Annotated in this window: 43 protein-coding genes and 7 pseudogenes (1 of these 50 running past the window's edge); 21 read left to right on the top strand and 29 right to left on the bottom strand. The window is 58.8% G+C overall.

Annotated features, from left to right (window positions below):
* Positions 1 to 393: the 5' portion of a D-amino acid dehydrogenase gene (locus P0D89_RS13325; protein ID WP_408361051.1), read on the bottom strand. 900 nt of this gene lie to the left of the window's left edge; only the first 393 of its 1,293 coding nucleotides appear in the window; its start codon is at positions 391 to 393; the stop codon falls past the left edge of the window.
* A 401-nt stretch (positions 394 to 794) separates the two neighbouring features.
* Between P0D89_RS13325 and P0D89_RS13320 the strand changes: the two genes are divergently transcribed.
* On the top strand, positions 795 to 2,786 hold the full coding sequence (locus P0D89_RS13320) for an acyl CoA:acetate/3-ketoacid CoA transferase (protein WP_408361049.1): 1,992 nt from the start codon (positions 795 to 797) through the stop codon (positions 2,784 to 2,786).
* A gap of 388 nt (positions 2,787 to 3,174) precedes the next feature.
* Here P0D89_RS13320 and P0D89_RS13315 read toward each other — a convergent pair whose 3' ends face one another.
* Complete coding sequence (locus tag P0D89_RS13315) at positions 3,175 to 3,741, bottom strand: hypothetical protein (RefSeq protein WP_408361047.1); 567 nt, start codon at positions 3,739 to 3,741, stop codon at positions 3,175 to 3,177.
* Positions 3,742 to 3,855: 114 nt separating this feature from the next.
* Complete coding sequence (locus P0D89_RS13310; protein ID WP_408361045.1) at positions 3,856 to 4,116, bottom strand: DUF6723 family protein; 261 nt, start codon at positions 4,114 to 4,116, stop codon at positions 3,856 to 3,858.
* A gap of 348 nt (positions 4,117 to 4,464) precedes the next feature.
* On the opposite strand from P0D89_RS13310, the gene P0D89_RS13305 reads away from it, so the two are divergent.
* The 6 genes and pseudogenes from P0D89_RS13305 (at position 4,465) to P0D89_RS13280 (ending at position 8,949) form a co-directional block, all read left to right on the top strand.
* On the top strand, positions 4,465 to 5,034 hold the full coding sequence (locus P0D89_RS13305) for an alkaline phosphatase family protein (protein WP_408376776.1): 570 nt from the start codon (positions 4,465 to 4,467) through the stop codon (positions 5,032 to 5,034).
* A gap of 167 nt (positions 5,035 to 5,201) precedes the next feature.
* A pseudogene (locus P0D89_RS13300) lies at positions 5,202 to 6,290 on the top strand (cytochrome-c peroxidase).
* A gap of 114 nt (positions 6,291 to 6,404) precedes the next feature.
* Positions 6,405 to 7,040, top strand: coding sequence for a lytic transglycosylase domain-containing protein (locus P0D89_RS13295; RefSeq protein ID WP_408361043.1), 636 nt, complete (start codon positions 6,405 to 6,407; stop codon positions 7,038 to 7,040).
* 179 nt (positions 7,041 to 7,219) lie between these two features.
* Positions 7,220 to 7,909 (top strand): DUF2242 domain-containing protein, encoded by a 690-nt coding sequence (locus P0D89_RS13290; RefSeq protein ID WP_408361041.1) that lies wholly within the window; start codon positions 7,220 to 7,222, stop codon positions 7,907 to 7,909.
* A gap of 573 nt (positions 7,910 to 8,482) precedes the next feature.
* Positions 8,483 to 8,689 (top strand): hypothetical protein, encoded by a 207-nt coding sequence (locus P0D89_RS13285; protein ID WP_408361039.1) that lies wholly within the window; start codon positions 8,483 to 8,485, stop codon positions 8,687 to 8,689.
* Entirely contained in the window at positions 8,686 to 8,949 is a 264-nt protein-coding gene (locus P0D89_RS13280) for a hypothetical protein (protein WP_408361037.1), read from the top strand. The genes P0D89_RS13285 and P0D89_RS13280 overlap by 4 nt, the downstream gene beginning before the upstream one ends.
* A gap of 72 nt (positions 8,950 to 9,021) precedes the next feature.
* Here the strand turns inward: P0D89_RS13280 and P0D89_RS13275 are convergent, their stop codons facing one another.
* On the bottom strand, positions 9,022 to 9,951 hold the full coding sequence (locus tag P0D89_RS13275; RefSeq protein WP_408361035.1) for a DMT family transporter: 930 nt from the start codon (positions 9,949 to 9,951) through the stop codon (positions 9,022 to 9,024).
* Between the two features lie 352 nt (positions 9,952 to 10,303).
* Between P0D89_RS13275 and P0D89_RS13270 the strand changes: the two are divergent.
* A pseudogene (locus P0D89_RS13270) lies at positions 10,304 to 10,567 on the top strand (IclR family transcriptional regulator domain-containing protein); the annotation flags it as partial.
* A 225-nt stretch (positions 10,568 to 10,792) separates the two neighbouring features.
* Positions 10,793 to 11,008, top strand: coding sequence for a hypothetical protein (locus tag P0D89_RS13265; RefSeq protein ID WP_408240542.1), 216 nt, complete (start codon positions 10,793 to 10,795; stop codon positions 11,006 to 11,008).
* Positions 11,009 to 11,168: 160 nt separating this feature from the next.
* Here P0D89_RS13265 and P0D89_RS13260 read toward each other — a convergent pair whose 3' ends face one another.
* On the bottom strand, positions 11,169 to 11,447 hold the full coding sequence (locus tag P0D89_RS13260) for a hypothetical protein (protein ID WP_408361033.1): 279 nt from the start codon (positions 11,445 to 11,447) through the stop codon (positions 11,169 to 11,171).
* A gap of 76 nt (positions 11,448 to 11,523) precedes the next feature.
* Positions 11,524 to 12,279, bottom strand: a complete 756-nt coding sequence (locus P0D89_RS13255) for a Mut7-C RNAse domain-containing protein (RefSeq protein WP_408361031.1) — start codon at positions 12,277 to 12,279, stop codon at positions 11,524 to 11,526.
* Positions 12,280 to 12,373: 94 nt separating this feature from the next.
* Here P0D89_RS13255 and P0D89_RS13250 point away from each other — a divergent pair, with 94 nt between their 5' ends.
* Together P0D89_RS13250 and P0D89_RS13245 are read left to right on the top strand one after the other, a co-directional pair.
* Positions 12,374 to 13,243 (top strand): NAD(P)-dependent oxidoreductase, encoded by an 870-nt coding sequence (locus tag P0D89_RS13250; protein ID WP_408361029.1) that lies wholly within the window; start codon positions 12,374 to 12,376, stop codon positions 13,241 to 13,243.
* Positions 13,244 to 13,651: 408 nt separating this feature from the next.
* Entirely contained in the window at positions 13,652 to 14,287 is a 636-nt protein-coding gene (locus P0D89_RS13245; protein ID WP_408361027.1) for a LysE family translocator, read from the top strand.
* Between the two features lie 306 nt (positions 14,288 to 14,593).
* On the opposite strand, the pseudogene P0D89_RS13240 reads toward P0D89_RS13245, so the two are convergent.
* The 6 genes and pseudogenes from P0D89_RS13240 to P0D89_RS13215 all read right to left on the bottom strand — a co-directional run bounded on the left by P0D89_RS13240 (position 14,594) and on the right by P0D89_RS13215 (position 21,353).
* A pseudogene (locus P0D89_RS13240) lies at positions 14,594 to 15,417 on the bottom strand (OmpW/AlkL family protein).
* A gap of 178 nt (positions 15,418 to 15,595) precedes the next feature.
* Entirely contained in the window at positions 15,596 to 16,858 is a 1,263-nt protein-coding gene (locus P0D89_RS13235; RefSeq protein WP_408376775.1) for a DUF2957 domain-containing protein, read from the bottom strand.
* Positions 16,859 to 16,970: 112 nt separating this feature from the next.
* A pseudogene (locus P0D89_RS13230) lies at positions 16,971 to 18,336 on the bottom strand (DUF2957 domain-containing protein).
* Between the two features lie 488 nt (positions 18,337 to 18,824).
* Positions 18,825 to 19,772: an N-acetyl-gamma-glutamyl-phosphate reductase gene (argC, locus tag P0D89_RS13225; protein WP_408361023.1), complete on the bottom strand. Its 948-nt coding sequence runs from the start codon at positions 19,770 to 19,772 to the stop codon at positions 18,825 to 18,827.
* Positions 19,773 to 19,972: 200 nt separating this feature from the next.
* On the bottom strand, positions 19,973 to 20,545 hold the full coding sequence (locus tag P0D89_RS13220; protein ID WP_408361021.1) for a flavodoxin family protein: 573 nt from the start codon (positions 20,543 to 20,545) through the stop codon (positions 19,973 to 19,975).
* Positions 20,546 to 20,750: 205 nt separating this feature from the next.
* Positions 20,751 to 21,353: a YbhB/YbcL family Raf kinase inhibitor-like protein gene (locus P0D89_RS13215; RefSeq protein WP_408361019.1), complete on the bottom strand. Its 603-nt coding sequence runs from the start codon at positions 21,351 to 21,353 to the stop codon at positions 20,751 to 20,753.
* A gap of 265 nt (positions 21,354 to 21,618) precedes the next feature.
* Here P0D89_RS13215 and P0D89_RS13210 point away from each other — a divergent pair.
* Positions 21,619 to 21,903: pseudogene (locus tag P0D89_RS13210) on the top strand (response regulator); the annotation flags it as partial.
* 1,000 nt (positions 21,904 to 22,903) lie between these two features.
* On the opposite strand, the gene P0D89_RS13205 reads toward P0D89_RS13210, so the two are convergent.
* The 8 genes from P0D89_RS13205 to imuA form a co-directional block, all read right to left on the bottom strand.
* Complete coding sequence (locus P0D89_RS13205) at positions 22,904 to 28,453, bottom strand: DEAD/DEAH box helicase family protein (protein WP_408376774.1); 5,550 nt, start codon at positions 28,451 to 28,453, stop codon at positions 22,904 to 22,906.
* Between the two features lie 3 nt (positions 28,454 to 28,456).
* A complete protein-coding gene (gene druD, locus P0D89_RS54795) occupies positions 28,457 to 29,512 on the bottom strand; it encodes a Druantia-type antiviral defence protein DruD (RefSeq protein WP_494478573.1) in 1,056 nt (351 codons plus the stop codon).
* Complete coding sequence (locus P0D89_RS13200; protein ID WP_408376772.1) at positions 29,509 to 31,443, bottom strand: hypothetical protein; 1,935 nt, start codon at positions 31,441 to 31,443, stop codon at positions 29,509 to 29,511. The genes druD and P0D89_RS13200 overlap by 4 nt, the downstream gene beginning before the upstream one ends.
* A gap of 23 nt (positions 31,444 to 31,466) precedes the next feature.
* A complete protein-coding gene (locus P0D89_RS13195) occupies positions 31,467 to 33,116 on the bottom strand; it encodes a competence protein CoiA family protein (RefSeq protein ID WP_408376770.1) in 1,650 nt (549 codons plus the stop codon).
* A gap of 49 nt (positions 33,117 to 33,165) precedes the next feature.
* Entirely contained in the window at positions 33,166 to 34,377 is a 1,212-nt protein-coding gene (locus P0D89_RS13190; protein ID WP_408376769.1) for a Druantia anti-phage system protein DruA, read from the bottom strand.
* A 288-nt stretch (positions 34,378 to 34,665) separates the two neighbouring features.
* On the bottom strand, positions 34,666 to 37,815 hold the full coding sequence (locus tag P0D89_RS13185) for an error-prone DNA polymerase (protein ID WP_408376767.1): 3,150 nt from the start codon (positions 37,813 to 37,815) through the stop codon (positions 34,666 to 34,668).
* A 6-nt stretch (positions 37,816 to 37,821) separates the two neighbouring features.
* Positions 37,822 to 39,291 (bottom strand): Y-family DNA polymerase, encoded by a 1,470-nt coding sequence (locus tag P0D89_RS13180; RefSeq protein WP_408376765.1) that lies wholly within the window; start codon positions 39,289 to 39,291, stop codon positions 37,822 to 37,824.
* Positions 39,221 to 39,928: a translesion DNA synthesis-associated protein ImuA gene (gene imuA, locus P0D89_RS13175; RefSeq protein ID WP_408376762.1), complete on the bottom strand. Its 708-nt coding sequence runs from the start codon at positions 39,926 to 39,928 to the stop codon at positions 39,221 to 39,223. The genes P0D89_RS13180 and imuA overlap by 71 nt, the downstream gene beginning before the upstream one ends.
* A gap of 147 nt (positions 39,929 to 40,075) precedes the next feature.
* Here imuA and P0D89_RS13170 point away from each other — a divergent pair, with 147 nt between their 5' ends.
* From P0D89_RS13170 to P0D89_RS13160, 3 genes are all read left to right on the top strand, one after another.
* Positions 40,076 to 40,285 (top strand): hypothetical protein, encoded by a 210-nt coding sequence (locus P0D89_RS13170; RefSeq protein WP_408376760.1) that lies wholly within the window; start codon positions 40,076 to 40,078, stop codon positions 40,283 to 40,285.
* A 70-nt stretch (positions 40,286 to 40,355) separates the two neighbouring features.
* A complete protein-coding gene (locus P0D89_RS13165) occupies positions 40,356 to 40,541 on the top strand; it encodes a hypothetical protein (RefSeq protein ID WP_408376758.1) in 186 nt (61 codons plus the stop codon).
* Positions 40,542 to 40,812: 271 nt separating this feature from the next.
* The gene (locus tag P0D89_RS13160) at positions 40,813 to 40,941 is read left to right on the top strand and encodes a hypothetical protein (protein ID WP_408376756.1); all 129 of its coding nucleotides are present in this window, start codon (positions 40,813 to 40,815) and stop codon (positions 40,939 to 40,941) included.
* A gap of 74 nt (positions 40,942 to 41,015) precedes the next feature.
* On the opposite strand, the gene P0D89_RS13155 is transcribed toward P0D89_RS13160, so the two are convergent.
* The gene (locus P0D89_RS13155; protein ID WP_408376754.1) at positions 41,016 to 41,690 is read right to left on the bottom strand and encodes a hypothetical protein; all 675 of its coding nucleotides are present in this window, start codon (positions 41,688 to 41,690) and stop codon (positions 41,016 to 41,018) included.
* Between the two features lie 149 nt (positions 41,691 to 41,839).
* Between P0D89_RS13155 and P0D89_RS13150 the strand changes: the two genes are divergently transcribed.
* Positions 41,840 to 42,478 (top strand): hypothetical protein, encoded by a 639-nt coding sequence (locus P0D89_RS13150; RefSeq protein WP_408376753.1) that lies wholly within the window; start codon positions 41,840 to 41,842, stop codon positions 42,476 to 42,478.
* Between the two features lie 82 nt (positions 42,479 to 42,560).
* On the opposite strand, the gene P0D89_RS13145 is transcribed toward P0D89_RS13150, so the two are convergent.
* Entirely contained in the window at positions 42,561 to 43,679 is a 1,119-nt protein-coding gene (locus P0D89_RS13145) for an RDD family protein (RefSeq protein WP_408376751.1), read from the bottom strand.
* A 729-nt stretch (positions 43,680 to 44,408) separates the two neighbouring features.
* Between P0D89_RS13145 and P0D89_RS13140 the strand changes: the two genes are divergently transcribed.
* Together P0D89_RS13140 and P0D89_RS13135 are read left to right on the top strand one after the other, a co-directional pair.
* Positions 44,409 to 45,929, top strand: a complete 1,521-nt coding sequence (locus tag P0D89_RS13140; RefSeq protein ID WP_408376749.1) for an SIR2 family protein — start codon at positions 44,409 to 44,411, stop codon at positions 45,927 to 45,929.
* Positions 45,926 to 48,181: a hypothetical protein gene (locus P0D89_RS13135; RefSeq protein WP_408376747.1), complete on the top strand. Its 2,256-nt coding sequence runs from the start codon at positions 45,926 to 45,928 to the stop codon at positions 48,179 to 48,181. The genes P0D89_RS13140 and P0D89_RS13135 overlap by 4 nt, the downstream gene beginning before the upstream one ends.
* 124 nt (positions 48,182 to 48,305) lie before the next feature.
* Here the strand turns inward: P0D89_RS13135 and P0D89_RS13130 are convergent.
* The 5 genes and pseudogenes from P0D89_RS13130 to P0D89_RS13110 all read right to left on the bottom strand — a co-directional run.
* Positions 48,306 to 49,091 (bottom strand): annotated as a pseudogene (locus tag P0D89_RS13130) (DUF3387 domain-containing protein); the annotation flags it as partial.
* The gene (locus tag P0D89_RS13125; RefSeq protein WP_408376746.1) at positions 49,051 to 49,659 is read right to left on the bottom strand and encodes an ADP-ribosylglycohydrolase family protein; all 609 of its coding nucleotides are present in this window, start codon (positions 49,657 to 49,659) and stop codon (positions 49,051 to 49,053) included. The gene P0D89_RS13125 and the pseudogene P0D89_RS13130, both read right to left, overlap by 41 nt.
* A 332-nt stretch (positions 49,660 to 49,991) precedes the next feature.
* A complete protein-coding gene (locus tag P0D89_RS13120; RefSeq protein ID WP_408376744.1) occupies positions 49,992 to 50,156 on the bottom strand; it encodes a hypothetical protein in 165 nt (54 codons plus the stop codon).
* A gap of 294 nt (positions 50,157 to 50,450) precedes the next feature.
* Positions 50,451 to 51,032: a hypothetical protein gene (locus tag P0D89_RS13115; RefSeq protein ID WP_408376743.1), complete on the bottom strand. Its 582-nt coding sequence runs from the start codon at positions 51,030 to 51,032 to the stop codon at positions 50,451 to 50,453.
* A gap of 379 nt (positions 51,033 to 51,411) precedes the next feature.
* On the bottom strand, positions 51,412 to 51,915 hold the full coding sequence (locus tag P0D89_RS13110; RefSeq protein WP_408376742.1) for an H-NS family nucleoid-associated regulatory protein: 504 nt from the start codon (positions 51,913 to 51,915) through the stop codon (positions 51,412 to 51,414).
* A gap of 370 nt (positions 51,916 to 52,285) precedes the next feature.
* Between P0D89_RS13110 and P0D89_RS13105 the strand changes: the two genes are divergently transcribed.
* Together P0D89_RS13105 and P0D89_RS13100 are read left to right on the top strand one after the other, a co-directional pair.
* Positions 52,286 to 52,660, top strand: a complete 375-nt coding sequence (locus tag P0D89_RS13105) for a hypothetical protein (RefSeq protein WP_408376741.1) — start codon at positions 52,286 to 52,288, stop codon at positions 52,658 to 52,660.
* A gap of 403 nt (positions 52,661 to 53,063) precedes the next feature.
* Complete coding sequence (locus P0D89_RS13100) at positions 53,064 to 53,510, top strand: HU family DNA-binding protein (protein ID WP_408376739.1); 447 nt, start codon at positions 53,064 to 53,066, stop codon at positions 53,508 to 53,510.
* A 387-nt stretch (positions 53,511 to 53,897) separates the two neighbouring features.
* On the opposite strand, the gene P0D89_RS13095 is transcribed toward P0D89_RS13100, so the two are convergent.
* Together P0D89_RS13095 and P0D89_RS13090 are read right to left on the bottom strand one after the other, a co-directional pair.
* Complete coding sequence (locus P0D89_RS13095; RefSeq protein ID WP_408376738.1) at positions 53,898 to 54,221, bottom strand: hypothetical protein; 324 nt, start codon at positions 54,219 to 54,221, stop codon at positions 53,898 to 53,900.
* A 109-nt stretch (positions 54,222 to 54,330) separates the two neighbouring features.
* Positions 54,331 to 56,976, bottom strand: a complete 2,646-nt coding sequence (locus tag P0D89_RS13090; RefSeq protein WP_408376736.1) for a UvrD-helicase domain-containing protein — start codon at positions 56,974 to 56,976, stop codon at positions 54,331 to 54,333.
* Positions 56,977 to 57,440: 464 nt separating this feature from the next.
* Here P0D89_RS13090 and P0D89_RS13085 point away from each other — a divergent pair.
* Positions 57,441 to 57,671, top strand: a pseudogene (locus P0D89_RS13085) (hypothetical protein); the annotation flags it as partial.

The raw sequence follows: 57,671 nt of genomic DNA, 5'->3' as shown, positions 1-57,671 counted from the left end.
TTGGATACCCGTCTCGGCTCGCAGAGCCTTCAGGCAATCGCGACTATATTCCGCAAGTCTGACCATGCGGTTCTTGTTCACTGCGTAGCGTTCGGCCGTGCAGTTCTGAAGCATCTGCCACATCCATTGAAGCTGAAACTGCTTGTCTTCGTCGTCTGGCCTAATCGCAAGCGGCGCGTGTTTCTGAAACATCCACTTCACTGCTTTGAGTGGTACGCCAGGAGCTGCCCATGGCGCTGCATAGCCAGGCGAAATCTGCCCTGCGTTTGCAAAGCTCGTTTCAAGCGCCGGGCCTTCTTCACGGTCGATGACAATCACTTCATGGCCTGCGCGCGCAAGGTAGAACGCACTTGTTACGCCAACGACACCGCTGCCCAATACGACAACTCGCATAGATACTGACTCCGCAGCCAAAATGAACTCAAACAGCTTGAAAATGCTTAAGAACCGGCAAACCTAAGTTGATGTATTGATAGTATCCGGGATTTGGCAGTTGTTATTATTGTTTACAGACGCATTTTTGGTTTAGTCAGCTATTTCTCCAATGGGCGAGCGTGCGTAATGCTTCAGACCGTGGGGCGCGCCGCTGTGAGGAAGCCGAGGCGCAGGCGGCGAGGGAATAAGTGCTGGCAAGGCGTGTACTCTTACCATTAAGCCGATAATTTCTTTCGGCCGTCCGTAGGCAATAGGCGACTTAACGTCGACCAACGAAAAGAGACCGCGGTCGAGTTACAGCAGGTCCCAACTACTACATAGCGCCGGAGCCTGGCTCCATGGTGCGGTTTGGAGACATCATGAGCGCAGGCTTTCAACACCCGTTCCCGGCAACGGCAAACAGTGTCGCGCGAGGCAAAATCGTCAGTGCACAACAGGCCGTCAGACTGATTCGTCCGGGCAACACCGTAGCAACCGGTGGATTCGTTGGCATTGGCTTCGCAGAGGAAATCGCCGTCGCGCTGGAACAGCTGTTCCTTGACTCGGGCGGCAGCGAAAGCGACGCCCCTCGCGACCTGACGCTGGTCTACGCGGGCGGTCAGGGTGACGGAGCCCGTAAAGGGCTGAACCACTTGGCCCACGAAGGTCTCGTTCGGCGGGTCATCGGTGGTCACTGGGGACTTGTTCCGGGCCTTCAACGTCTGGCCGTTGACGGTCTCATCGAGGCCTATAACCTCCCGCAAGGCGTTATCTCCCAGCTGTTTCGGGATATTGCCGCTCATCGGCCAGGTCATTTGTCCACAGTCGGGCTCGATACGTTCGTCGACCCGCGCAACGGCGGCGGCAAGCTCAACGCCCGGACAACGGAGGACCTGGTCAGCCTGATATCCGTCAACGGCGCTGACTGCCTTCTCTACAAAACTTTCCCCGTCGACGTTGCCATCGTGCGTGGTACCACCGCGGACGCGAACGGGAATGTGACGATGGAGAAGGAGGCCCTCACCCTTGAGTCGCTTGCCATCGCGATGGCCGCGCGTAACTCCGGTGGCATTGTGATCGTCCAGGTCGAGCGTATCGCCGAGTCAGGCACTCTGAATCCAAGACAGGTGAAGATACCTGGGATTCTGGTCGACTGCGTCGTGGTCGCAAAGCAGGAAAATCACTGGCAAACCTTCGCCGAGCCGTACAGTCCAGGCTTCGCGAGCGAGCTCCGCATCGCGACAAGTTCGATCCCGACAATGGCCATGAGCGAACGAAAAATTATCGCGCGACGTGCTTCGTTCGAGTTGATGGCCAACAGCGTGGTGAATCTCGGGATTGGGATGCCTGAGGGTATAGCGAGCGTCGCCAACGAGGAAAACGTGTGCGACCTGTTCACAATGACGACTGAGCCCGGCGTCATCGGAGGCATCCCCGCCGGTGGCTTGAATTTCGGAGCGGCGACCAATACGGACGCCATCATCGACCAACCCTACCAATTCGATTTTTACGACGGCGGCGGGCTGGACATTGCGTTTCTCGGCCTCGCGCAGGTAGACCGCGAAGGCAACCTTAACGTCAGCAGGTTCGGGCCAAAGCTTGCCGGCGCAGGCGGGTTCATCAATATCTCTCAAGCCGCAAAGAAAGTCGTGTTTGTGGGAACGTTCAATGCCGGCAAGCTCGACGTGAGTATCAAAGACGGCCGTCTGCAGATTCTCAAGGATGGCGTCAGCCAAAAATTCGTCGACGCTGTCGAGCATCGAACTTTCAGCGGCCGTTATGCCAATGAGCGTCACCAACCAGTGCTCTACATCACCGAGCGATGCGTCTTCACCTTGACGCCTGATGGACTCGAACTTGTTGAAATTGCGCCGGGGGTTGACCTGCAAGGCGACATCATTTCGCAGATGGGCTTCGTTCCCATTATCAAGTCGGCGCCGCGCCTGATGGATGCCCGCATCTTCGAAAACAAGCCTATGGGCTTGCGGGCAATGCTGCTGAGGCTAAAGCTCAGCGAGCGGTTCAGCTTCGACGCCGATAAGAATATGTTGTTTATCAACTTCGAAGGGCACAAGGTCACGACTGTTGATGACGTTGAAGCAGTCCGTGCCGAGGTCGAGCGGGCCCTTTCTAATATCAACGTCAAGCCTCACGCAATCGTCAATTACGACAATTTCTCGATAGCGCCTGAAGTCATCGATGCCTATTCCGAAATGGTGACTGGCCTCGTCGCTCGATACTACTCGGACGTGACCCGATACACGACAAGCAGTTTCCTTCGGATGAAATTGGGGGACGCGCTGCACCGGCGCAGCGTCGCTACATACATTTACGAAAGCCCCGAAGAGGCGTCGTCTCACGAGGCACGTTAGCCCGACGGATGCGCTTACGATGTTGGAACCATCAGACGCGCTTGAGGGAGATGTCTGTCTCAACGCCCTCTGGCAGGGCCGAGAAGATGTCAATTACGATAAAGCCGCACCCAGACACGAATCGATTCATCATCTGGGTGACGGAGGACGGGATACAGCGGCACCTCACTATGATGCTCAAGTACGGGCGTTCCTATGGGACGAACCTCTGGCTGATGCGCCGGCGCAGCAAGATGCGGGGCTGCTCCAGCGTCCTCCAGCATCGTTTGAATAGCTTGCCGTCCGCTATCACATTCGCTGTTGCTACAACCATCGCATCCCGACGGCTTTAACGCTGAAAACAAACAGAGCCCGGTCCATTCAGACCGGGCTCTGTTTGTTTGCGGACTCAATCCCTCACCACTTCCACCGCCACAGCCGAAACGAAATCGGCGCGTACGCTGTCGCCGACTTTCAACTCATCGAGCGGAATGTCGCTGGCCGCGCGCAGTACCTGCTGATGCCTCGGTCCACGCAACGTCACCAGACGGTTCTTGCGATCGATCTTCATCACCGTCGCAACCACCTGCACCCTGTGCGCTGACGACACAAACCCCGCTGACGCCGGAATCGCCACGGTCGTCTCGATCCGCTCCCGCACACCTTTGGTCGCGAGATTGTCGATGTGGAGCAGCAGTGCCTGCTGATAAGCCACGTTCAATCTGTCGCCGACCCGCAACCGGCTCACGTCGGCCAGAGCCGGATTCACGTCAACGTCCGCGAGATCGCCGTTCGGAGCACGCAGCGTCACGCTATTGGTGGCGGCATTGATCGCGGCGACGCGAACCTGTGCGTGAACCATATCGGCTTGTTTCAGCGCCGCTTGCGCGGCGTCGGGATGGCCGTCCTCATCCTGCGCGAAGCCGGTCTCGCCGAATGCTGCCGTCAGCGCGACCATCAGCACTAACTTCGGCACTGCGATTTTCCACGACCCCGTGGCCAATAAGCTCTTTGCGCGCAGACAGGTCATTCGTCGCTCCCGAAACGATCGCACGATGCAATCGACCAACAGCTAGCCGCACGCCCGGGTCTACAACTCCGGACGCGCGAGGTCGCTGGTCACGATGTGCTCGCCGTACACCTGGGCCGCCGCGATCGCTTCCAGCTTGGTCGCGTACGGACCAAATTCCGGTGCGCCGTCGAAGGGAAACAGCACGCGGCCATCGGTGGTCCGCACCACTTTCAACACGCCGAAAAAACGCCGGTAGCCGGCCAGCTTCGACGTCGCCGATACTTCGAAATCGTCCTCCGACGTGCCGGGCACGCTGGGAATAAAAGCAATCTTGCTCATACCTGAAAACATCTCTTGTTCAATGGGTCGCCATCTGCGTGAGACGTCAAGGCTACACCCGGTTGTCCCGGAGCGACACTCGCGGGCGGCGTTCATTGTCTCAAATCCGGGCGGCCTCAACCGGCCACGCAACCGTCATGCAACGGCTGTGCGGCTTGGCAGCCAGCCGGGTCGAGCCAGCGTCGGCCGTATGCATCGCACTCGATCACCGATTTATTGCAGATATGTGTCGATATTGCACATGCGTCATACCCAGGAAGCGCCCAGCGCAGCCGTTCCGCTCGGCGACCAGTACGCGACGCGCCACGACCCGTTCGTGTATTTCCACTCGATCGTCGATTCACCGGATTGCGCGAAGAACGTTGTCAATCTCAACAGTCGATCGCCACGACAGCGAACTTCAACCTGATCACGCCTAACACCTGCGATGACGGCCACGACGCGCCTTGCGTGAACGGTCAGCCGGGCGGCCTGACGAGCGCCGACGCGTTCCTGAAGAAATGGGTGCCTATCATTACCGCTTCGCCGGCATTCCAGAAGGACGGCCTGCTGATCGTCAACTTCGACGAAAGCAGCTACGCGACCGTCACTGCGTCGGCCAAGGAGGAAGATCTGATCCTCGCGGGCACCACCTGCTGTAGCCAGCAGCCGGGCCCGAACCTTGGCACCTTCCCGCAAACCTCGTCGCTCGCCTACCAGGGCATGACGATCAACCTGACCAAGCAAAGCTTCGGCGGCGATCAGACCGGTGCGGTCATGATCTCGAAGTTCATCAAGCCGGGCACGGTGTCGACGGTGCAGTACAACCACTACTCGATGCTCAAGAGCATCGAAGACATCTTCCAGCTGGGTCACCTCGGCTATGCGGGGCAGGCTGGTCTGGTCGGCTTCGGCAGCGACATTTTCACGAACCTGTAAAGCGCTTCGATGCTGTTTTCTGCAACTCGATTCACCGGGCGCTGCGGCGCGCGGCGCTTGCTGCTCTGCTCAATGCGACGCTGCTGCTCGGCGCGCAAGCCGCGGCAGCGGCGTCCGTCGACGCGGCACCGACGACGTATAGCGACGCCGCCGCGCTCGGCAAGCTGATGTTCTTCGACGCGTCGTTGTCGGCCTCGCGAGCTGTCATAGCCCGTCGCACGCGTATGGGCCGCCCAACGGCCTCGCGGCGCAGCTCGGTGGGCCTGACATGCGCTCGCAAGGCACGCGCGCCGTGCCGAGCCTGCGCTACGTGCTCAACCGCACGCCCATCTGGAGTCATCCGCAGGCAGCGAGCCTGTCCGAACGGCTCAGCGAAACGGACAACGCGCCGATGGGCGGCTTCGGCTGGGACGGCCGCTTCAATAAGCTGCACGACAGGCGACCTTCCCGCTGTTCAATCCGAACGAGATGGCGAACAAGGATCCCGCCGCAGTGCTCGCCAAGCTGCAGCACACGCTGTACGCGGCGCGCTTCAAGGAAGTGTTCGGCCAGAACATCTTTGCCGACCCCACCAAGGCGTTCACGCAGGCGATGTATGCGATCGAACGCTTCGAGCTGGAACACCCGAGTTTCCGTCCGTACACGAGCAAGCTCGATTACTATCTCGACGGAAAAGTGCAACTAACGGCACAAGAATTGCGGGGCAAAAAACTGTTCGACGACCCCGCGGGCGGCGATTGCGCGTCGTGTCACATCGACCAGCCGGGAGTTAATGGCGCCCATCCGTTGTTCATCGATTTCAATTTCCAGGCGCTGGGCGTGCCGCGCAATGCCGAGTTGCGCGTGAATGCCGATCTGAAGTACTTCGACATGGGTTTATGCCGGCCGATCCGCACCGATCAGTCGAGCGACAAAACCAACTGCGGCCTTTTCAAGTCGGTGTCGCTCCGCAATACCGCGACCGTCACGTGTTTTTTCATAACGGCCGCTTCCACACGCTGAAAGACGCGCTGCGTTTCTACGTGCAGCGCGATACCAATCCGGCGAAGTGGTATCCGAAGGATGCGCGCGGCAAAGTCGACAAGTTCAACGACTTGCCGGTCGCTTTACGCGTGAACGTCGACACGACGGACGAGCCACTCACGCGCAAAGCTGGTGAGCGACCGGTCTGGTCCGAGCAGGATATCGACGATGTCGCCGCCATCCTCACCAAGCTCAACGACGACTACGACCTGAACGCGAAGCGTTCAAGGTAAAGTGTGCAGGATGCCTGTCGGCCTTGATTTCAAAAGAGAAATTCCGTCCGACAGGAGCCTCTCCACGAGGCGGCGCTATAATGCGCGAATCCTCCCCTTTTTCCGACTTCCGTTATGAGCCGGTTACTTTGCCTGATCGTGCTTTCGCTCGGCCTGATGCAAACCGCGACGGCCGACGAAAACACCGACCGCATGTCCGCGTATCTGACGCACAAGTTCGGTCTGGCAAAGGAAAAAGCTCAAAAGATTTCCGACGCGGTGCAGTCTGCCGCTTCCAAATACTCCCTCCCTCCGGCGCTTCTGCTGGCCATCATTTCGATCGAATCCCGCTTCAAGGAAAAGGCCAAGGGCGCCAATGGCGCGACCGGGCTGATGCAGGTCGTGCCGCAAGCCCACCGCGGGCTGCTGCGTAACGTCAAGGACCTCACTGAGCCCACCGCGAACATCGAAGCGGGTTCGGCCATCCTGTACGGCTACATGCGCTCGGCCAACGGCGACCTGAACACAGCGCTCAAAAGTTATGGCGGATCGCAGGCTTACGCGCAAAAGGTGAGCTTGCGCGTCGAAGACTTCGCTTCAGCCGTGGCGTCGCAAGACGCGGGCGCGCATCCGGATGCGCACAACGATACTTGCGAAGGCGACCATTGCGCCGCGTCCGCCACCTGGGCCAATGCCTTTAGCGTGACGGCGGGCAATGGTGCCGCGGTGCGTGGCGCGGCGTCGGCCGGTTTGTCAGCGGCGGCGCGCTGAAGCGCTGAGCGCGGCGCGAGCTTTCATCTCTTTTGCTGTTGGCGATGACGATGCATTCGCCAAGCAAACCGCTCGTCATATCGCGTAAGAGTTGTGCTGCGCGCTGATCACGCGCACGTGGCCACCCGCTCTACAATGCATTTCCATTCGCGCTCCCGCAGCGCCCCTTGCAATCGACCATGTTGAACTCGTTTTCCAGAACCACGACCGCAGCCCTGTTCGGGCTGTTGACCCTCGCCGCGTGCAGCAGCACGCCGCAGCCGAAATTCCAGCAGGAATTGTTCGAAACCGGCGCGAGCCCTTACGCACGTAATTTCAATTCGAGCACGACCGATAGCTGCGAAGCCGCGCGCCGCGCGTTGCTGAGCCAAGGCTATCTGACGACGATGTTGCGCCCGGACACCGTCGACGGCACCAAGAATTTCCAGCCGACCGGCGATAGCCACGTTGTCGTTGAATTTCACGTGGTGTGCACGCCGGGCGAAGAGGCGAGCGATACGAGCATCGTCTACGTCAATGCCGTGCAGAACGGCTTCGCGCTGAAGAAGAGCGATACGTCGGCAAGTGTCGGGCTCAGTGTGCTGGGCTCGCTCTCGCTACCGATCCGCTCGAATAGCGATGCGATGGTCAAGATCTCGAGTGAGACGATTCCGTCGGGCAAGTTCTACGACCGTTTCTTCGGTCTGGTCGATCACTATCTGCAAACCGTGGTGCGTACCCAGCCGGTCGCTAGCAATCGCATCGAAACACGGCTGTTGCCTGGGCCGGTCGAAGTGATCACGCCGGCGCTCGTGCCCAGCTTGCCGGATGCGATCAATCAGGCAGCTGCTGCAGTTCAACCGGCAGGCGGAGTTGGCGTAGCACCGTGATGTGTCTGTCGAGGGGTTGGGTTTGGCTGATCAAGCGCTGATCAGCCTTTGAACGCAGCGCGTCGCGGCACTTATCCTATGTCTTTTATTTCAGACGTATACATATGTAGTAGTAGTTAACAAGGGTTAACCCGTTCTGTGGATAACTCCCGAATCTCCCGTCACATCAACATCATGCGAAATCCATAACCCTGCGGAACGAATCTGTAGAAAAACTACAAAGCTGGGATAACTTTGAACCGGCTTCCCCGTCGGCCAGTTTTATCAAGATTCCGCACACAGGCTGTTCGCTGCGCTATCCCGAAGTTATTCAGAGGCAAATGTGGATAACTCGGAGCACCGGAACAGTTCTCCACAGGCCGCTCCCCGGTGACTTCACAATGCGCGAAGCGCTCGCCAGCGCACAGACCGGTCCCCGCCGGACGCGCACATTGAAGCTGGACGGTACAAAGATTGCGTCTCTCTTTTTGCAAGCGCAACTGTTGCTATTTAGTCAAAACCATTTCGGCAACGCCCGATCCAGGCATAGAGTTAAAGTGTTTTCTGAAGTTATTGGTGCAGTGCGGGGGACGTATGAAACGCAGATCAGCACGACAGCTTGTCCGGCTTCTCTCGGATATCCGGCACGCTACCCATTGCAGCACGCTGCGGGCGGCGGCTACCAATCGCGCGATGGCGCTCGCTTCCGCTGAAAGTGAAGCGGAAGCCGCCGACCCCGACGACGACACCGAGTCCACGCGCGACACGCAGCAGCACAAGCCGGTCCGGAGCGGATCATGAGAGCCGCAAGCGAGCAGTCGCTGCGCTTTCTGGTTGAGAAGTGGCTCGCGCCCGCGCCGTCCGATGCGCTGCACGTCACCGAATTCAGCCGCACCCGTCACGGGGGCCGGCGCTATGTGCGCGTCGAGACTTCTTCCATCGGGACAAGCTCACGGAGCTTATTCTTCTTCCGTCACGACGACGGTTGCTGGTGCGTGTTTCCGCCAACCGCCGATACTCCGAGTACGCCGACTTTCTTTGCTTACCCTCGCGCGGCGTAGCGCGAAGAGGCAGCCGAACCACGGGCGGACAACTCGCGGCTCCGGCGGAGAAAGGGACGATGGCCTACGGAATTACGACACGCGGGACACGCGGTCGCGTCCGCGTCGCCAGCCCGGCATCACCTGACACACAATCAAACCCGCCAGCATCAGCGCGCATCCGAACAGCGAGCGCGCGGTCAGCGTTTCGTCGAGCACCAGCAACCCCGCGAGCGCGGCGAACACGCCTTCCATACTGAAGATCACCGCCGCATGCGACGGCGCCGCGTATCTTTGCGCGACCACCTGAATCGTATAGGCGACGCCGACAGACAGCGCCCCGCCGTACAAAATCGTCGGTGCGGCGCGCGTCAGCACGGCGAGACTGACGGGTTCGATCACGAGCCCCACGACGAGGCACGCGACCCCGCACGTCACGAATTGCACGAGAGCCAGCATCAGCGTGTCGTGGCGCAATGCGAAGCGCCCGACCAGCATCATCTGCACGGAAATCACGAGTGCGCCGGCGAACTGATACCAGTCGCCGTACAGCATCGAAAAGTGTTCGTCGACGCTCAGAAAATACATGCCTACGGCCGCGAGCGATGCGCCGAGCCACGTGGCGAGTCCCGTGCGATGCCTGAACAGCACGCCGAGCAGCGGCACGATGACCACGTATAGGGAACTGATGAACCCGGCATTGGCGACTTTCGTGTATTGCAAGCCGATCTGCTGCAGCGAGATCGATACGGCCAGCACCATACCGAGCAGCGCGCCGGCACCAAGCAGTTCACGTGCTCCGCCGGGTTCGCGCTTCGTCAGTTCGGCGAGCGCGGAGGGGCGCACGCAGACGATCATCGTCAGTACGACGAGTGCGCCGAGCAGGAAGCGCAGGCCGGTGAACAGAAACGGTCCGATCGTGGCGAGACTCAAACGTTGCGCGACGAATGCGGAGCCCCAGATGATCGCGGCAATCAGCATCAGCAGATTGGCGCGCAGGTGTTGGCGGGTATCGGGATTCAAAGGCTTTGAATTTTTCTGGGTCGATGGCTTGCGCGAGGCGCTTCCAACAGCGCGACGCGATGATGCTGCGTGCTACACGAGGCGGATCTGTTTCGAGCGCGCTCGGCCGCCGGTTTGGGATCGCAACATGATACGCGGGCGGCCGACCACCGTCGGCACAACCACGCTGCGAATCGCGGCGCTATGCATCGCGCTGGATGCGGGCAATCCAATGGACGTTCGTCGCAGATCAGGCGTTTCGCGCGATAGTCGCGCAACGGCCATGCATTCATCACGCAGACGCAACGCACGGACCACGCCCCCAACTCGCCGGGCCCGCAGGCTTTCAGATAGACGCAATGGACGACAAACGGTGTTCACGCCGCATACCTATTCGACGGTCGAACGGCTGCGCGAAGTGCTCGGCGAAATCCGCCGCAACGGCTACGTGGTCACCGACCAGCAACTCGAACTGGGCGTTCGCGGCGTCGCTGTGCCGTTGCGCGACCGGCATGGTTCGGTGGTGGCGGCCATCAGCGTCAGCATGCCGGTCGGCCAGGAATCGGCGAGCGCCGCGTTACAGCGGGTGTTGCCCACCTTGCTGGAAACCGCCAGCCTGTTGCGCAATCTCGTCTAATGCCATCCTAGGGAATGTACCTAGTACGGGATGCTTAATGATTGAAAGCGTGACGAAAGGCAGTTGTCTCCCGGAAAATACATATCGAGTTTTGCGCATGACAAACCGCCTACGCTGGGTAATACTCTCCCGCGGGGAGCGGGAAGGCGCCTGAAGCCCTGCCTGCTTTACCGTGCAGCTTATTCATTCACATTGACTCAGTCGTCCAGGTTTGGGGAACAACACATGAAAAAAGTTATTGTCTCGCTCGCAGCCGCATCGATCGCGCTGGTCTCCGTTCAAGCTTTCGCACAGGCATCGGGCGCTGCAGCGCCGGCCGCCGCAGCAGCTAGCGCACCGAAGAAGCACCACACCAAGGAACTGAAGACGCACGGCAAGCGCGCTCCGGTTTCGGCAGCAGCTTCGGCCGCCGGCACGAACGACAAGGGCACGCAAAACTAAGCAGACGCCCGAGTCGTCGGGCGAGCCACTCCCCTTCGTCGCCATTCGCCGCAAGTCTGCCAGGGCGGCGCGGGAGCGGAACAAGGCGTTGCCAGCAAAAAGGCCAGAGCTGATGCTCTGGCCTTTTTGCGTGGAACGGCGGTTTTTTGCGGCGCGCGGATCAGCCGGCGAGGCCACGCTTGATCACTTCGTTCAGCAGTCCGGTCATGCCTTCGGGATGCGAGGCGGCGCGTGTTTTCAATTCTTCGACCAGTTCGATGTTCAGCTTGCACGCGAAGGCGACGAGGCCTTGCGCCTGATCGAGCTTGCGCTGTTCGCGACGATCGAGCTTCGGCTCGGCGGCCGCGGCTTTGCCGAAGCGATCCGCAGTGACCTGTTTCAGCGCGTTGTTCAGCTTGAGTGCCTTGTTCTTTTCAAGGTCGGTTTTTTTCATCGTCATACGGAAGGCCTTTGCCAGATAGATAATCCCGCATTGTACGCGTCGCGCTAGCGGCAATCCGAGCGGCGGGCGCCGCTCAGCCGGAGCGGTCCGACGCGGCTGCCACGCTGTCCATCAGCGCGCGCATGCGTTGCCAATGCGTGCCTTCCCAGAACACGCGCCGGCACACGTCGCAGGTGACGAACTGGTTGTGACGTTCGAGCACGCCATCCGGCGCGCGGGTGCCGACTTCTTCCTTGTCGATACGCCGCAGCGGCGCATTGCACATCAGACATAGACGGAACGGCTGCGCGCTGCCCGCCAGATCCAGCCGTTCGAATACTTCGCGCAATTGCTCGCGTGGCCGGAGCGTACGCACGTAGCAGCCATGCGTGATGCTGCGGCGTTTCAACAGTTCGCGATCGCGTGTCAGCACGATGCGCTGCTGCGCGGCGGCGAGCGCTTCGATATCGGCGTCAGGGAAGTGATTGTCGTAAAGCGTATCGAAGCCGGCCAGCCGCAGCAGCGGCGCAAGTCCGCCAAGATGCGCATCGGCGATGAAACGCACCACGCGCAGCGGCCGCTCACGCACGCGCAATAGCGGCTGAATGTCGAGCGCTTCAAACTTCGGATAAACGGCGACGCGATCGCCGTCCGCCAACGGATGATCGAAGCCGACCGACTCGCCGTTCACCAGAATCAGCTCGACCTCGGTATGCGGCACGCCGAGCGCCTCGATCATGTGCTTGGCGGTGGCGTCGGCCGCGCAGGCGTAACTGAACGCCCGCCGGCGCAGTGGCCGGGCGAGAAAATCGTTCAGTTCCTCGTAGAAGCGGAATGTCGCGGTGACCATCGCAGCAGTATCGCACTGTGTTTTGTTGCGCGCTGTCCTGCACATGTCGCATGGGTGTGCTTTACTGCGAGTTCTTTAGAAGACGGAGCGACAGATGGACATCGGTTTTATCGGTCTCGGCGAGATGGGCGCCGCGATGGTTGCAAACATTTTGAAAGCCGGGCATCAGGTGCGGGTGTGGAACCGCTCGCCGGAACGGGCGCAGCCGCTCGCCGAACTCGGCGCGCGGGTCGTCGGCACGCCGGCCGAAGCGTTTGCGGGCGACGCAGTGTTCTCGATGCTGGCCGACGATAGCGCACTGCGCGAGGTCATCACCGCGTCGCTGCTGGAGCACGCCCCGCGCGGGCTGATCCACGTGAACATGGCGACGATCTCTGTGGCGCTGGCCGAAGAACTGGCGACCGCGCACGCGTCGCGCGGTGTCCACTACGTCGCCGCGCCGGTGTTGGGGCGCCCCGACGTGGCGGCCGCGGGCAAGCTGACGATCGTGGCGGGCGGCCCGGCTGAGTCGATCGACCGGGTTCAGCCGATTTTCGACGTGATCGGCCAGAAAACCTGGCGCATCGGCTCGCTGCCGCAGCAGGCAAACGTGATGAAGCTCGCCGCGAATTTCATGCTGGGCGCCGCCGTCGAGACGCTCGGCGAAGCGGCTTCGCTGGTCACGGGGCATGGTCTCGCGATGCAGGATTTTCTCGACGTCATCACGAGCGGGCTGTTCACGGGGCCGGTCTATTCGGGCTACGGCAAGATGATCGCGGAGCAGCGCTACGAGCCGGCACTGTTCAAGGCGCGTCTCGGACTGAAGGATCTGCGCCTCGCGCTGGCCGCAGCCGATGCGGTGACGACCCCGATGCCGATCGCCAGCGTAGTGCGCGACAGTTTGATCGAAGCGGTGGCGCACGGCGACGGCGAGAAGGATTTCGCGGTGCTGGGGCAGGTGGCTGCACGGCGGGCTGGGCGGTAGCGGATGTGGGCGGGGGCAGGGTCGAGTTCGGAGCGGACGCTGATAGGCTGATAGGCTGATTGGCGGCTCACGGCTCACGGCTCACGGCTTACGGCTTACGGCTTACGGCTCACGGCTCACGGCTCACGGCTCACGGCTCACGGCTCACGGCGGGCCGGGACTGCTGAGCGGTTGCCGTTTGTTGACGCGGTTCCACGCTCCTCACGCGCCAACCCGGCCAATCCGGCCAACCCGGCCAACCCGGCCAACCCGGCCAACCCGGCCAACCCGGCCAACCCGGCGAATCCCGCGCGCCCCTCGCTCCCAGAGCCTACCGCGACGCAACCGCCGCACTCGGCCACAGCACCCCGCCGCGAACCCACAAGGCCGGGCATAATAGCCGCCCGATCCTAACCCGTTTCGATCCCAATGACTCTGCACACCTGGTGGCTATTCGTCGCCACCGTCTTCGTCGTGTCCGCGATTCCCGGTCCGAACATGCTGCTCGTGATGACCCACGGCGCCCAGCACGGCTTGCGCCGCGCCAGCGCGACAATGGCAGGGTGCCTGTCGGCGCTGGTGCTGATGCTGGCTGTGTCGGCTGCGGGTCTCGGCGTGTTCCTCGCGGCGTGGCCGGCCATGTTCGACGCGCTGCGCATGATCGGCGCCGCTTACCTCGTCTACCTGGGCATCAAGGCGTGGCGTGCGCCGGCTGATGAAACATCCGCCAGCACCGTCGACGATCTCGCCGCCATGCCCGAGCGTTCGCGCTTCGCGTTGTTTCGCAACGGATTTCTGGTGGCCGGCAGCAACCCCAAGGCGATTCTGTTCGCGGCCGCGTTGCTGCCCCAATTCATCAATGCCGCGCTACCCAAGCTGCCGCAGTTCGGCGTGCTCGTCGCCACCTTCGCGGCGATCGAGGTCAGCTGGTATCTGGTGTACGCGGGTTTCGGCACGCGCATCGGTGCCCGGTTGAAGAGCCGCAGCGTGGCGCGGATGTTCAATCGTCTGACGGGCAGTGTGTTCGTCGGTTTCGGCGCGATGATGGCGCTGGTGCGCCACTAGGCGAATAGCCTGCAAAAGGGCCGAAACACGCCGCTAGTGGGGAGACACGAGGTTTTAATGCCACTGTTGCTCGAAAGTAACAGTGAGGGTCAACCCTTATTTGTATGTTGCGACGCACCAAACTATTTGCTATAGTACGTCTTGTCTCCTCCATGTCTCCTCTGATATGGATTCAGCCCGCCCACATAGGCGGGCTTTTTTTTGCCCCGAATTGTGCGGCATGGGCGACCTTCAGCGCCCATTCGGAAAACCAAAGCCGGCAGCCCCGTGCGGCAGGTCGTCGGCTTTGCCGTCCAGGCGGGTAACTCAGAACTTATACGAGACGGCCAGGAAGGAATGATCGGATCAGCCTTCAGGTCCGCTTTCGACACCCCCAGCTCCGTGCCGTCCGCCGCCTTGATGATGATCGACGATGTCGTCTTCAGCGGAATGTACGTGACCGATGCCACGAGACCCCAGTGATCGGTGATGTTGTACGCGAGCCCCGCATTGAACACCGGCGCCCAAGACGACGACGCTTTCGCCGACACCTGCGTCTGCCCCGGCTTGCCCGCGCCGGCGGCCAGCACCGCGCCGAGGTTGTTCTGCGTCGACTTGACGAAGTTATCGCTGAGCTGGACGTCGGAGAACCAGTTGTACGACACGCCGATACCGACGAACGGCCTGAACTTCGCGGTCGGCGCGTTGAAGAAGTACTGGAACAGCAGCGCCGGGCTCCACTGGCGCACGCTCTTCACGATCGGATTGGCCTGCGGATCGCCCAGATCCTGCTGGCCGAGCGCGCCCGCCGGTCCCGGCGGCTTGATCGTGCCGTGTCCGTAAATCTCGAAGACCGGCGGCACGCCCGCCACCGTCGTCACCGCGATGTGATCGGTGAGGTAGTGGCTGAAGACGAGGCCGACCGTATCGGCGCTATTGGTCGACAGGCCCGTGCCGGCCGACGTGAACGAACTCGGCAGGCGCAGCGGCGTGTTGATCGGCGTCGGCGCGACGTAGGTGGTAAGGGGCGTGCTCGAGTCCTGCGGCATCACATGGAACCAGCCGAGCGCGACGACGTTGTCGCCCGCATGCTGGGCGTGCGCACTGGCTGACAGAACCGTGGCCAGGATCGCGAGACGGATTTTCTTCATGTTGTTTCTCCTCAGGCGCTCGCGCGGCCCATCACACGTGAATACGTGACGAGCGGCGGCGGGCGCTCGGCCCGGCCAGTGCGCCGGCTATTCGTGGGGCGCCGGCTGCCGCTGCGTTTCTCGTGCGACAGCCGGGACGCGAACGCCTCGTTGCGGATGGGCGGCGCATGCTCCGCCGTTACTGGACGAAGGCGCCGATCGTGAAGTACGGTGAGGCCGCGTTGGTCAGATCGAGGTAGCCGACCACGCCGCCTGTGAAGATCATCTTTCCGGTCGGCGTGTTGCCGATCGATGCGCCCACGCGCGTGGTCGTCACGACGCCCGGCACCGCTTGCGTGAAGTCCAGATTCAGCGCAGTCGCAAGCGATGCCTGCGACGCGTTGAACGGATCCAGCAGCGTGGCCTCGGTGCCCTCGAGCGCGGTGGTGCGATAGTCGAACTGGCTATCCACGCCGATGTACTCGCCGTTCTGCGTGTTCACCGCGAGCGAGCTTTGCGGGGACAGGATCGAGATGCCCGATTCGTCGTCGGCGTAGGGGCCGAGCGCGCCGTTTTGCGGCGCGGTCACCGACGAGTTCGCCGCGCCCGTGCGCACGAGGATCGGCACCAACTGGTTCTTCAGCTTGCCGACGATCATGTAGCCGCGAGCTTCCGGCGTGGCCGCAAGCGTCGGCTTCGCCTGGCCCTGGAAGTTGTTGGTCTGGAACGCACCGTTGCCGTCGGCGGCCTGCGCAAAGTTGCCGCCAGGCTGCTGGCAGGTGCCCGCGTTGATGCCGGAGTTGTCGCACTCTGTCCACGTGCCGTCCGCGTTGATCGTGATCTTCGAATCGACCGCGACCGGCGCGAAGTTTTGCGACGGAACCTGGTGATAGCCGAGCTGGTTGTAGGTGCCGGCCACGTTCGCGAGATTCGTTTCAATCGACGAGAAGCCGATGAACGGGTAGTACGGAAACGTTGTATCCGGCACCGCGCCTACGCCGAGAATCCCGCCGAACGAAATTTCCGCGCCGGGAATCGTGCCGCCCGCCACGCCTTCGCCGATGAAAATCCGCGCCGGACGATTCGGATCGAGACTCGCGCCATTCAGGCGGAACGCACACTGGTTGAGCTTGTTGGTCGGCAGCAGGGTTTCCTGAGTCAAGGTGCCGCTTGCGGTCTGGCCGGCGCGGGTCGGTACGACGGTGCCGGTGGTCTCCGGAATCGGCGACTCGATGTAATTGATCTGCCACGTCATCTTCGTGGTATCGAGCTGAAGCTTGACCAGTTCGCCGTCGCCGCCACCGCCCGTGAACACGGTGCCGTAGTCGAGCGACGCAGGACACAAACGGACTTCCGTCACCGGTCCGTCACCGCCGCCACCGCCACCACTGCCACCACTGCCACCGCACGCCCCCAGCAACGGTGCAGCAAGAGCGAGCACCGAAAGGATTCTCCAATTCATACCGCCTCCAGAATTTTTTCGTTGTGTGTGGCCGGCTCCCTGTCGGCCATCTTTTGCTTGGCTTATGTCGCGTCCCGCGAAGTGCTGAATCGATGCGCGTGGTCGATTTGCGTTACCTGCTGATCTGCGGGCCGATGCCGAAGTACGGCGCGCTCGACGTATCCGCGTTGGCCGAGGTGGACGTGATGCCGCCGTTTTCCGTGCCCTGGATCACCGCCGCGTAGAGGCCGGCCGATGCGATCGCGAGGCCAGTTTTGCCGTTGGTGTCCTGCACGCCGACGAGGCCGGGGCTGGGCAGTCCGTAGCCCAGACCAAAGTTGCTTTCCGCCGCCGAGGTGGACGGGTTGATGACGGTGCCGACCGTGCCTTGAATCAAGGTCGCGGTGTACTTGAAGTTCGAATCCGCGCCGACGTAGCCGCCCGCGGCGAGCGGCGTGGCCGCTGCGAGCATCGCGATGCCGGATTCGTCGTCGACCTTGGCGGCCAGCAGGCTTCTCGTGTCGACGTAGCCGGTGCGCACCACCAGCGGGACCGTCGCGCCGTTGATCTGGCCGAGGATCATGTGAGCCGTGCCGAAATTGCCGGTGCGCAGCGGCGCCGGGTTGCCGCCACTTGGGACGATCTGCGGCGGATTGCTGCTGTCGAAATAGCCGTTACTGTTGAGCGTCAGCGCGGTGCCGGTGCTCAGGCAGCCCGTGGAGCTGGGCGATGTGCAGTTGCCGCTGGCATCGAACGTTTCGACCGAACTGGTGGCGACGGTTTCGTAGTTCGCCGTCGGCGACAGGTGATACAGCAAGCCGTTATAGGTGCCGGGCAGCTTGGAGAGGTCCGAGGTCGTGCTCGCGAAACCGAGGAACGGATAGAAGTCGAAATGCCGCTTGTTGACTGCGCCGAGTGTGACGCCCGGCAGCAGCGTGATGCCCGCGTATTCGACGGTCGCGCCGGGAATGCCGCCGCCGGCGACACCCTGGCCGACGAGGATCAGCGGCGGATTCGAGTTCTGGACGAAGTCGGGCGTCGTGTAGGTCGTGCCGTCCGAAGCGGTGCCGGTGCCCGCGCCGAGGATGAACGCGCAGCGGGTCTGCTCGGCGGTCGGTAGCATGCCGGTGGGCGGGTGAATCACCGCGCTGGTGATTTGCGTGCCCTTGCGGGTCAGCGAGACGCTCGCGCTGGTCAGCGGAATTGGCGATTCGAGCCACTTCAGCGTGTACGTCATCGCTGTCGCGTCGATGTTCAACTGCACGATTTCGCCGCTGCCCGCGCCACCCAGGAAGGAGCTCTTGACGATGTCGGCGCTCGCGGGACACAGGGCGGCCGTGGTGCCCGTGGCGGGCGGACCTTGCACGCCGCAGCTCGCGCCGGAGCATTGCGGGCGCATTGATCGTACTGGGATTGTCGGCTTTGCCGCCGCCGCAAGCGATTAGAAATGGCGCGGTGGCAATGGTCATTGCCAAGCCTCGAGTAATGGCGTGCGACATGCTGCCGACTCCCTTTGTGTAATGGCGCGAGATAATTTCGCTTCGTGTTTAATGGCTGTCAATTGAATAAGCCATCTAAAAAAACTAATTCAAACAGCGCGAATTTTGGCTCGCACGCACTGTGCGGGCGCTTGCAGCCATTTTAAACAAAAAAGGAAATTTCGCCGGGAAAGGTGATACTGTTGCATTGCCTCACGCCCCTGATGGGTAAGCGTTATGGCAAAATGGCTCTATGATTTTCGAGCGACCGTTCGCGAAAAAATCAGGAATTTCCCTAAGCGAAAAACTATGCTCAGTATTTTGATTTCTGGAATTAATTACCGGAAATGAATCTACGTAACGATTACATTTTTTTAAAAAATGCGGGCTAATGCTGATTTAATCAACGAGCGAATTTAAATGGTGAGATTTAAAAACAAAAAAGCCGGTCTATAAAGACCGGCTTTTTCGTGGAGTGACGGCGAATTGCCGTCACTGTCTAAAGCGGCTTAGCGTTTCAAGCCGCTTTCTTCTTCCGCGCCGATCGCGAGGTTCATGCACTGGATCGCCGCGCCCGATGCGCCCTTGCCCAGGTTGTCCAGACGCGCGACGGTCACGAAGCGCTCTTCGTTTCCGAACACGAACAGGTCGACCCGGTTGGTGTCGTTGTTCGCCTGCACGTCGAAGAAGCCGCTGTCCAGATTGGCTTCGGCATCGAACGGCGCGACGCGCACGAACGCTTCGCCCGCGTAGTACTCAGCGAACAGCGCCCGCACGTCTTGCGGCGTTGCCTTCTTCGCCAGCTGTTTCGGAGAGAAGAACGTGGTGACCGCGAGGCCCTTGTAGAAGTCGCCGACGATCGGCGTGAACACCGGCGCCGAGGTCAGACCCGTGTGCGCGGCCATTTCCGGCAGATGCTTGTGCGTGAGGCCAAGCGCATAAGGACGCGGACTCTTGAGCTTGTCGTTGCCGCCGGCTTCGTAGTCGGCAATCATCTTCTTGCCGCCGCCGCTGTAGCCGGTGATCGAATAAGCGTGTGCGGCGAAGTCCGTCGCCACCACGCCGGCTTCGACGAGCGGACGCATGGCGAGCACGAAGGCCGACGCGTGGCAGCCCGGCACGGCGATGCGTTTGGCCGTGCGCAGACGCTCGCGTTGCGGGCGCGCCAGTTCGGGCAGACCGTAGGCCCAGTCGGCGGAAGTGCGGAACGCGGTGCTCGCGTCGATCAGCACGGTGTGATCGTTGTCGACAAGCGAAGCGGATTCGCGCGAAGCGACATCCGGCAGGCACAGGAACGTGACGTCTGACGCATTGATGAGACGGCGGCGCTCTTCGAGGTCTTTGCGCTTCGTTTCTTCGATACGCAGGATCTCCACGTCGGCGCGTTGCGACAGGTATTCAAAAATCTTCAGGCCGGTCGTGCCTTCCTGTCCGTCGACAAAAACTTTCGTGCTCATCTCGATCTCACTCGCTTGCAAAAGACGGGGGCGCGACGCCGCGCCGGAACGCTATTTTAAGACCTCATAGCCGAAGGCGTGCGAAACGGGGCGAAAAAATGACGATGCGCGCTGAAAATGACAGTGGCGTGACCTGTTGCGGGGGAGATGCAAGCTGATGCGGCCAGATTCGCGACAGAGCGCAGCAACGAAACCACGCGCTATCTCCGCCCGGCAATCCACTGCGCCGTGACGCCCGCGACACGCGCGCCGAACATCCGCGCGGTTTCCAGATCGCCCGCAGGCGGCGCTTCTTCCGGCGACGCGTCGGCCGGCGACTGCGTGAGCAGCCCCGTGAAGCCGCCCACATAGTTCAGATCGTTGCGGGTCGCGGCCTTGGTATTCGACGGCATCATGCCGGTGCCCGCCCAGACCATGCTGTGCTGCATCGCCAGCGTGACGAAGTACTGGATCGTCGAGAACTTGTCGCCGTTCATGGTCGCCGAGTTGGTGAAGCCGGCCGCGATCTTGTCTTTCCACGCCTGGCCGAACCACGGCTTCGAACTCGCGTCGGCAAATTTCTTGAAGTCGGCCGATGGGCCACCCATGTATGTCGGCGCGCCGAAGACGATCGCGTCGGCGGCGGCCAGCTCGGCCCAGCCCGCGTCGTCGATGTCGCCGACCGGCATGAGCCGCGCCTCGGCGCCGGCTTCGAGGATACCGGCGACTACGGCTTCGGCGACTTTCTTCGTGTGACCATAGCCGCTGTGATAAACGATGACGATCTTCGACATGAAACTGCTCCTGCAGACGTGAATCAGAATGGGTTGAGCACGGCAATGGTGCGCATGTGCACCGGCGCCGCACCGACTCGCATCGCGCACAGCGCTTCGCCGCACATGAGCGGGTGCGGATGACAGAAATTCCGCGCGGACCGCAATGCGGTGCAAGCCGCACGCCACGCCGATGTGTGTCGCTCAGTCGGCTCGGCGGCCGAAGCTACCGCCCGTAATTGACCACCATCTTCGCGCTGCCGAGCGCGGCGGTGCCGATCTCGTGATCGAACATCAGCGCCGGACGCCCTTGTGCGAGGCGCAGGTCAGCGGTGCCGAGCGCATACACGGTGATGACATAGCGATGCGGTTTGCCCGGCGGCGGACACGGGCCGCCGTAGCCGTCGGTGTCGAAGTCGTTGCGCGCCTGCACCGCGCCGAGTTTCGTGAGGAAGCCGGAGGCGCTCGCGTTGTCCGGCAAGCTGTCGACCTTCGCCGGAATGCCGGCGACCGCCCAATGCCACCAGCCGCGTCCGGGCGCATCCTGATCGAACATGGTGATGGCGAAGCTGCGCGTGCCGGCCGGCGCGTCGCGCCACGTCAATTGCGGCGAGCGATTGCCGCCTTTGCAGTCGTCCTGATTGAAAACTTGCGCGTTATCCACGCTGCCGCCCGCATGGAAACTGGCGCTGGTCAGCGTGAACGTGCCTTCTGCAAATGCGCGCGGACTATGCGCTGTGAATAGTGCAAGAGCGAGCATCGCGCAGGTGAACAACGGCTTGCGGCACGACAGTAAAGCAAGCGAAACGACCAGGCAACGCGAGCGCATGTGCCGGTTCTCCTGTCAGGGCGCGAGGCGGTTGTCCTCGCGATGGTTATTGTCCTTAATTGAGCCCCAAGGTTGGACCAAGTCTAACATTAGCTGTGCGATGCATCATTGTTGCCATGCCCGAGGATTTGCGGATGGGAAATCGGCTATAGTCAGAGGAATTGCCCGCGCGACCCCGGCCCGCGTTTCCCATTCGTTTCAATACCCAGCATAGAAAGACATGGTAGAAGTTGTGGAGAGTGGCTCATCAATCGAGAGGAGAGCGATGCAAGATCCACTCAGGGTCGTGGTCGCCGACGACCATCCGGTCATCCTGTTCGGCGCGGAACACGCACTGCTCAAATTTCCCGGTCTGCAGGTCGTCGGACGCGCGCGGCAGTCAACCGAACTGGTCAAGATGCTGCAAACCGCCGCTTGCGACGTGCTCGTCACGGATCTGGCAATGCCCGGCGGTCAATACGGCGACGGACTGCAACTGATCGGCTATTTGCGCCGCAATTTCCCCGACCTTCCCATCGTCGTGCTCACCATGCTGGAGAACGCTGCGTTGTGCGGACATAGGTTAGTCCTGTCTACGTTTCGCCGGTTCTTCGTGTCTACACGTCATCCTTCCCCGTGCATCCCCTTGTTCAGCGAGGTGTAGACAGGAATAGCAGCAAACGTCTGGAAGGTATTGCTGCGAGCAACGTCGCTTTGCAATGTAGGCAGTTTTTCTAGCGCCCGGACGTCAGCTTACGGTCGGAAAACGCATCCGCAGGTCGGGCTCGCACTCGATGACCTTCGCGTCTTTGACCACAGGTACGCGGACCGGCGTGTTGCCGAGCATCCAGAGCGATGGCCGAGCAGCAGATGGTCGCGACGTCTTTCAATCCGCCGATATTGCCTCGACGTGAAATCTGGCGAAGTCGGTGACGGTGGAGTGAGGGTTGAAGTGTTCGCCAATAATGAAAGTGTTTTCCACCATAGAAAAGATAGCGTTTTCTGAGGGGGGTACGCGCCGCGCGAAACCCCTGTTGCATAACGCCGGAAACACTTTTACCAACTGATTGCGCTGCACCCCAATGAAGCCCCCTTGTTAACCCCAGCTGTGTAGCCAGATTTTCGGTGCCAGACTGGCACCTTGCAGGCAGGGGGGCCCTGCCGCTAACCTCTTCGTCTTACAGTTCAGCGCTTCGCCTTTACCGCCCGACCGAACTCCAGGGCAACAGTAAAAAGATTTGCGAACGACGTGTCGATTTGCCGTTAGCCGGGCCAGCACAAAGACGCCCAGCCCTTTGAGGGCCTATCTTTTTCGGGGGCGCGGCGTTCTTCCTCCAAGCCTTTGGCCGTCTGCTAAAGTCCGCTGTTCTGGCCGGATACTTTGTCGCAATTGGGTTGCCAGCGGTTCCGGCCCTTACAGGGATTTGAGAGTTTCCGCTTGGCGGCGGCTCTGCGTTTGAAACATGGCGCTAAATTGCACAACTGGACTAAGGCGGTTGCAATTTCGTATCCAATGGAAGCCAAACAGTCGGGCTTCCGAATTCACGAGAAGCCCAACTATCCGTGCCTACCTAAGCTCGCAACCTACTACGAATTTCCGCGTGCACAGCAGGCAGGTCACTGCGCAGCGTCAATTCCGTCAACTGGTAGGTGGAGTCACCAGGCTTGCATTCCAAAGCGACATCCGAGGAAGCCAAGAGGCTTGGAAAGACGTTAATCAACAGTTTCTTCGCGCCCAATGTTGCCGTCAAAGGAGTTGCCTGACCGTTCTCTGTCTCCGCGAAACTACATGTGATTGCATCCAGCCGCAGACTGCTGGCGAGTGCGTGCAAGAGCACACCCTGGGCTTCCGGTGTCTCACTCTTCGGCAACGCGCCGTCGACTCCATAACGCAGCAATGATGCTGCCAATCGGCGGTCGAGTTGGCCCTTCAAATGTTGATTATGAAAGTGGTCAAGGCACTCCGTGCAGGATGTGTCGCAGGTGCAACCCTCAAGAAGAGCGAGCGTCTCTCGCGCAATTTCGTCGAAGTACTTTGCGGCGAGTTCCGCATAACCAGCGCCGCCCGACAATGTGTCATAGAGGTATACGTCGAGTGAGACATTTCCTTCTGCGTCGACGGGAAGAATCCGATGCCCTGCGCCGAACTCCGTAGGGTCAAGGTCAAGTTGTCTATGCCGGCTGGCCGCCAGTCGGAGTGCTTCGGCCAAGCTGTGTGCTGCGCTTTCGAGGACGCGCACGACCAACGGATTTCCGATGTCAGTAACCAACGGCGCTTTGACCTGAAGGCGCAGCAGCAGCAAATCTGTCCTGAAGTCATAGCCTAAGAATGTCTGGACGAACTCGCCGTCGCACGTATTGTTCGCGGCTGAGCTCGGGAGAAGATATGGACGTATGTGCTTTCCGGACTTTGGTTTATCGAATACTTCAGCGCAACCGCATTTATTGCAGATGGAAAATCCCTGTGCCTCGCCATCGCGAGTTTGCCCCTTGTTGAGCGTCAACAAGCGCTTGTTCGTCGCATGGGCATACCGGAGATACGTTCCGCTGATGCGGAAGTCAAACGTCTCGCTGTCTGTCGGTTGTGGGTATTGCGCCATCGTTGCAAAGGTGATGTCTTGCTCCCGGTCTTCCTCCGCCAGAGGCCTAGCTTTTTCAGGACCGAATACTTCAGGCTGAATCATCAACTGCTTTCGCAAATCGTTCGCGCAGACCGGACATGCGGCGAGCGGCTTCCCGCCGCCATACGGGTCTTGAACGAACGAGCACGCGTCGCAAATCACAAGCGATTTGGCGTTTTCCGGCTCGAATAGCTTCTCCGCACGATTACCTTCGGCCGAAGGAGCACTGGAGAAGACGCCTCCCGACCTATAAGTCTTTTTGTTAATGACCACAAGTCGGCCTGGCGCGTACTCGCTGAGTGCTTGGCCGGTTGATTGTTGAGGCTGCTGCTCCAGTTTTATTTCCCAACGTCCCTTCGAATTTCGCTTCCACTCTTCGACCAAGAAACTACATAGGCTAGTTGGGAAAGCATAGGTGGGCAGCAACTGGTGGAAGAACAGAAATTCCAGCAAATCTTCATGTTCAAGCGTTTGGTAGTTTTCTTCTTCATCATCCTCTTCCTCGTCGCCCCCTTCGCCTTCGTCGTCGCCTCCGTCGACCGTCGCCGATACGAGGTCGGCCCGGACTAATACCTCAAGCTCTCTCAACGTTTCTAAGTACGCTGCGGAAACCTTGAGTACCCATGCCAAGAGACCATTTCCCTCTATGTTCAAGCCGGGAGGTAGCCAGGCAGCGATATGTTTTGCGAGATGGTGCGGAGACGCAAGGACGTGCTCTTCAAGCCATTCGGTGAACGATGAAAGATTTGGGCCGTCTGCGGTTCCAGCGAAGAAATCCACTGTTCTTCCAAGTGCTTTCTGTAGCATCGCAGTGCCGGACCCATCCCAAGCTCCATGCGCCGACGTGTCCTGAAAAAAGGTCTGCATCAGAAAGGCGTGTACATGCCGTATTGCAATCTTCGGATTGTCAATTTTTAATTCCGGAGCTCGTGGTGGGCCACTAACCATTTGCGCGGCGTTATGGAAGTAGAAACTATCGTGTGGCCCATTTTGCGAGAAGGCAACCACAGACGAGACAGACGACCCGCGACGGCCAGCCCGGCCAGCTCGCTGTTGGTAATTCTCTCGCTGCGGAGGGACGTTGCGGAGCGCAACTGCGACAAGAGAACCGATGTCAATACCAACTTCCATGGTTGTAGTGCAGCTCAGCACGTCAACCGGTCGGTCGCCGTCGTTCAATAGGATGTCCTGGAATCGAAGTTCGTGAAGTTCAGTAGTCGAATGCACGTTACGGTAGTCACGGCCTGACAATTGTGCCGTGTGCTCTTCTACTGACATATTGCGCAGAGTCGCGTTCGGCTCGAGCGCCACTGACACAGGCTGTCGCCAAAACGACTTACGAGCCCGCATGTAAGGGTCAGTCGCAGGGTCGAGCGATTGTGTGTCTCGACTCCCGCAAGCCAAACACGCGCCGTCGAGGTCAAAGGGCATCAGGCTGGTACAGTCAGCGCACTGTACCCACTTGCGGGACAAATCGACGCTCACCTTCAGCATATTGGGGTTGAGGAATAATCCATCAGTTCCGACCGCCAAATGAGACGACATCGCCTGTTCGAGTTTTTTGACGCCAGCTTCCCCGAACCCGAGTCCTGTAGTTAGCGCCTTTCGGAATTGTTGTCGAAACTGTCCTTTACTCCCCCAGTTTTGCCGCCAGAAGCCATAGGCTTGCTCGCGCAGCGCCGGTGGAAATTCCATATCGAACGCAAATTCTCCAAGCAACCCATCAACCCAAGCGACAGCTAAAGCCTGCGTCTGGTCTACCGATAGTGAAACGCCTTGCTCGCTCAACGTCGTTCGCACCTTATTCAGTGCGTGCTTGGTTGGCTCGACGAACCCAACAGTCGTGCCGTTGAGCGAATAGTAGCTGCTGCACAGAAGCTTTAAGAGCGCGAGCCTGTAACGCCAGGGCGGGTCGCCAGGTTGATAGTTTTCCGTTAGCGCTATCGACAGGTCCGCATCAAAGTTATGTTTGAAGCTTTCGAGATGTTGGTCTAGCGTAACCGCGTCGACACCGTCGAACATAGACACGTTGCTCTTTGAAAGAGCAGCGAGGAATGCAAGATAAAGTATCGTTTTAGTGGGTTTGCTTTCCCGACTTATCTGCCCGAGCATTTTCGTCGCCACGGCAATAGCCTGGCGGAACAAATCGAGTTCCATATCCCGAGGCATGTCCCTCGCAAGACGCGCAGCCTTTTGTCGTCCGTCTGAGAACACAAGCACTTTGCGGCCCGCATTCGGATGGACATGGTCCTCCTCGCGACTGGCGGGCTGGTGGAACATTTGCGCACGAACCAGCGTGGCAAACGGTGCCTCACCTTTCGTGATGTGGTCCATAATCTTTGACGGGTCGGTCTTCGTCAAGCGGGTACGCTTGCAACAGACCGGACAATTATCAAACCTCAGCTCCCCTTCGACATTGACGTCTTTGTCCGGAATACGAACGTGCCGGTAACCGGTCAAGTCCACTGGTCGGCTGCGTGCCAGCAGTCCAGTCTCGAAGTGGAGCCAAGCGTCGCAATGGCGACTTGATGTGTGAGCCTTCGGCTCGACCATCATTTCAATCGGATAGAGTTTTCTGCTCTGATTGCGCGAAAGCCCGATGTCGGGCTCGTGCCAAACAAAGTTGCATTTCTCGTCCACCCAACCAGTGATGAACGCCGCGCCACAGTCTCTATGAGTGTAAAAATCATAGACGCGTGCTTTGCTGCTGCACGAGCACGAAAGAAGCGGTTTGGTATGAAAACGACCTAGGACCGGGTCCGCATCTGTACGAGCCCTTCGCTCGGAGCAATTCGGGTCGGCGCAAGCGTACAAACCTGGTAGGCCGCGATGGAAGAGATGCAGTCGGGTCGGAAGCAATACTCGACCGTCCTTCGCCCTGCGTGCCTGCGAACAAAGCGACAGCAAGCTGTCAAGTACTTTTTGGGAATCTTCCAACGGAGCGTCCGGCGCTAGCAACTGCGTCAACGTTTCTAGCGCCGTAGCCCGACCACTCACTTGGTTAATAAGGAGGTTGACCGGACCGAAGTCCGACAGATGCGTGAAAAGGTAGTCACGTACCTCACCCGTATCTTCGGGAGGTGCCGGCCAACTTAGTTGCTCGGCAAGCTGACGGATTTGGATACCCGCTTCTGTTGCACCGCCATCCAGGTTGCTTAGCGTATCAACTGCTAGCGAAGAAAAGGCGGCTACTTCGGACGCAGTCGTAGAACGCCCTGCTGGTCTTTTTTCCTTCGTGCCGGTTACTACTCGAAAGCGACTTTTCGGCGTATCTGAGGAACCGGTGAGGTCAATGGCGAACTGCTCGGCGTCGCGAACCGCGTCCGGCCCGTCGCCAAGACTTGCACTGGTCAATATGCAACGCACCCGTGCGCGAGGTATTCCTAGTCGCGCAACTAGCCGTCGAATCAGTAGCGCTACTTCGGCTCCCCCTGCGCCACGATACATGTGTGCTTCGTCGAGAACGAGGATGAGCTCATTACGGACATCTGAGGCAAGCCACGCCGACGTCTGTTCGAAGATTTTGCGCTCAATCGGGCGCATCAACATGTACTCGAGCATCGAGTAGTTGGTAACCAGAATATCCGGGCATTGAGCCTGCATTTCATGACGTGTCATCAACTCCCGGTCGCCCGGTTGTGTCACCAGTCGATACTTCCAGTTTGACGCGTTGTATTCCTGACCGGCCTTTTTGCCCGTTGCATACGTTTTTGTCTGGCTGGCGCCGGCATTGTAAAAGCCGAGCAGGTCCTTGCTAGGCCACCGTCCAAGGCGCTGTAGCTGCTGCTTTAGCTCAGGTTTCGTCTCGACTCTGTTGTAGAAATCGTCGAAGAGAGGAGCTATGCGGGTCCGGTCACGGCTGCTCTTCCGTGGTCCGGGATACGGCGTACGACCGGTGTAGCTCCCAAACCGAACCGGCCGTCCACGTCCTTCGCTAACCAACTTATTCACACGCGTATTGCCTAGGAGACGGCGTATGCGCGCAAGCTGGTCATTTACAAGCGCATTCATCGGGTACAGCAATATTGCTCGGCAGCCGGGAAGAGAGCGACTCGACGCGCTTTCAGCGCTTTCAAGAGCGAGGGATGCAACAATAGGCATCAGGAAGCTTTCTGTCTTTCCAGAACCCGTACCTGTTGCGACCACCAGTTCCTCCCGGCCGTCGCCGAGGAACGCCTCTAGCGCGTCAGCTTGATGTCGATACGGTTCGGGGTATAAGCCACTATCGTCGCGCACGGCAGCGATTTGCGTCAAAACCTCTTGTGCACGCAGAGGTATTCGCAACTTGCTATATGGTTCGCCGAATTCGTAAACTGGCGTCGCCTCTACGAACGCCTTCTGCGCGATTACGCCGGCCTCTTTCAACAGCGCATGCCGCTCCGCTAGCAGCCCTTCGTCTTTAATGTGATATTGGGCCTCGATATACCGGCGCAAACCGTCGTGCAGGCCGGAGACGGTATCGTGCACGCCGTAACGCTGAGTGTTTTCATCTTCAAGCATCTCTTATACCCCGCCTGTGTGTTCGATTAATTCGTGTCCTAACAGCCCGACTGCTCGCTCGAGTAGCGGCAGCAATCTCGCGGAAAACGTGTACCGCCTTGGCCAATCCGCTGCAGATTGTTCAGCAGAGCGCCAACCTAGTCCTAAGAAGCCGTTTTCAGGTTCTGGAAACGGGCGAGGTAAAAACAAGGTGATGGTGGCTCCTTCGCTCCGATACCTAACGCGTCGGCTTCTTTCAATCTTTGCCGCGAGCGCCGCTTGAACTCGACGCGCATCCTGCCGTGGAATGATGGTCGCCGCATAGATTTCGCTCCCGCCAACAGTCGCTCGTTTAATGCGACATAGCCCATACTCGCGTGTAGGCAACCCTAAAACTGTCCGTCGGTAAAGCTGGATACCAGCCACATCGGTCAAAACGCCACAAGGCTTCCATCTTCCTGCGTCAAATATCTCCGCCCCCTGAAGGTCATGAACGGAAGACATCGTGGATGCGCTGCGTTCTACGAACGCCTTTGACCAAACTTTAACGTCGTCAGCGGGCGAACCCAGCCAGTCGGCCAGCCCTTGCACGCGTAGCGCTGAGACGGCAGGACGAAGTTTCGTATCGACGAGCCGACAGCGCCCTACGATTTGTGTAGCCTTGCGCAGTTTTAACGGTAGAGTTGAAAGTGGTGTAGGACTTATGAGAAGTTCGGTTTCCGCGTCTATGGCGACGACCCGGGAAGGCGCGGGGAGCCAGTGGTACGAATCAACCTTTGTGAGCTCGCCTAGTTTCGCGAGCGCTTCAATTGCGTCGACAATCGGCGAGCGCGACTGCTCACCATGGTTGCTAAGGTCCGGCCAAATTGGGGAGAGTCGTTGAAGAACCGCGCGCGTAATGGTCGCCGTTGCTACCGGTTCGGAATTCACCGCACCGTCAGGGCGACATCCCAAGCAGAGGGCCGCGCGTATGTGCTCGCTTATTGCTGCAACTCTGGTTGTCTCGCCAACGTTCTTAAAGCCAAATTCCTTCTCGAGCGTATCCAGAACGTGACCACGCGAGATTGTTTCTAGCCTCATGCTATGGCTTCTCCAGCCAACTCGCTCAATGCATTTTTTACGGAGACAATCTGAAGCTGCTCTGAGGCAAACTCTCCAATCGCATGCTCGACTTTCTCTCGGGAGAGTCCATTAACATGTGCCCAAGGAACAACCCAGTGTGCCAGAGCGGTTGCCAAGTCTCGCTTGTAATCCGAACCGGGAAGGGCAAAGAGCACTCCCAGATATTTGGAAAATGAAAACTGCCATAGTCGATTGCGAGGCAACTTTAGCGCGTTGACCACATTGGACACCTCACCGACTTGTTCTTTAGAGCTGTCAACGAGTTCGTGAATTTCATCCTGCAGAAACGAAATTTCGCCACAGCGCATCGCGGTCCAATCGGAGGCGTGACTCCACATTAGCTCATCGGCGTCGATTACCGGACCCAACTCCAGAAGCGCCGTGCTGCCCGGCAACGTTGCAGGCCCATCAACCCAAGTCGCGAACATTGCCGACCGTAGTGGTAGCCGGCCCGAACGTACGAATTGACTCTGTAAAACCAGGTCTCGAATGGCGCTTCCGTAAATCTCAAACGCGGACCGATTGACTCCACGCAGCAACACGCCTGGGTAATGCTGGGACGAGTCACCGAGGAGTTCGAGGAGACCATCGGCGTCGGAACCGTCGTAAAGTCCCAGCGGAACTTGCCAGGAGAGTAGACGTTGACCACCTAGGCAGTGAGCAGAAGCGATAGCTATGAACTCTGCGAGGGACCCACGGAACTGCACCATATGTCCGGACAATACTCCGGCGACTATAGTTCGCGCAACACTGTCGGCGTCGGTTTGTCTTATGCCAATCGCAAGAAAGTTGGCTTTTGCAAACTGGAAGATATCACTCGCATCGGCGAGCTTTTCTGGCTTCGAAGGTATCTCCGGGTTCATCCATTTCACGGGCCCAGCAATCGCCTTCCCATTCCCGATTTCTCGGTGAGTGGTCGCCTCAATTTTTTGTTCAGATATGAGTTCAAGCTGGAATTTCGATTCATCCACGGCCCGCTGATAGCTCTCTTCCGCTACCTTGAGAGATGTCCGCATCTCGGCAAGGTCGGCAGTCAGTTTCTTTAAGGCCTTTTGCAGCATATCAACGTCGTGGTGGACGGACTCCTTTGACGTCTGTGTCGCCTTGAGCTTCTGTTCCAGTCTTCGCTCTAGCTGCTCCGCTTGAGTGGCGAGTTGACCCGCCAGCTTCTCCATGTCGGCAGATGTCACAACTGGCGCGCGGCGGTCCATCTCGCTGAGTTTGCGACTCGTCTCGGCACTCGCTTCTGAGGCGACTTTCGCCGTGTTCGCAGCGTTGGACGCTTCGGAGTTAACCAGACGGAGTTGGCGGCCAAAGTCACTGGCGGTCCGTTCCAACTCGCCAACGCTTTGCTGGAGCGCCTTGACGTCGGCCGGCAACCTTGAGAGAGCGCGGTCGCGTTCCAATGTCGCTCTTGTCGGCAACGCGGCGATAAAGGCGGATACGCCGCTGGTGATGGCGAAACCGCTGAACTGAACGAGTTTTTCTACGTCCTCCCTCGAGCAACCATCTGCCGCGCGGTCGACTAGCTCCTGAAGAAATGACAGCGCGCCTTCCTCGCCAGCCGCTCCGTAGTCAACGAGCGTTGAGGGGAAAGCGTCAAGAAAGGTGTCCTGCCCCCACGCGCACCATATCGCCCCAAATGCCTCCCATTCCTTTGACGAAGCTCGGGACTTCGGGTCGGGAGCGTGAGTGAGCGCTGCCACGAAGCGCTCACTCTTTTTTTTAAATTCCCTGTCCGTATTTTTCCGGAATCCATCTATTGTGGGAAGGGCAGAGTAGACTTTTCGTCGAGCAGCAATGGGCGTTTCTTCTAAAAACGCCGATACTGCTGCCATGCCCATGTCTGCTATTCTCTTCTTTGATTCGAATGAAAAACTGCTGTTCATATGGTCTCCGACTTGCAGCCTTTTCAATGCTTTGCGCGTAGCTCTTTGATTGCGTGGCTTAGGGTACGCCAGGTTGCGTCACCTAAGCCTCTGGGCCTAGCGCTTGAAAAGGCCGCCAATATCTCTGCCTCGGTCATTTTCGATGCCCTCACCGTTGCTGGAGAACGGCGTTGTATTTGAAATAGAAATGCAAGAAGCCTGTTTCGTAGCTCTGGCGAGATACCCAATGCGGCATCACCCTGTGAAACACGGTCGCAGGTTTTTGCCCGACCGAATGCTCCGAAGTCCAATAAAACATCGCAAGTTCTATTGCATATGAGTTTTTTCAGTTCCTCTGCAGTGCCCGGTGGTAATGCCTTTAAGCTGCTACCGGCTTTCGCCCTAAAACCCGAAGCATGAAGAGAAAGGCACGCATCCCAAATTCCATCGGCCCCGGTGTAAAGCGTTCCTTTGACGTTCGGTGGTAGGGCGAGGTGAGAAAACTTAAGCTCGCCGCTTCGTATGCGAGAAAGCAATGTACCAGCGAGTTCGTCGTGCAGTGCTACGACGAGCTCGGCGCCACCAGCGTCGGTCGCGGTAAGCTCAACCGCGTCATCTTTTTGCAAGGCTTGAAGCGTGAAATCGATTGTGAGTTGAACTCGGGTCGTTTCGGGACACGTCAGCTCGACAAGCGGCTCCTTTTCCGGCGCAAGGCGGAAGAATGCGTCGGTCACGCCGGTTGCGTCAGCAGCGATTGGATGCATGCGGCCCCTTGCAAACATGCCGCGCACTGTGTGGACGCCGCCCGGCGTGTATTGCCCACCGTGGACAATTACGTCGATGTTTTCGGGCGCCTCCACGGACCCTGCGGTGACTTTTCGCACATAGGGCGGCCACACCGGCATTATTTCGGTTGCAGACGTGATTAGCGACAGACCCGTGAACGCTTGCAGCCAAGCTTGAGAATCGTCGGCCAGCGGGGATGACAGTGTGACGATGGCCGCTGACCATTCGGCCCTTGCTTTTAAAGCTTGGCGCTCTAGCTGTTCGGGGAAAAGTGCATTTAGAACGCTTGGCCAAACGAAAACGTACGTGCGGCCAAGTTTCAGTTCGGAGACACGTGGAATAATCCTCGCGTTCGGACGACCGATTTCGCCAAATACGGTCGCTCGGTCTCTATAGAGCCCCGGGCATGTGAAGGCCGGACGGCTCTGCAAAGACGAACGCTGCGGGACGACGGTCAATATCCGATAGTTGTCGCTTTGAGGCTCTGCGACAGTGTGACGAAAGACGTCTCCGCCGGTTGCTTTACAGTCGATTGTGAGCGTCCGGCCGCCCACGTCTACTGTGATTTCGCTGCCCGCGAATTCAGCCGTGGGAATCGATAACTCTAAGCCCCAGCCACGCGGGTACAAACCATCGGCTAATCGAATACCAAGCCTCAGTTCTCGCACGCGGTCGAGGTCATGCGAATCTACCGCAAGCGAACCGTTAGCAAAGCCTAAGGCTTCGACATATAGCCCACAATACTTGCCACTGCTACCCGGCATATGAGCGAAATACGCCTGCTTCGACCGCCCGGCCCTCAGCGAGACGGGTGCGTCACACTCGGGGCAAAGATATAGATGCTGGCCGTCGTTGGCATCTTCGGCATCGACATGACGCCCCGTCAGTCGACTACGAGCCTCTTTCACACGTGCCCCCGGGAATTTGCAGCCTCGGCTCTTGAAGGGCCGGGTCGGATTAAGCCGCTCTCTGGTCGTTGCTCGATTGCCTGGTCGTATAGGAAAATTTAATCAAATCCGGCAACATCGCTGAAGACCATTGTTGATACTCAGGCCTCGTCACAGCTCGTTGAATTATCCAGCGCTCCACGCCAATCGAACCGATTTCAGACGCCGAACGTAGCGATGTCAACTGAGGACGCCCCTTTCCGCTTCGCAGAATTGTAAACGCGTTGTCCGCGAGAAGGGAAATGAATACTTCGCGCTGGATACCGTGTTTCAAAACGTCGCCTTTAAACCCGAGGGACGACATTGCTGCTCGAATGGTTCGAATTCGCCAATTTGGACCGTCGCCGTATTCATGCGTGTCCGCACACGGGTGGTCAATATCACGCAAATATTCACGCAAGTCAGAAAAAAGCGCCTCTGGGACATGGAAATGTCCCCACCCGCCGCTATATCCAAGACTGGTGAAGTATCTGACATTGTCCAGCTTAAGACGATTGTAAACGGACGACCTTCCCATCGAAGACGAGGTCGTCACTGCGAGCAGACGAGCTTTCTTCTTTTGCTTGGAAATAATCCCACACGAATCGCCATATACGCTTGCAAAGTCGTCGTAAATTTCTCGGCTGCGTATGAGGCAAGCGACAAGCTTGCCCCCCAGAAGCATGTTGTAAGGTGGTAAGGCGCCCAATACGTATGCGTCCATGATGTTGACCAACCTGTCTGTTCTAGCTGCGCCGTCCCAGCCGATATGGTTATCTCGAGCGGACAGATTGAACACAGGGTCACCGATGGCAAAAATGCCTATCAATTTTCCATTGTTATCATCCCACACCAGATAGCGTAGGCGGCGACCAAATCCTCTTGAAACAGGGACGGACCACGTGAGCGATGCTAACCTGAACAGCTCACCTTGCCACGTCCCTGAGGCGACGCGCTCTAAGCGTGGCGAGATGCGCTCCGGATTCACTTCGTTGCCAGAGGCGAAGAACCCTAACAGACGCGGCATCTGCCGCGCGATGAAATCTGATTCGCTTTGCAGCAACTCCTTACGCTGCGGGGCGTGTAGGTGTCTTATGATTTCTTTGCTCGTTCCAGGAGCTTCAAGACCGCCCCCCGCATTTCGGCGGAAACCTAAGTTCGAAAGATGCCGTCGTAATCTCCGCTTCAGGAGCGCCTGTTTTGTGCTGACGTGCACGACCTTCCCGGACGATATTTTTGGCATTCTATGCTTGCTGGTTTTTTTGTCGAGCAGGGTTCGCTGCGACGTCGCGCAAATTATAAGCGTTGGCAGGGTTGTTCTGCGGCAGGCTTGTCGGCCCAAAATCCCGGCCGTTTTTGTCTCTTCGCCCGAGCATTCGTGCTATACCCGCTACCTCATCTGCGGCAGGATATGGTCGCGCGTATTTGGAAAGGCCGCACAAAACGTCAATTCGCGCAGACTAAATAGCAAGTGGAAGGGCCATAGAATTCGTCGAGTCGCTTTGTAAGCGTCGACAACTAGAGCAAGTCGTCAGTGGAAGTTTCTGCTTGTAGACTGCAGCGCACCAATCAGGTGCGACATGTCGACCAGCCTTTGAGCGACGAGATGACGGACCTCTCCCTGACGTTGCCAAACGCCATAAACTGCCAGCAGCGACGCGCCCAGTGCTTCTTTCCGCTGCTTTTCGAGCAGACTTGGCCAAATAATCACATTGACGTTGCCGGTCTCGTCTTCTAGCGTGATAAACAACACTCCTTTAGCTGTACCGGGCCGCTGGCGCACAGTGACGATGCCGCACCCGCGAGCAAGTCGCCCGTCGCGATACGTACGCAGCGTAGAAGCCGGCATCAGCTTGTTTGCCATCAATTGCGGACGCAGCAATTCGACAGGGTGCCGACCAAGCGTGAGACCAACCGACCTGTAGTCCGCGACAACGTCTTGAGCTTCCGACGGAGCGCCGAGTTCAGGTGTTTCGTCCGATACAGCCGCCTGAGCGAGCATATCTTTGTCAGGGACGGCAGCGACCGACTGCCAGAGGGCTTCGCGGCGATTCCCGGCGAGCGAAGCCAACGCATTTGCGTCGGCAAGCACCTGAAGGTCCTTGCGGTCGAGTTGCGCACGACGCGCCAGGTCATTGACGCTTCCGAAGGAACGGACGGCCCGGGAATTCTCGATGCGCTCAGCCGCCCCGTCCCTCATTCCTTTGAGGAGAGAAAGTCCCAATCGAACGGCCGGCCGTTGAGCGCATTCCTGATTTTCTAGCACGGAGTTCCATCCACTGACGCTTACGTCTACTAGCAAGACCTTTACGCCGTGGCGCTGTGCATCTTGGACCAACTGAGAGGGTGAGTAGAATCCCATCGGTTGCGAACACAGCATTGCGGCGAGAAACGCTTCAGGCTCATGGCACTTCAGCCAACTGCTCGCGTAGACGAGCAGAGCGAAACTCGCAGCATGAGACTCGGGGAATCCATATTCGCCGAAGCCCTTAATCTGCTCGAAAATTCCTTCGGCGAAACTCTGCTTGTAGCCACGCTCGAGCATCCCGTTGACGATGCGGTCGTAGTATTTTTCAAGGCCGCCTTTGCGCTTCCACGCGGCCATGGCGCGCCTGAGTGCGTCCGCTTCGCCGGCGGTGAAACCGGCCGCAAGAATCGCAACTTGCATCACCTGTTCCTGAAAAATCGGCACCCCCAACGTCCGGCCGAGGGCGGTCTTCAATGCATCGCTAGGGTACGTCACGGGCTCGAACCCCTGGCGGCGTTGCAAATACGGATGAACGGCTCCGCCCTGGATGGGACCTGGCCGGACAATCGCGACCTCGATGACAAGGTCATAGAACGTTCGAGGGCGCATACGCGGCAGCATGCTCATCTGCGCGCGCGACTCGATTTGAAAGACACCCAAGGTATCGGCGGCGGAAATCATTTCATATGTCGCGGGGTCCTCGGACGGGATGTCTTGCATCTCAATGCGTTCGCCTCGCTGCTCCGAGACAATATCCAGGGTGCGCCGGATTGCTGACAGCATGCCCAATGCAAGCACGTCGATTTTCAGAAGGCCCAAGGACTCCAGGTCGTCCTTGTCCCACTCAATCACGCTGCGGTCAGTCATGGCCGCATTCTCGACCGGTACGAGACGTGTCAGCTTGCCGCGACTGATGATGAAGCCGCCCGAGTGTTGAGATAGGTGTCGCGGAAAATTTAGCAACTGTGAGGCAAGTCTCGCCCATGACTGGATGAGCGGGGTTTCCGGGTCGAGCCCTGACTCCGCGAATCGCACCAAAAGGTCCTGGCTATTGTCGAACCAGTGATGAGATTTTGCGACGGCGTCGACAATCTGCGGGTCGACACCCAGCGCCTTGCCAGTCTCACGCAGTGCGCCACGAGGCCGGTACGTCGACACAGCCGCCGCAATCGCGGCACGGTCGCGACCGTACTTGCGATAGATGTATTGGATAACCTCTTCGCGCCGCTGGTGCTCGAAGTCGACATCGATATCTGGTGGTTCGCCACGCTCCCTCGAGATGAACCGCTCGAACAGCATGTTGCCTCGCGCAGGGTCGACCTCGGTGATGCCCAGGCAGTAACAGACTGCTGAATTGGCGGCCGAGCCACGGCCCTGGCAGAGGATGTGCTGGCTGCGTGCGAAGCGAACGATGTCGTACACGGTGAGAAAGTACGGCTCGTACTGCAGCTCGGCTATGAGCTCAAGCTCGTGCTCAATCTGCCCCTGCACGTTGTGCGGGATGCCCGATGGAAAACGTCGCTGCGCGCCGATGTATGTTTCCTGCCGAAGGCAAGCTTTCGGGGTGATGCCTGCGGGAACCAGTTCGTCAGGATATTCATAGCGCAGTTCGTCGAGCGAAAACGTGCAGCGACTCGCGATGTCGACGGTCGCCGCAAGTGCTTCGGTCGGGTAAATGTTTGCAAGCCGGAGCCGAGACCGCAGATGCTGCTCGGCGTTTGGCGCAAGGTCGTAACCGCATTCGTGAACTGGTTTCCCGACGCGGATGGCGGTCATCGTGTCCTGCAGTGGCTTGCGCGAGCGCACGTGCATGACGACATGCCCCAGCGCCACCACGGGTACATCCAGGCTGCGCGCGATGAACTCGACCGAGCCACGGTGAACGTCATCCATCGCGCGTTGGTGGAGCACCAAACCTACCCAGGCGCGTCCGATAAACGTATCGTCAAGCCACTCGACCTGTGCAGCGAGGACATCCTCGTTGGCCGGGAAATCCGGTACAAGAATGGCGAGACAGTCCGGCATCCCGCGAAGGTGCCGATATTCCTTCTCTGGACGCGAGAGGTCCTGCGGCGTCAGGCGATATTCGCCCTTGGTTGCCCGGGTGCGGGCAAGCGTAATCAGTTCAGACAGGTTTCCGTATCCCTCGCGATTCCTGGCGAGCAGGATAAGTCCGAATGCTGGCGAGCCATCGGCGTTGACTAGACGGAACCAGGAACCGACGATGAATGGAAGCTTCGCTTCCTTCGCGGCGACGTGCGCACGCACGACTCCAGCTAGCGAACATTCGTCGGTGACAGCTAGCGCCGAATAACCGAGCTGTGCCGCGCGCTCGGAGAGTTCTTCCGCATGGGAAGCACCATGCAGAAAGCTGAAATTCGAGAGACAAAAAAGCTCGGCATACGCCGGCAGGACATTGAAAGTCGCGTCCATGATGCATCAGCCGAACAGTCCGTGAAGGAACCACCGCTGCTCTTCCTCCGCGTCGCGGCTGCTGACACGCTCGCGGTATATCCAGTAGCAACTCTGGTCCTCCGCCTGTGCAACGAAATAATCGCGTGTCACAAGCTCACCATCAAACCAGCCGGCCTCGATGCGTTCGCCAGGTGACACCATCCGCAATGGAGAACCATAGAACGGACGATGCTGACGCATCAACAATCTCACCGGGTTGTCCAGCATCCAGGTCGGTCTCGGAAGACCGAACGGAAGTGCTTCCTGCTTCGACTTGAGCGTCACCGGTACCCAACGGTTTGCGACCTCTGGGCGATGGTCGGCAGTCGGAGCGGGCCGAAGAACGTTGTCCTCTCCAAGCCGCGCAACAAGCAACTCAAGAAGGCGTGCATGGTCTTCCTTCGAACCTCCCGGCTCCGGGAATAGCGTGTCAGATGCTGGTGCCGCAGATTCCACTTTGGACGCATCGAGTCGCAGCGCGATAACCGGTGCAGCCAACTCAATCCGGTGCAACCGCTCCTTGAGCAGCCTGACAAGATGCTCCTCCTTCCAGGTCGGCTCGCCCAATGCGATGTCGATGGTCGTCGGCTCTATAGCGTCGCGCCCGCGTTCATGTTCGAGCAGCAGCTTGATGGCCGTAACCGCCAGTTGCTTGGCGCAAAGCCAGCCGCACAGTTGCACGATGAGTCGATGCGCGCCGAACACTGCGCCGTCAGCATGTTCAAGCCGGTCCGGCATTTCGATACGTGCGGAAAAAGTGGGCGGCAGTTCGAGCCAATCAAATAATTCGGGAGCCGTACCGAACGCGCGGTCAAGCGAATCGAGCAGATGCTCACCACATCGCCGCTGCAGGCCGGCGCGCGGCAGACGCCTAATGTCAGCAATGGTCTCGCAGCCAAGTCCGGAGAACCAGTCTCCGAACGGACGAACCTCGGGAACCGCCATCATCGGCAAAGCGGCCAGCCGTTGCTCAAGCGATGCCAGCTTGAGCACGCGCCGGTTTCCGAACTTTGCGAGCAGCCAGCCACCCTGACCGGTGGGTGCAGCGCTGATGCGTGCTGTAAGTCCGAGCGTCCCGAGGACCGCTTTCGCTTCCCGGCACAAGGCAAGCAGCCCGCCGAAAAGACGCAGACTCGCGCCGACCTCGACCACGACCGTCGCTTCTTCGAGTAGCGACACCTCGGGCGAAAAGCGCATCAGCGCCACGCCCACCTCCCGCTGTGCCGCCGCTTCCTTGGCGGCATCGCGTTCATGCATCTCCGTTTCCGGCGACAGTGTCAGGACTCCGCCGCGCTTCATCCCGAGGCGCACGCCAGCTGCGCGAGCCGTGCTGTCTGTGATGACCACTTTGTCTTTCTCCAGTACAGCACTTCCGTGCGCGGGCTCAGATGACCACTTCGGTCGGAACACCTCGAGCGGCAACTTCGGCAAGTGGACGGCGAGAAAGACGCGCATGTCGGGAAAGCAATACAGGTGTGGGTTGAAGGGGAATCGACAGAGGCTCTGCGCGCGCTGGCCCTCGTCGTTTCACGATGTCGACGGTCAGACCGTCGGCTGATGGTCTTAAAGCAAGCCGCAACAGGGCGGGCGATGAATCCTGTGCCGCTGCCAGAGGCCGGACCATCACGAAGAGTGTTTCGGATGACTGCGCCGCTAAATGCAGGCGCCGCAGCGATGAGGCCTGCGCGTATTGCGCCCAGAAGATGAGCGCACCGCAACTGCCTGCCCGCAGAATCTGCTCAGCCGACCAAAGCGCATCTGCGGTCTTCTGCGCTTTCACCCGCAAGACCTGGTCAATGGGAAGTCCGATGTAGCTGAGTCCAAGTCCGTCCGGGGTGTGCGGCGGCTGCACAAACGCCACAGGGCGATTGCCCGAGCCACTGAGCGCCGGGCGCAACAATCGCAATTCACCCACCCCGGCTTGCTGGACCATCAGGTCGATGAGCGCACCGACCGGCCAGCCCCCGCCGGGAAGCTCGGCCGACAGCGCGGGATAGCCGGTCTCAACGACCCGCCCACGGCCACGCGCGAGCTGGGACGCACGCCACAGGGACGGATGTATCTCTTCGGCCGTGACGGTAGCGCTGGACATGTGGCATCTAAAAACCTGTATATTTATACAGTATCCTACACGCAAATTCGTAGGCGTGAACTGTCACTTTTATTTGGGGGAACGGGCTGCGCGGCAAACATCGCTCAGCCTCAGGTCCTGCTTCCGTTGTTCAGAGGAGGTTCCATCATGCGAGCAGATGAATGGGTTCGGGAGGCCGAACGCGAATCGAAACTTGTCGACGCCCTGTACAAAGCGCGTAATCTGATTTCGATGCACAACGGCATGACCGTGCGGTGTGACGGGGAGGAGTGGCCGCTCGATTTCGCTCAAGAGTTGATGACGATTGACGCTGCGTTGAAGACGGCCGGAGTCGACACCCAACGCCTCAAGCAGTAGCTGCTTGCCGAGTCGCGCGAACTCGGCAATCATCGAGAAGAATGGTTAGGAGGACCTTCGAGGTCGACAGATGCAAACTGAGAAATATCGCGGGTACACGCTGTGGGGCGATGCCATCCTGCAGCAGGAAAACATCCTGCAACCGGAACGGTTCGCGGGAAGCGGCACAATCACGCGTGACACGAAAGTAGTCGTGTCTGGAGTCCTCGCGACCTTCGGAACGGAGGAGGAAGCGGAACTTGCTGGCATTGCGTAGTGTCGCGCGTGGGTGGATAGCCACAAATAGCGAGGTGCGAGGTGTTTCGCCGCAGGGCGAATCTTGTTTGCATGGCGCTATTGCTTGAGCCCGACGACAAAGTCGTAATAAACCGTCCACCCCGCCGCTCGACCGTCAAATTTCTGCATCAGGCTGCGACCCGATTCTGACTTGATGAAGGCGTCAAGACTCATCGCATTTTTCGCGAGGCGAGCAACTGTCGTTGGAGTCTCAAACCGAATGAGCATTCCATACCTGCGGCACAAGCCAGATGTCCGCAATTGCGGGCGTCTCACTGGTCGACTTTATCAAGGCCAACCCCGATGTCGCCGAGCTTGTGAAGGCTCATCGCTGCACGCGTCGCCGCAAGGGGGCGCAGATGGACCTTTTCGCGGCCTAAGCCGTATTGCAACTCATCGCCCCAGCACACGCCGGGGCGATTTTTTTTGGAGCGCCCGCGCCCGTCGCGCAATCTCACTGCGCTGCGGCCATCGCCTGAATGAGCGCCGGATGTACGCGCGACAGGTCCAGTACGTCCACGGCCTCGACCGGCGACGCCGCCAGACTCTGGCAAACCACAACGACGCTCACATTCTGTCGTGCTGCCGCGTCCTCCGTGGTTGCGCGGACGGCCTGCTCCATGGCCGGTCCCATCTGCCTGTAGAGCATCTCTTCAAGCGCGTCGGCCGAGTACGGTCCCCTGGCATGAATCACGCGGCTTTGCTCATAGAAGGTTGCGTTGTGTTGTCTGAACGCTTCGACGAAGGGTGTAATGTCGACACCTTGCGACCTGCAGTAGTTTGCCCGCGCCCGAACGTTGGCGAGGTAGTAGCCAAGAAACTGTCCGGCAGCCTCATCGGCCTTCTGCGCGCCAGTCTCAGCGGCCAGCGTCGCCCGGCTCCGGCTTATTGCGGCATCACGCATGGCCTCGCCAAGCGGCTTCTCCGGATGCTCCCTGGCCGCCTCGTCCTGCATTGCCTGCATTGAAGCGGTCGCCCTTGCTTTGCCCTGGGCGGTCATTTCCCCGTCGGCATTATGCTGCCTGTAGGTCTTGACCACCCCGAAAGCGACGATGAAACAGATGAGCCCTACCGCCCATTGCTTCGAGGACGCTTTCTTCGATGTGGCGGTTGTATTGTTCGATGCCATATTGGTCCCCCGCGATTGGCGCTTCGTATGCTGCTGGAAGTGGTTGTGCCGCTAACCGCCTCCGCGCTTCTTATGTCCCAACGTGTCGCATTCTCGCTGTCCCGCCCTGCTCTATACCGCTGCATGGACCACATTCGAGAGGAAAAAACATGCACGCACACACGATGTTCGAAAGCCCGCTTTGCGCGGGTACTGGCTGGGGCGCATTGAGCGAGGCTGTTGACGGGCAGGGCAACCTGCTTGCCGTTTTCCGTGGCCAGCACGGACTCCTGGAGCATTGGGGTGAAACACAGCGCGGCTCGCTGTCGTTCGGCACCGCCAGCGCGGCGTCCCACTACGCGCTCTATCCCAATGACCGTCGGCACACGTTGCAGGCGCCGAACGTGTTTCCCGTATACCTCGACCTGCGCAACCCGTTCCTCGACTCTCCGGACGACCCGTTCATGGACCTGTCACATTACGAGAAGGTCTTCGGGTTCGAGGAGACGCGGCGCCTTGCCCTGAAGTTCAAGGAGCACATCTGCAACACGAACGCCTGGGAAGACGTGTCGACGGACTTCGGGACCCTGGAGACGCTCATCGGGCGCCGGCCGGACCTGTTGACGGAACTGTGCTTCGAGCTGTACGCGCTGCTCGACGACGCTGATGAGGTCGCGCGCCTGCGCGCGAACGGCTTCGATGGCGCCATTCACGCCGGCAGCGGCGAGATGGCCATGGAGACAGAGTACCGGGTGTTCTCGACTGACCAGGTGCGCTCCATCTGGGACCCGTGTTTCGATGGCTGCTGAGGCCACGCAATTGCACTACACGCCACGGAAATAACTCTTCCGTGGCGTTTTCTTTGCGAGATGACCCGAATAGCGAAGGACTCTACCCGTGACCTGTAGCAGCCTGCAAAGCCCGGCCAACAGCAATGCCCTCCTCCCGGTTGGCGACGAAAGCAGGGCCCGCATACGCCATGACCCATACACCGCCGTCACCCTCGAAGATGCGGGTCATCATGAATACCGGCTCGTCTTCCAGCGGGAAGCCCTTGGGTCCGGTAACAGTCTCTTCGCCCTGCCAGACCGCACGACCCTCCCACTCGACCTTCCCCGGCCCGACCAGAGCCCAGAACCCTGTCCCCGTGCGGCGCATCGATTCCGCGTATTCGCCAAGCGGTGCGGCTCGTTTGCCGTCCAGCGGCCAAAAATGAATGCCTACCCAGGGGCCTCGGGGGCCCTTCGTCCACGACCATGTCTGCTTGTCGGCGTTATAAAGCCCGCCGCCCCAGCCCTCTGGTAGCGTAGCTTCCATCTTTGAATGCGGATTGAGCCACCGCACCTCACGCGATTCCGGCGCGCTGACGGGCACCACAGCAGGTGTCATCGCCACCCGGGCGGTATCCTGCCTGGAAGGCGAAGGCAGGAGCGCGGTACAGACCACTACGGCCACAGACAAGGCGGATTGCACGAAGAACCAGACGCCAAAAGTCAGCACGTAGTTTGAGACGAGACGGCCCCTGACACGCACGACGTAGCCAGCCTTTGCGTCCCAGTTTGTGTATCCGGTGTCTCTTAGCCTGATGAAGCTCAATACGAACGTCAGGAACGTCGCGAAAGGCAGCCCGAATCCATAGCCCGGGCCCCACATTGCCAGGTTCCGGTGGAAATACTGTTGTGATGTCAACTTCTCGCCGTCCCTCGTCAGGACTTGTGTGCCCATAACCGCCCGGCACAGCGTATTACCGAAGACCGCGTATATAAGCGCATCCAGCAGCAGCGCCGCAGGCGTCAGCGCGAGTATTCCCAGCAGGATGATGAACGGATGCTCCGCAAGCGAACCTGCCAGGCCGGCGGGCTTGATAACGAACCAGGCCGCGGCCCCGCAGCCATATGTGCAGAGCGTCAGGTCGAGACTTCGAACCCAGTAACGGGTCCACGGTCCGGCCGGGCGTGACGAATTGTGCTGGTCGTTGACTGCCGAGGTGTCGGCGTACACGCTATTCATGAGCGCGCTCCCCCTTCATTTTATTGGGGGCAATCGTAAATCGAACCGGCTGCTGGCGCGTGAACTATGGGCCTGGAAGCGTTGGCCATCCCGCATACATAGCAATACAGAAAGCTAATCCCAACAACAGGAGCTTTCTGTGGGCCGTTTCAAAGAAGTCGTAGTTGCCGTTGTCGTCGTCTCCCTCATTTTCGGTGTGCGTTCGCCGTCAATCGTCGGGCGCGCCGCGCTGCCCGTGCCTGCGGTCGTTCCGCCTAACTACCGAAAGTGACGGTAGAGCCGTTTTTTCACGGCCGTGCACCGCCCGCAATCGCGGGGCGGTGCGAACGACTGTCGGAAAGGGTGGGGTTGAGAAGCGACAGCGCCGATAACGATACTGGCGCGAGTCGCACTTGCTATCGCCATCGCATTGACCAACGATATATGCGAAAAAGATAAAGAATCTGAATCACTGCGAGAAACGCCATGGACTTCCTTAACGCAAGGTAGACTTGCAAGGTATCGCGTTGACTGCGTCATGCATCGCGGGCGAGAACCCGTTGGCCCATGACGGCGAACGCCGATGCGGCTCCAGCCAAAAGAACTATAAGTCTTCGAATCCGGGGACGCCTATGCACGTCGATATAGCGGGGCGGGTAGCCGTGCCGTCGCCGGAGGGACTGTCAATCCAGCGACATCTTATGAAGAGCGTGATGGAAACCCCGTCACCGTCAAAATTGAGACGGACGAATGACTGCAATCGGTACGTATAAGCCAAACCAACTCATTCAGGATGCGGCGAAGCATGGCGAGCTTGTCGTGTTCGTGGGCGCAGGTGCATCCAAACTCTGTGGAAGTCCTGATTGGCGTGGCTTTGCCAACAAGGTGGTCGACGCGCTGGAGAAGGCGGGAAAGCTTAGCTTCCTTGAAGCTGAGCAGCTACGAGGATTGGGGGAATCGCGGCGCACCTTGTCAATTGCCCTGACTCTTGCGAAAGAGCACGGGGTTGACATCGACTTCGATGGAATCCTTCATCCATCAAAGCCCGCTGCGATTGGCACTGAACTATATGAACTCCTTTCAAGTTTGCAGCCTGTTTTCGTAACCACCAACTATGATAAGTGGCTCGACGAAGCAGGCCCCGAAGAACTGGCCACAGAGCCGCCAGCGGAAAGCGAGTCAAAGCCAGTTAAAGGGCCGACCAAAAGGCGCAAGTATTACCTTCGAGAGCATTTGACTTCCGACCGATTGACGGAGCGAGGCGCGGTAATCCATCTTCACGGCACCTACACTGTTCCGGATTCGATGGTGGTGTCCCTGAAGGACTACATCGCACATTACGCAGACGGGAGAGTTCAAGCATTTCTCTCCGAGATGTTCCGGAATTACACAGTGTTGTTCGTTGGGTATGGCCTCGCTGAACTGGAAGTACTGGACCACATCGTTCGGTCGAACGAATCGCTGACGAAGGGTGCAGCTGAAGAGCGCCACTTCCTGCTTTATGCGCATCGCTCGACTGAATCCGTTCAGACCCAGTTCATGAAGCACTTCTTCCGAGACCAGTGCGGGGTACAGGTCATTCCGTACTGCATCGACTCGAAGGGGTACCAAGAGCTGGTAGAAGTCTTCAAGGCTTGGAACCCCGAACTCGACGTCCGCGACCCAACCATATTGGATTTTCAGACCCGTCTGGACAGATACGTGGCGGCGCCGACTCAAGATAATCGCGGGTCTGCAATGCGTCTTGTGCAAAAGCACCTCGAACTTGTCGCCTATTTCATCAACTCCTTGAAGGATGTGGTCTGGTTCACCGACCTCGATACTGCTGGCTACTTCGACATCGAGCACAGCCCTGGAGTAAAGGTCATTGAGACAGAACGAGGCCCTACGTACCAAGCAGATGGCTGGCCGGCATTGCGCTACCTGGAGCTCATTGCTGCGTTTGTCTCCGGCGCCCAAGCCGTACGTGTAGCGGACATCGTGCGCAGCATCTCGTCCGATGCACAAAGGCGAGGTGTGGATAACTGGAGAACTTGGTGGTCGTTGGCAACTATCCTGTCTCGGTTGCCACTTGAGGTGATTGCGGAAGCTGACATCGCGATGACACGGTATTGGTTAGGCGGACAGTTTGAAGCCAACATGGTGGGGCAGGAACTCGGTCAAAAGCTCCTGCCGCGTCTGCTCGATAGTTCTGAGCCTAACCATTGGGAGCACGCGTTATCGCTGGTTGATGCGTTGTCGATGCTGCGACGTCCGGAGGGAAAGATATGACAGACAGGACTGGAGTTCTCGACAGCTTTCACTTGGGCGAAACGCTCAAGGGGTCCGCACGCAAACTTGGGGAGCGCTGCGGTGCTGCGGCCGTTGCAATGCTTTCGCAGCGCCTCGCTGAAAGCATTGGTCAGCCCGACGAAGACCGGTATTCGTATATATGGCGGTCAGCGATTGAAGAGCATCCGCAGGATGCTCACAGGGATGACTTCCGGACGGTGCTCGTTGACGCAGTTCGCGACGCAACGCTGGGTGCTTTGAATACGAACTCGACAGAGGCACTCGACGCAGTAAGGGGGCTTCTTGAGTCCCCGTACCCGACCCTAGTTCGTGTGGGAATCTACGCGTGCGGAGAGAACTACGGCCATGCCGGGTCACTCTTCTGGACCCATGCCAAGCCGGACTGGTTTCTCAATCTTACCTATTGGCACGAACTCTTCTGGCTCATCAAGAAAGCCTTCACCAAGTTTTCAGCCTCCGAAAGGTCTCAGTACCTGACCATGGTAGATGAGGTCAAAGGTGACAGGACGGACCCGTCGCGACAGGAGGAATGGGACCAAAGTCATCGTCGTGACCTGCTGCATCCAGCCTATGGCTTGGGAGACCAGGAGGTCGATAAGAAATATTTGGCTCTGGTAGAACGCTGGGGTTCGGTGCGAGAACATCCAGACTTTCATTCGTACACCACAACCGGTTGGGTGGGCGACCGCAGCCCCGTTGAGTCCGACGCGCTGGTTGGAATGTCCAATGAGGAGTTGCTGAAGGTGCTTAGGGAGTTTGTGCCGGAAGGTCGCACGTTAGAGGGCCCAACATATCGTGGTCTCGCTTCGGCGTTGTCCGCGGCTGTACGGGCCAGCGAGGATGGATTTGCCAGCCGAATCCCACTGTTTGCTGACGTAGCGCGGCCCTACCAGCACGGTCTACTGAGAGGATTGATAGAACGTTCGTCTGACGACAAGCGAGACATTGATTGGGCTGCCGCATTGTCACTTGTCCAATCCATTGCTTCCTCTCCCTCGTTCAAAGCCGATTTGGATGCCGAACGGCCAGAAGGATGGGAACCCTCGGTACATTGGGTGGTGGGAAATATTGCGGACCTCATTAAGGCTGCATCCAGCGCTGAGCGTCAAATCGCTCCTCAGCTGCGCAGCAAGTGCATTGAAATTCTCAAGGCTGTCCTGACGGCTACGAGCCCGAAAGAGCCGAGAGACTCAAATGATGCGGTTTCACACGCAATAAACTCACCCCGGGGCCGCACCTTGGAATCGTTCTTCCTTACAGCACTTGCAATGCGACGCGACGAAGTAGCCACTGGTCAAGCGTCCGGAAAGACTTGGGCTGAAATCGGGCCCGTGCTTGATGTTGAGCTCGTCAGCAGCAACGCAGGTCGGAATGCCGAATTTGCTGCGCTGGTCGGTATGTATTGCGCAAACTTGCACTACCTGAATCCAGAGTGGACGGAAGAAAACTTTGACCGCTTGTTTTCGCTGTCAAGCGACACGGCGTGGAGGTGTGCAGCACAAGGATTTTCGTACCAGCGCTATATGTACGATTGGCTGTTCACGAAGCTTGTCAATGGCGGCCACTTGAAAAGGATGGTCTACCTAGAAGGACTGCCTGACCAAGTCTCCGACAGGGCGCTACAGTTCCTGGGGCTCGCCTATCTGGAAGACAAAGAAGGATTTAACGACGGTGGCTTGCTCGCCGAGCTTATCGCCGAGTTGAAGGTCAACGAGCTGTCCAAACTGTGCTGGTTCTTCTGGACGCTCAGACCAAAGGACGGCACGTCCCAGTATGCATCACAGATACTGGCATTCTGGAAAAAGGTCGCTGAGCAAATCCACCAAAGTGGAGCAGAAGCGCCCGACCTTCAATCGGCCCTCAATCAATTGGCAGCTTTCCTCGACGACTTGACCCAGCCTATGGTCCACGTATGGGCGGCCGCGGCGGCGCACGCTCATGTCAGGCATCACGGACCCATCTTGGTCGAGAACTTGGCGCGTTTGGCCAGCAAGCATCCCCAGGGGGTTGCAACCGTCTTTCACGCCGCAGTTTCCAGCTTCTTGCCGGACTACCCTCCGGAGGACGTGATTCGATGCGTGACCGAATTGGCTGCTGCGGGGCGGATTGAGGACGCCGAGCAGATATGCAACGCCTATACCGAACGGGGCTCACAGCTATTGAAGGACACATACTACGCGCTACGCTCACAGCAACGTATGCTGGACTCTGACGAGTCGAGCCCTCCCTGACTCCGAGCGACGCACAAAGGGCGTTTCGCCGAGTCTTATCGGGCGTTTCGCCCGCTCCCTATCTCTTTGGCCAGAGGCCCGTATCAAGCGCCACAAGAGCGCTTCAGGAAATGTTGCGGCCGGGCTAGCTCCACGCCTCACCGAGCGCCTGGGCCTGCTGCAGGACCAGCTCCACCGCGCCGTCCTGCTGGTCCGGCGGGTACTTGTATTTACGAAGGATGCGCCTGACCATCAGCCGCAGTCTGGCTCGCACGCTCTCCCGCTCCGACCAGTCCACTGTGATGTTCTGACGCAGGTTTTCGGTGAGTTCGTGTGCAATCTTTTTGAGCGTCTCGTCGGTCAGCTCGCGGACGGCTGACTCGTTATTGGCAAGCGCGTCGTAGAAGCGGATTTCGTCTTCCGTCAGGCCCAGTTCCTCGCCCCGGGTCGCGGCAGCGCGGAACTTCTTAGCCATGTCGATGAGCTCTTCGATGACCTGGGCTGTTTCAATCGCCCGGTTCTGGTAACGCGTCACGACGCTGGCGAGCATCTCAGAGAACTTCTTCTCCTGCACCACGTTGCTTGCAAAGCGGCTCTTGATTTCGCCTTCCAGCAACCGCTCTAGCAGTTCCACGGCGAGGTTGCGTTCGGGCAGGTTACGGACTTCAGCGAGGAAGGCTTCATCGAGAATACCGATGTTCGGCTTTTCGAGCCCGACAGCCTCGAACACATCCACCACCTTCTCGGACACCACGGCCGAACTGATAATTTGCCTGATGGCGAGCTCACGCTCCTCATTGGTTTTCTTCTTGTCGCTCAGCTCGCGCTTGGTGAGAATGACCTTCACCGCCTGCATGAAGGCCACTTCCTCGCGCACGTCTTTGGCCTCGTTAAGCGTGCAGCACAGCGTGAAGGCCTTGCTCATGGCGAGCCCTACTGAATCGTCGCACCAGTTTCGCCTCCGCTTTCTGCAGACCATCCTTCACCTGGCCGCCCTCCAGAACGTATGAGGCAGTCAGGGCGTACAGCGCACAGCACAGTTGCGAGCGAGCATGGCCGTGGGTGACCAAGCCCTGACGCATCGCCAAATCGATGACATCGTCTTCGCCGCGCGGAAAGAAAACCACGGGCAGGCATCGCATCAAGGCTCCGTTCCCATTTGCACGTTCCCGGTTCGGCCCAGCCTTGCTTGCTTCAATACCCCGCTGCAGGGCGCGCATTGCCTCGCTGGTCTGTATCCCGACGTCGAACACACGCCCGTCTGGCGTCATGTACCCCTTCTCGTACCACGCAAGCAGGCGACGGCCGAGGTCATCGAGGTTTAACTTCGGGTCATGGGCAAGGCTATCGACCAAGCACAGCGCCTGGGCGCCGTCATCGGACCAGGTGCCGATTGGCACACCTCTATGTGCGCGATTGTAGCCCGTGGGCGGCTCCATTTCGATTTCATGAAGGAGGGGAATATCGCTCGCATCATGAAACTCGTAGGGCACACCCATTGCATCTCCAATCAGGAGCCCACCAAGGCCGCCTCGAATTCGCTCACCTCTGGATAAGCCGTCGTAGAGCAACGTCACTCTCCTAAATTGTTCTGCAAAATTTTGCCAGACAGCGAGGCATTTATTACTCCCGTCCGGCAGGTTCCAATATCGTACGGAATCCACGCCAACCAATCCGGGAGCCCATAGCCCCGGTAGAAGGCCCGGAATGCGTTGACCACCTTGCCGATGTGTGGGATGCAGTCCGAGGCCAAATCGGGAAGCTGCACCTCCCGAAACCTGGCCTCAAGTTATGGCGTCATTTCCGCTCCTGTACCGTGCGCACGCGTGGCTCAGCGCTGTGCAGTTACCGATGCCTTGCGCATGTACGCAGGCACATTCCAGCGCTCGGGGAGGGCGACAGCAGGTTGCTTGAAATCAAACGACTGTTTGCTGCGCGCAAAATCTTGCTGAAGCCACGCAACAATTTGCGAGAACTGCTTGCTAAGGTGATTCATGGCGACCTCCAGTAGGGTTGGTGAGCTCATTCTGGGGGCTCACTAGCTCACCACGTGAGCCTAACCCCACAGGCGCGGCCAACCTCAGCAGGTCGACTGCTTGTATCAAGAATTTCCATCGGACCTGAGAATTCCCAAACTTCGCCAGTAGGTCTTGAGAAGTAGAGAGCCAGGAAGTAAAGACGGCGGCGGCTGTGTGGCCTGGAATCATCAATCGCTAACCCGAGTTGACGAGTGTCAGCGTACAAGGCAGGACGAAGTCGGCCGCGTCGACGTCAAAACGGTTTTCTCGTATCAGACCCAACTAGAGCCATCGAGCGAAAGTCGCTCCTGGATAAGCGCACTCCACTTCCGCCAGCTGAACGGCCGGCTTGGATGCAGCACGAACAGCAGATTGATGTCGCCAGCGGCGGTTGTGAGCGTGCCCGCGCGCGGAATGCAGTTGTTGATTTTCTGGGGAACCTTCGCGATTTTGCACGGAAGCTGTCGCTGGGCCGCGACTTCCTTCAGAGCGTCGGCCGAGCTGACGCCGTAGACAAGAATCTGTTTGACGGCCAGCGGCTCGGCGAATTCAAGGACCTCTTTCCAGCCCGCGCGAAACTGGGCGTGCGAAGGCCGGTGGTCAAGCGACTTCAGCGGGTCCAGTACCAGGTTGTGGTACGTCACAGAGGACCAGAAAGCGAGCTTTCGGTCATTCGCCGGCGTGCTCGCTGACAGCACCGCGCGCTCAATGTTGCGCACATAGCGGGAGTTGCGCTTGAACTTCAGCGCGTGATTGAGGTGGGTGATGCGCAGCGCATCGGGCTTTGCGTATCGGTCCAGAAAGGTTTGGTGCTCTTGCGGCGTCTTTGTCCACGCATAAATGCTCTCGCCCAAAACCAGCGTGCGTACAGACGACCTCGCGTACTTGCTGCCGACCCATGGCCACCATCGAAGAGCTACGCGGTTCTCAAAATGGTGGTCGAAGCTCAGGTCTAGGTGTGTCATGGCGGAAGAGGGGGCGTAGATGGGGAAGCGGCGACTCGATTTTAAAGGCGGCCGTGCGCCTCACCAAAAGTTCCGGCTGACGGTAGTCAGGCCGCCGAGCAGATGCGACATGTCGACGAGTCGTTGTGCGACGAGGTACGGACCTCTACGGTGGAAGCTCTTTCGAAACTCGACGGTCATTGGCCGGACGTCGGCAAACAAGACAAAACATCGCCTTGGAGTGTGTGCGGGTTTTCGGCCAAGTCGTCCGGACGATGTCGGCAACCATTCAATCAATCAAAAACTTCGACCGGTCCTTCGCTGATGCCAACCACGCGGGCGCACGCCCACGCCCGCTCCAAGTCGCTCCACTCTTTGGCTCGCGATACATCGCCGGTTGCGGCCCCCGGACATAGTTGCCAGCAGCCTTCCCCTTGCCAGCAGAAGCCGGCTTCGCCGTCGTCGTCGCAGCTCCGTCAACCAGGAATCGGTCGCGATTCTTGGCGCTTGCAATCCAGCCAGGCGCACGGCCGTGCCCCGACCAAGTCGCCCCGGTTTTCGGGTCGCGATATTTGACCGCGGCAGTGCTCCCTTTGGTGACAGTCTTCGCGCCGGCCTTCTTCGCGCGCCCCTTGCCGCCAGCCCGCCCCTCAATATCCGCAGCCGTCAGGTCGTGTTCTGCCATAAGCTTGCGAATTTTCTCGATGACGCCCGATGACTGTTTCGCAATCAGAGCCTCGGCTTGCTGCTCAAGCTTTTTAATTTTTGCCTGCATAGATTCCAAAGTTGTCATTTTTTCTCTCCCTTTGAGATGTCCGCACTATGCCATGCGTCTCGACCGTCCGCTAGCTGTTGTCGATTACGTCTTGAGGAGCATTGGCGGAAGGTTCAAATAGCAGAACTGTCTTCAAGGGTCGACGCACGCAACGTCTCCAACAGGACGAGATAGTTTCGCAGGCGCTATGACTTGTGATGCACCCAAGTCGATGCTTTGCACGGCGCATTCCAGTCGTAGAAATCGCCATTCACGTTTGTCGCTCAAGGACCGCTACGTTGATGCCGTAATCAACGCTAGCCGGTCGCTCAGTCCGGTAGAAAACAACAACCGAAATCGAGGAGGTCGATGGCAGGGATTAACGGATACATCCCTCAGGTCACCCCTTATGTTCGAGACCGAGGAAGGGCAGCGGATGGCCAGCGCCTGCGTTGAGTACGGCGGATGGGACCATAAGAACCAAACCCTGACACCAATCAAGCTTGCGGAACTGCTGGCAAGACCTCATAACCCGGGTCTGTCATGGGTGATGGATAGCCTCGCTGCCGCGGCTGAAGCCGGCCGACTGGATGCAGACAAATACATCGAGCAGATTTTTACAGGCAAGGAAGATGTGCGCGCTTTCCGCCATGTCTTGCGAGAAGCTGGCGGCGACCGGTGGCTCACAGACCGTCACCATAATGCTGTTCGGAAGCTAGGCAATGCCGAATTCGACGTGACCACCTACGTCGGAATTACAGCGCTGTTTGACCCTGCTGAGTAAACTCGAGGGGTGCATTCAAGGTTGCCGGAAGGTGACCCTGCGCTTAAGCCATAGGAAAATAAACATCCTTCATCAAACACCAATCACCTTACGCGCTAGCATACGTCATTGCCGATTCCGGCACCCGACGCTGGACTCACGCGAGTGGTTTACCCCTCTTGCCCCTGCGTCAAACCCTGTCGCGCAGCCGTTTTCGTGGGTGCGGCCTCCTCTGGAGGGGTACAGGTCACCGTTTTTGCGTTCCTTCTGCACAAAACCCCTTGTTTTATGGCCTCGCCCGTTGCGGATTCAAATGCGAATTGCTACGCTAGCGCCAGCCTGAGGATTTGGACCTTTGCGCATTGTCGGTGACTACGCAAAGGCAAGGACCCCGGGCCAACCTTTGACCAATGACGAGGAATCTATGGCAACGAAAGCTGCAGCAAAGCCGGCTCCGAAGAAGGTGACGACTCCGGTAGAGAAAAAGGCGAAGGCGCCGACGGTAAAGAAGGCGGCGACTCCTGCCACGAAGAAGGCGGTCGCTGCCACGCCGCTGAAACCCATCAAGGATTCGTTCACGAAGGCTTCGCTTGCTACCCATCTTGCCGAGCGCGCAGGTGTCGAGCCGAAAGCGGCGAAGGCTTTGATGGCCGCTCTGGAAGAAACAGTGCTCGCGTCGGTCCACAAGAAGGGCGCGAAGGAGTTCACGCTGCCGGGTCTGCTCAAGGTTGTTGCTCAGGACGTGCCGGCAAAGAAGAAGCGCTTCGGCAAGGACCCATTCACGGGTGAAGACAAGTGGTTTGCCGCCAAGCCCGCTTCAGTGCGTCTGAAAGTACGCCCGCTGAAGAAGCTGAAGGACGCCGCTCTCTAAACCGGACCACCGGAAAGGAAGCCCCTCGCGACGGAATTCTGAGGGGCGTACGTCCGGCGGCAGCTACTTCGACTCTGAAGGATTCGAAATTGCGGCCCTGGTTGACTTACAGCCGTAGGTGTCTGGACCCGCTCGAATCAATCCGGCTCAGACCTGAGTCAGGAGCCACTCGACCGCCCCTTCTGGGTAGTCCTGTGGCCACCCCTCTACTAGCAATCTCACGGCACGCCGAACAAGCCCCATCGCCCCGTCGCGGGTAGCTACGGGGCGAAGAACAGCTCTGCCAAGTGGGTCCTCCGGCCGAGCAAGTCGCCAGAGAGCGCAGACCGCTACACCCCGTTCCGCTGCCTGAGCACCGAAGAGCTGACCCAGCGTTCCACAAAGGTGTTAGTAAAAAGGTGTCGTCTTGCGCATTTCAAAGTGGACGACGTTGCCGCGCTCCTTCGAATTTCGCTTCCGGATGGCGCCCGTGCGGCACTTGAGCTGGATGGCGACCGCGTTGCCAGTTTCCTTGTCGTAAAAAAGGCAGTCGATGCCGTCGTCATCGGCCATCGGCTGGAACGCAGAAAGGCGGCCGTCGCTTGCTTTCATGACCGCGTTGACCAGCAGGTTCTCGCCAATGGCGCGCCGATTTGAGTAGAAGACAGCGGCAAGTGTCGACGCGTGCAGTTGAATCCGCCTATTGTCCCGGCTACCTGGTTGGTTTGACAAGCTTTAGCGGCATTTGCCGCAGCATCTAGAGCGGCAGGTTGCCAATCCAACGACTTGCGCATCCTATCTAACGGGCGAACAAAACCGCTTAAATCTCTTCAGTAGCGCATCACTTCCCGATGGGCCTCGATTTAAGGCTGAGAATCTCTCTCGTAGGCTTTACGGGTTCAGTTTGACGCAGCGAAATCCTCTTATGTAGAGCATCGAGTTCAGTCCAAACGCCTTCGCTAACGCTGTTGATGGACTGAAGCGACGGCGAATTCTTCAGAGCGTCATAACACCCGTCGAATCGTTTCCACGTAAGCTGCTTTCGTCCGCGAAACCGATTGATACCCGGAACCAGCTGGATAAGCTTGTCCTGAGCGGATGTCGACAGGCCCGCGGCTTCTGGAAACATCAGAACGGCATCCGCGTCCAAAGTTTCGTTTTGCAAAACCGGCTCTGCCGAAAACCGCGCAGACCTGAACTTGGTCACATGCAACGTCATGGCCGAACTGTAATCGCTCCACGACCCTTCGGTGAAGCAATCTGTCACTCTCTCGATGAATGAAGACGGGCCCTTCGAATACGACACGATGAGCTCAGTCTTCCCGCGGGTCATCGCGACATAAAGCTTGCACAGTTCGCGATACGATTCCTCCGCAGGCAACAATGGGTGAGGAATCGCGACCGTCGAGCAGTTCAGAATAATCATCGAATCGAATTCGAATCCCTTCGTCTGCTCAAGGTCAGAGAGAAACACTTTGCCAGCAACGACGTTCGTCTCACCCGTGAGAACCTGTAGCCCAACCTGAGACGCCAAGTCTTCCAGTTCAGCCTGAGAGAATCCGCACACGGCAATGCAGGCTTTCGTTCTCGCCGCACCCAACTCTTCCATGCGCGATTTCAAATGCCCTAGCGCATGAGCCAACTCACCCTGCAGAGATTCAGCCTCGAGCAACAGCGGCGGCGGTGATGAAAAGTTGGCGAACTCCGGATTTAGTATCTCGATGTTCGTTGCGCCGGCGAAGACGGCGCGGTTACGGTCGAAAAGCTGTGACGCAGCCAACAGAATTTCACGGCTGTTGCGATAGTTTTTGACGATTGAATGCGAGCGCCCCACCACGTCGATGTTTGCATCGGAGAGCTTATGGTATTTAGTAAGAACACTTTGAGCGGTATCACCGCAAAGAAAGATGTCGTTCTGTCCGGGCGCGACAAGTCGCCGGATAATCTTAAGCTCGACGGTCCCGAAATCCTGCATCTCGTCAACAAGGATAGAACGATACTCAGGCGTCAGCTTATCAATGTGTTTGTAGAGAGCTGTCGTCAGACCTAAGTAGTCAACTGCACCCACCACGCTCATCTTCTTTTCCCATGCAGCGAGACCGGCGATAACACTTTGCCGATAGCGTTCCTCCAGCGGAATCGCTCGGCCTTCGCGCTCCAAGCTGAGATATTGCTCACGCTCTGACGGGGCAAGTGCGCTGCGAAGATAGTCAAATTCCTGACGAACATAATCTGCCGGATAGATACCGCGCGCCAACAAGGTTTTATGTAACGGCCACAGCACCTTTGCGTCCGCATTGTTGTTGCGGCGTTCGTAATATTCCGCCCAGATGTCATCAATATGCTCACTGATTGCAAACTCATTGGTCGCTACTGTCTTGTCCGAATAAATGAGTTTGTTCTGAGGTTCAACCGAGGCGAGCTTGTCCTTGCAGAGCTCCCAGAACGACTTAATCTCGAGGTTTTCTGGAGCGTCCGAGCCTAGAGCGGCGTGAACTAGGTCTTTAATTAGCTTAGAAAGAGCGCGGTTGAGCGTGAGAACCAGCACCTTTTCGCCGGCATACACTCGCGCAAGTCTAATTGCTCGATGGATGAGGACAGATGTTTTCCCCGACCCGCTGACGCCTGTCAGCTTTGTGGGACCATTGAAGTCTTTTTTGGCAAATTCTCTCTGCCCGGGGTGAAGGTACATCATCCACTTTTCGAACGAAGCCGTTTTGACAAAGTGCTCAAATAGCTCCTTGTCAACATCACCCATCAAGACAACCTCGTCACCGGAAACAGCCTCGATAATATCCGATGCTGCTGCATCTGAGAGTGGGAGTACGGTGCCCTTGTACTGGTCGACACGCCCCTTGGCCTCCTGCACCTGGCCGCCCTTAAGCAGGTCGAAGGTGTCGTACAGCACGTCTCTGCGTTCATCAGGGGCCAGCAGCGCCAGGTCCACGAGTTCGTCGTCGGAAACAATAGAGGTCAGGGACTTCAGCTGGTCGACGTAGTCTGGCTCCAACCCCTCGCACAGCACTTGGAAATAGCGCGCCGGCAACTTTTCCCAGAGCATCCCGGGAGCAAGGTCGGAAGTAGTCGTCAGCCGACGACTCGGATTCGAGATGTCCTCGGTAACCCTGGTCGACTCGATGACGCGGCCTTGCTGAGACGATTTCAGATGAAACCGTTTGCCTTTATTGCGTTCAAGCCATTCGTCACAATCGTCGTGACTTCCTGTAAACAAAAATAGACATATACCGTCATGTTGCACCGTCACTAATCGGCAGGCGCCCATCAGGTCATACTTGGTGCAGTGCTGGACTCTACTTTCGCCGTGGTTCGTCGTTACGAGGCCTTGAAAAACTTCTTCGACTTTTGTCTTTCGTTCGGCGAGCTCAATGACCTTTAAGACCTGTTGCGCGGCCCGCGCGAACCTGCCACTCTTAGCAAACAGTTCCCTCAGCGACGCCATGAAGTCTTTGTCGTTCGCAAATTTCATCTCCATTCCTTGTCTTTTGGTAGTTGCTTTGTCTCGACTACATATATTTTCAGAAGCTACTTAACTCTGCCCACGCCGAATGAAGTGGCTAGCCTTGCGTAGGGCGTGTCAGGTCAGCGTCGTGACCATGAGCGCAAGCAACAGGTGCCAGACATCCCCCGCGGTGAGGCGCGATGACGGTGAGGCTGCTCGCAATCTGGACGAGCGGTGAGCAGCCGGATTCTCCATTTTTCTCTCAGTTATCTCGTTATTTGCCAGTGCAACCTTCCGGCCGGAAGAGTCCCGCACCGCGGGCATGGCTTCGAAGGCGCGTCGAACAAGGGCGCCTTGCCGCCCTACGAGGTTGTTTATCGGCTCCGGGGCGCGGAAACTTTACGGTGTGGCAGCGGACGCAGCAGTATTTCTCTTGCACGCGCCACGGCGGCGATAGACTGGAACCTCAACATCCGTCCTGGAGCCTGGGCATGACCTCGCAAACCTGCAACCGCATCGACCTTGCGCGCGAGCAGTTGGAGATGGCGCTCGTCGCGTTCCTGGAGCGCCATCGCTTCGCCTCGGCCATCACCCTGGCCAGCGCGGCCGAACGGGTACTGGGCGAGGCGCTGCGGCACGCCGACAAGCCGGCGGGCGTGGACTGGAAGTTCGATGCGGCCGACCTGGCGCACACGAAGCTGCACGGCCGGCCACTGGACCGC

Source organism: Paraburkholderia sp. RL18-085-BIA-A (genome assembly GCF_046027075.1).
Lineage (GTDB): Bacteria > Pseudomonadota > Gammaproteobacteria > Burkholderiales > Burkholderiaceae > Paraburkholderia.
This window is presented reverse-complemented; position numbering and strand designations above follow the sequence as displayed.

Bases quoted from the DNA above. Each gene is read 5' to 3' on its own strand.
- P0D89_RS13320 (WP_408361049.1), top strand. From the start codon at position 795: ATGAGCGCAGGCTTTCAACACCCGTTCCCGGCAACGGCAAACAGTGTC.
- P0D89_RS13310 (WP_408361045.1), bottom strand. From the start codon at position 4,116: ATGAGCAAGATTGCTTTTATTCCCAGCGTGCCCGGCACGTCGGAGGAC.
- P0D89_RS13295 (WP_408361043.1), top strand. From the start codon at position 6,405: ATGAGCCGGTTACTTTGCCTGATCGTGCTTTCGCTCGGCCTGATGCAA.
- P0D89_RS13290 (WP_408361041.1), top strand. From the start codon at position 7,220: ATGTTGAACTCGTTTTCCAGAACCACGACCGCAGCCCTGTTCGGGCTG.
- P0D89_RS13285 (WP_408361039.1), top strand. From the start codon at position 8,483: ATGAAACGCAGATCAGCACGACAGCTTGTCCGGCTTCTCTCGGATATC.
- P0D89_RS13280 (WP_408361037.1), top strand. From the start codon at position 8,686: ATGAGAGCCGCAAGCGAGCAGTCGCTGCGCTTTCTGGTTGAGAAGTGG.
- P0D89_RS13265 (WP_408240542.1), top strand. From the start codon at position 10,793: ATGAAAAAAGTTATTGTCTCGCTCGCAGCCGCATCGATCGCGCTGGTC.
- P0D89_RS13260 (WP_408361033.1), bottom strand. From the start codon at position 11,447: ATGACGATGAAAAAAACCGACCTTGAAAAGAACAAGGCACTCAAGCTG.
- P0D89_RS13255 (WP_408361031.1), bottom strand. From the start codon at position 12,279: ATGGTCACCGCGACATTCCGCTTCTACGAGGAACTGAACGATTTTCTC.
- P0D89_RS13250 (WP_408361029.1), top strand. From the start codon at position 12,374: ATGGACATCGGTTTTATCGGTCTCGGCGAGATGGGCGCCGCGATGGTT.
- P0D89_RS13245 (WP_408361027.1), top strand. From the start codon at position 13,652: ATGACTCTGCACACCTGGTGGCTATTCGTCGCCACCGTCTTCGTCGTG.
- P0D89_RS13235 (WP_408376775.1), bottom strand. From the start codon at position 16,858: ATGAATTGGAGAATCCTTTCGGTGCTCGCTCTTGCTGCACCGTTGCTG.
- argC (WP_408361023.1), bottom strand. From the start codon at position 19,772: ATGAGCACGAAAGTTTTTGTCGACGGACAGGAAGGCACGACCGGCCTG.
- P0D89_RS13220 (WP_408361021.1), bottom strand. From the start codon at position 20,545: ATGTCGAAGATCGTCATCGTTTATCACAGCGGCTATGGTCACACGAAG.
- P0D89_RS13215 (WP_408361019.1), bottom strand. From the start codon at position 21,353: ATGCGCTCGCGTTGCCTGGTCGTTTCGCTTGCTTTACTGTCGTGCCGC.
- P0D89_RS13205 (WP_408376774.1), bottom strand. From the start codon at position 28,453: ATGCTTGAAGATGAAAACACTCAGCGTTACGGCGTGCACGATACCGTC.
- druD (WP_494478573.1), bottom strand. From the start codon at position 29,512: ATGAGGCTAGAAACAATCTCGCGTGGTCACGTTCTGGATACGCTCGAG.
- P0D89_RS13200 (WP_408376772.1), bottom strand. From the start codon at position 31,443: ATGAACAGCAGTTTTTCATTCGAATCAAAGAAGAGAATAGCAGACATG.
- P0D89_RS13190 (WP_408376769.1), bottom strand. From the start codon at position 34,377: ATGCCAAAAATATCGTCCGGGAAGGTCGTGCACGTCAGCACAAAACAG.
- P0D89_RS13185 (WP_408376767.1), bottom strand. From the start codon at position 37,815: ATGGACGCGACTTTCAATGTCCTGCCGGCGTATGCCGAGCTTTTTTGT.
- P0D89_RS13180 (WP_408376765.1), bottom strand. From the start codon at position 39,291: ATGCGCGTCTTTCTCGCCGTCCACTTGCCGAAGTTGCCGCTCGAGGTG.
- imuA (WP_408376762.1), bottom strand. From the start codon at position 39,928: ATGTCCAGCGCTACCGTCACGGCCGAAGAGATACATCCGTCCCTGTGG.
- P0D89_RS13170 (WP_408376760.1), top strand. From the start codon at position 40,076: ATGCGAGCAGATGAATGGGTTCGGGAGGCCGAACGCGAATCGAAACTT.
- P0D89_RS13165 (WP_408376758.1), top strand. From the start codon at position 40,356: ATGCAAACTGAGAAATATCGCGGGTACACGCTGTGGGGCGATGCCATC.
- P0D89_RS13160 (WP_408376756.1), top strand. From the start codon at position 40,813: ATGTCCGCAATTGCGGGCGTCTCACTGGTCGACTTTATCAAGGCCAAC.
- P0D89_RS13155 (WP_408376754.1), bottom strand. From the start codon at position 41,690: ATGGCATCGAACAATACAACCGCCACATCGAAGAAAGCGTCCTCGAAG.
- P0D89_RS13150 (WP_408376753.1), top strand. From the start codon at position 41,840: ATGCACGCACACACGATGTTCGAAAGCCCGCTTTGCGCGGGTACTGGC.
- P0D89_RS13145 (WP_408376751.1), bottom strand. From the start codon at position 43,679: ATGAATAGCGTGTACGCCGACACCTCGGCAGTCAACGACCAGCACAAT.
- P0D89_RS13140 (WP_408376749.1), top strand. From the start codon at position 44,409: ATGACTGCAATCGGTACGTATAAGCCAAACCAACTCATTCAGGATGCG.
- P0D89_RS13135 (WP_408376747.1), top strand. From the start codon at position 45,926: ATGACAGACAGGACTGGAGTTCTCGACAGCTTTCACTTGGGCGAAACG.
- P0D89_RS13125 (WP_408376746.1), bottom strand. From the start codon at position 49,659: ATGGGTGTGCCCTACGAGTTTCATGATGCGAGCGATATTCCCCTCCTT.
- P0D89_RS13120 (WP_408376744.1), bottom strand. From the start codon at position 50,156: ATGAATCACCTTAGCAAGCAGTTCTCGCAAATTGTTGCGTGGCTTCAG.
- P0D89_RS13110 (WP_408376742.1), bottom strand. From the start codon at position 51,915: ATGACAACTTTGGAATCTATGCAGGCAAAAATTAAAAAGCTTGAGCAG.
- P0D89_RS13105 (WP_408376741.1), top strand. From the start codon at position 52,286: ATGTTCGAGACCGAGGAAGGGCAGCGGATGGCCAGCGCCTGCGTTGAG.
- P0D89_RS13100 (WP_408376739.1), top strand. From the start codon at position 53,064: ATGGCAACGAAAGCTGCAGCAAAGCCGGCTCCGAAGAAGGTGACGACT.
- P0D89_RS13090 (WP_408376736.1), bottom strand. From the start codon at position 56,976: ATGAAATTTGCGAACGACAAAGACTTCATGGCGTCGCTGAGGGAACTG.